Source organism: Desulfocurvibacter africanus subsp. africanus DSM 2603 (assembly GCF_000422545.1).
GTDB lineage: Bacteria > Desulfobacterota > Desulfovibrionia > Desulfovibrionales > Desulfovibrionaceae > Desulfocurvibacter > Desulfocurvibacter africanus.
In genome coordinates, this window is record NZ_AULZ01000017.1 from 1 (window position 1) to 57391 (window position 57391).

At 60.4% G+C, this 57391-nt stretch carries 51 protein-coding genes and 1 pseudogene (1 of these 52 cut by a window edge); 32 read left to right on the plus strand and 20 right to left on the minus strand.

What is annotated here, in order from left to right:
* The 5 genes and pseudogenes from H585_RS23375 to H585_RS0112300 all read left to right on the plus strand — a co-directional run.
* Positions 1–214, plus strand: a pseudogene (locus H585_RS23375) (glycosyltransferase); the annotation flags it as partial.
* Positions 215–694: 480 nt separating this feature from the next.
* Positions 695–1189 (plus strand): SRPBCC family protein, encoded by a 495-nt coding sequence (locus tag H585_RS0112285; RefSeq protein WP_027368039.1) that lies wholly within the window; start codon positions 695–697, stop codon positions 1187–1189.
* Positions 1190–1214: 25 nt separating this feature from the next.
* A complete protein-coding gene (locus H585_RS0112290) occupies positions 1215–2387 on the plus strand; it encodes a zinc-dependent alcohol dehydrogenase (RefSeq protein WP_027368040.1) in 1173 nt (390 codons plus the stop codon).
* 248 nt (positions 2388–2635) lie between these two features.
* Complete coding sequence (locus tag H585_RS0112295; protein ID WP_051183112.1) at positions 2636–3535, plus strand: phosphatase PAP2 family protein; 900 nt, start codon at positions 2636–2638, stop codon at positions 3533–3535.
* A 76-nt stretch (positions 3536–3611) separates the two neighbouring features.
* On the plus strand, positions 3612–4904 hold the full coding sequence (locus H585_RS0112300) for a DUF389 domain-containing protein (protein ID WP_027368042.1): 1293 nt from the start codon (positions 3612–3614) through the stop codon (positions 4902–4904).
* A gap of 124 nt (positions 4905–5028) precedes the next feature.
* Here H585_RS0112300 and H585_RS0112305 read toward each other — a convergent pair whose 3' ends face one another.
* The 4 genes from H585_RS0112305 to H585_RS0112320 form a co-directional block, all read right to left on the minus strand.
* A complete protein-coding gene (locus H585_RS0112305) occupies positions 5029–5232 on the minus strand; it encodes a 2-hydroxymuconate tautomerase family protein (protein ID WP_014259633.1) in 204 nt (67 codons plus the stop codon).
* 31 nt (positions 5233–5263) lie between these two features.
* Entirely contained in the window at positions 5264–6646 is a 1383-nt protein-coding gene (locus H585_RS0112310) for a sensor histidine kinase (RefSeq protein WP_244432535.1), read from the minus strand.
* The gene (locus H585_RS0112315; protein WP_244432536.1) at positions 6597–7847 is read right to left on the minus strand and encodes an HDOD domain-containing protein; all 1251 of its coding nucleotides are present in this window, start codon (positions 7845–7847) and stop codon (positions 6597–6599) included. Before H585_RS0112315 ends, H585_RS0112310 begins: the two co-directional genes overlap by 50 nt.
* Positions 7848–8325: 478 nt before the next feature.
* The gene (locus H585_RS0112320; protein ID WP_027368045.1) at positions 8326–9276 is read right to left on the minus strand and encodes a glucokinase; all 951 of its coding nucleotides are present in this window, start codon (positions 9274–9276) and stop codon (positions 8326–8328) included.
* A gap of 172 nt (positions 9277–9448) precedes the next feature.
* On the opposite strand from H585_RS0112320, the gene H585_RS0112325 reads away from it, so the two are divergent.
* From H585_RS0112325 to H585_RS0112345, 5 genes are all read left to right on the plus strand, one after another.
* Entirely contained in the window at positions 9449–11389 is a 1941-nt protein-coding gene (locus tag H585_RS0112325) for a molybdopterin biosynthesis protein (RefSeq protein ID WP_027368046.1), read from the plus strand.
* Positions 11390–11507: 118 nt separating this feature from the next.
* Positions 11508–12386 carry a carbon-nitrogen hydrolase gene (locus tag H585_RS0112330; protein WP_027368047.1) on the plus strand — a complete coding sequence of 293 codons (879 nt, stop codon included), beginning with the start codon at positions 11508–11510 and terminating at the stop codon, positions 12384–12386.
* A complete protein-coding gene (locus H585_RS0112335; RefSeq protein WP_027368048.1) occupies positions 12383–13432 on the plus strand; it encodes an agmatine deiminase family protein in 1050 nt (349 codons plus the stop codon). Before H585_RS0112330 ends, H585_RS0112335 begins: the two co-directional genes overlap by 4 nt.
* A 387-nt stretch (positions 13433–13819) precedes the next feature.
* The gene (locus H585_RS0112340; protein ID WP_014259626.1) at positions 13820–14056 is read left to right on the plus strand and encodes a hypothetical protein; all 237 of its coding nucleotides are present in this window, start codon (positions 13820–13822) and stop codon (positions 14054–14056) included.
* An 18-nt stretch (positions 14057–14074) separates the two neighbouring features.
* Entirely contained in the window at positions 14075–14287 is a 213-nt protein-coding gene (locus tag H585_RS0112345) for an HU family DNA-binding protein (protein WP_027368049.1), read from the plus strand.
* 167 nt (positions 14288–14454) lie between these two features.
* On the opposite strand, the gene H585_RS0112350 is transcribed toward H585_RS0112345, so the two are convergent.
* Complete coding sequence (locus tag H585_RS0112350; protein WP_027368050.1) at positions 14455–15075, minus strand: tetratricopeptide repeat protein; 621 nt, start codon at positions 15073–15075, stop codon at positions 14455–14457.
* 309 nt (positions 15076–15384) lie between these two features.
* On the minus strand, positions 15385–16527 hold the full coding sequence (gene lpxB, locus H585_RS0112355) for a lipid-A-disaccharide synthase (protein ID WP_027368051.1): 1143 nt from the start codon (positions 16525–16527) through the stop codon (positions 15385–15387).
* A 245-nt stretch (positions 16528–16772) separates the two neighbouring features.
* Here lpxB and H585_RS0112360 point away from each other — a divergent pair, with 245 nt between their 5' ends.
* Entirely contained in the window at positions 16773–17708 is a 936-nt protein-coding gene (locus H585_RS0112360; RefSeq protein WP_027368052.1) for a Gfo/Idh/MocA family protein, read from the plus strand.
* A gap of 68 nt (positions 17709–17776) precedes the next feature.
* Here H585_RS0112360 and H585_RS0112365 read toward each other — a convergent pair whose 3' ends face one another.
* A complete protein-coding gene (locus H585_RS0112365; RefSeq protein WP_027368053.1) occupies positions 17777–19090 on the minus strand; it encodes a PDDEXK family nuclease in 1314 nt (437 codons plus the stop codon).
* 664 nt (positions 19091–19754) lie between these two features.
* Between H585_RS0112365 and H585_RS0112375 the strand changes: the two genes are divergently transcribed.
* Positions 19755–20039 carry a DUF3243 domain-containing protein gene (locus tag H585_RS0112375; protein ID WP_005989213.1) on the plus strand — a complete coding sequence of 95 codons (285 nt, stop codon included), beginning with the start codon at positions 19755–19757 and terminating at the stop codon, positions 20037–20039.
* Positions 20040–20236: 197 nt separating this feature from the next.
* On the opposite strand, the gene H585_RS0112380 is transcribed toward H585_RS0112375, so the two are convergent.
* A complete protein-coding gene (locus H585_RS0112380; protein WP_051183114.1) occupies positions 20237–20977 on the minus strand; it encodes a phosphoribosylanthranilate isomerase in 741 nt (246 codons plus the stop codon).
* A gap of 168 nt (positions 20978–21145) precedes the next feature.
* Between H585_RS0112380 and H585_RS0112385 the strand changes: the two genes are divergently transcribed.
* Positions 21146–22030: a DMT family transporter gene (locus H585_RS0112385; RefSeq protein WP_027368055.1), complete on the plus strand. Its 885-nt coding sequence runs from the start codon at positions 21146–21148 to the stop codon at positions 22028–22030.
* A gap of 288 nt (positions 22031–22318) precedes the next feature.
* Here H585_RS0112385 and H585_RS0112390 read toward each other — a convergent pair whose 3' ends face one another.
* Together H585_RS0112390 and H585_RS0112395 are read right to left on the minus strand one after the other, a co-directional pair.
* Positions 22319–22789 carry a response regulator gene (locus H585_RS0112390; protein ID WP_244432537.1) on the minus strand — a complete coding sequence of 157 codons (471 nt, stop codon included), beginning with the start codon at positions 22787–22789 and terminating at the stop codon, positions 22319–22321.
* Positions 22782–23498, minus strand: coding sequence for an NAD(P)-binding domain-containing protein (locus tag H585_RS0112395; protein ID WP_027368057.1), 717 nt, complete (start codon positions 23496–23498; stop codon positions 22782–22784). Before H585_RS0112395 ends, H585_RS0112390 begins: the two co-directional genes overlap by 8 nt.
* Before the next feature lie 1120 nt (positions 23499–24618).
* Here H585_RS0112395 and H585_RS21410 point away from each other — a divergent pair.
* From H585_RS21410 to H585_RS0112415, 3 genes are all read left to right on the plus strand, one after another.
* On the plus strand, positions 24619–26199 hold the full coding sequence (locus H585_RS21410) for an ABC transporter substrate-binding protein (protein WP_027368058.1): 1581 nt from the start codon (positions 24619–24621) through the stop codon (positions 26197–26199).
* A 298-nt stretch (positions 26200–26497) separates the two neighbouring features.
* Positions 26498–28072 carry an ABC transporter substrate-binding protein gene (locus tag H585_RS0112410; RefSeq protein ID WP_034627959.1) on the plus strand — a complete coding sequence of 525 codons (1575 nt, stop codon included), beginning with the start codon at positions 26498–26500 and terminating at the stop codon, positions 28070–28072.
* Between the two features lie 12 nt (positions 28073–28084).
* A complete protein-coding gene (locus H585_RS0112415; protein ID WP_027368060.1) occupies positions 28085–29935 on the plus strand; it encodes a sensor histidine kinase in 1851 nt (616 codons plus the stop codon).
* On the opposite strand, the gene H585_RS0112420 is transcribed toward H585_RS0112415, so the two are convergent.
* A complete protein-coding gene (locus H585_RS0112420; RefSeq protein WP_027368061.1) occupies positions 29925–31304 on the minus strand; it encodes a sigma-54-dependent transcriptional regulator in 1380 nt (459 codons plus the stop codon). The two genes, H585_RS0112415 and H585_RS0112420, sit on opposite strands and share 11 nt — an antisense overlap.
* A 280-nt stretch (positions 31305–31584) precedes the next feature.
* Positions 31585–33039, minus strand: a complete 1455-nt coding sequence (locus H585_RS0112425) for a sigma-54 interaction domain-containing protein (RefSeq protein ID WP_027368062.1) — start codon at positions 33037–33039, stop codon at positions 31585–31587.
* Between the two features lie 362 nt (positions 33040–33401).
* Here H585_RS0112425 and H585_RS0112430 point away from each other — a divergent pair, with 362 nt between their 5' ends.
* The 6 genes from H585_RS0112430 to H585_RS24025 all read left to right on the plus strand — a co-directional run bounded on the left by H585_RS0112430 (position 33402) and on the right by H585_RS24025 (position 40060).
* Entirely contained in the window at positions 33402–33725 is a 324-nt protein-coding gene (locus tag H585_RS0112430) for a c-type cytochrome (protein ID WP_027368063.1), read from the plus strand.
* A gap of 170 nt (positions 33726–33895) precedes the next feature.
* On the plus strand, positions 33896–36088 hold the full coding sequence (locus H585_RS0112435) for a molybdopterin-containing oxidoreductase family protein (RefSeq protein WP_027368064.1): 2193 nt from the start codon (positions 33896–33898) through the stop codon (positions 36086–36088).
* A 3-nt stretch (positions 36089–36091) separates the two neighbouring features.
* Entirely contained in the window at positions 36092–36883 is a 792-nt protein-coding gene (locus tag H585_RS0112440) for a 4Fe-4S dicluster domain-containing protein (RefSeq protein WP_027368065.1), read from the plus strand.
* A 1-nt stretch (position 36884) separates the two neighbouring features.
* Positions 36885–37616, plus strand: coding sequence for a formate dehydrogenase subunit gamma (locus H585_RS0112445; RefSeq protein WP_027368066.1), 732 nt, complete (start codon positions 36885–36887; stop codon positions 37614–37616).
* 222 nt (positions 37617–37838) lie between these two features.
* Positions 37839–39020 (plus strand): rhodanese-like domain-containing protein, encoded by a 1182-nt coding sequence (locus H585_RS0112450; RefSeq protein WP_027368067.1) that lies wholly within the window; start codon positions 37839–37841, stop codon positions 39018–39020.
* Positions 39021–39085: 65 nt separating this feature from the next.
* Complete coding sequence (locus H585_RS24025; protein WP_476728578.1) at positions 39086–40060, plus strand: rhodanese-like domain-containing protein; 975 nt, start codon at positions 39086–39088, stop codon at positions 40058–40060.
* On the opposite strand, the gene H585_RS0112465 is transcribed toward H585_RS24025, so the two are convergent.
* A complete protein-coding gene (locus H585_RS0112465) occupies positions 40050–40766 on the minus strand; it encodes a TorD/DmsD family molecular chaperone (protein ID WP_244432538.1) in 717 nt (238 codons plus the stop codon). The two genes, H585_RS24025 and H585_RS0112465, sit on opposite strands and share 11 nt — an antisense overlap.
* 57 nt (positions 40767–40823) lie before the next feature.
* On the opposite strand from H585_RS0112465, the gene H585_RS0112470 reads away from it, so the two are divergent.
* The 7 genes from H585_RS0112470 (at position 40824) to H585_RS21415 (ending at position 45838) form a co-directional block, all read left to right on the plus strand.
* Positions 40824–41189 carry a metal-sensitive transcriptional regulator gene (locus H585_RS0112470; RefSeq protein ID WP_027368071.1) on the plus strand — a complete coding sequence of 122 codons (366 nt, stop codon included), beginning with the start codon at positions 40824–40826 and terminating at the stop codon, positions 41187–41189.
* Positions 41190–41595: 406 nt separating this feature from the next.
* On the plus strand, positions 41596–42603 hold the full coding sequence (locus H585_RS0112475) for a 4Fe-4S dicluster domain-containing protein (protein ID WP_027368072.1): 1008 nt from the start codon (positions 41596–41598) through the stop codon (positions 42601–42603).
* Positions 42596–43081, plus strand: coding sequence for a hypothetical protein (locus tag H585_RS0112480; RefSeq protein ID WP_027368073.1), 486 nt, complete (start codon positions 42596–42598; stop codon positions 43079–43081). Before H585_RS0112475 ends, H585_RS0112480 begins: the two co-directional genes overlap by 8 nt.
* Before the next feature lie 168 nt (positions 43082–43249).
* Complete coding sequence (locus H585_RS23485) at positions 43250–43486, plus strand: hypothetical protein (RefSeq protein ID WP_138708187.1); 237 nt, start codon at positions 43250–43252, stop codon at positions 43484–43486.
* 88 nt (positions 43487–43574) lie between these two features.
* The gene (locus tag H585_RS23075) at positions 43575–43826 is read left to right on the plus strand and encodes a hypothetical protein (RefSeq protein WP_138708188.1); all 252 of its coding nucleotides are present in this window, start codon (positions 43575–43577) and stop codon (positions 43824–43826) included.
* Between the two features lie 492 nt (positions 43827–44318).
* Positions 44319–44594 (plus strand): hypothetical protein, encoded by a 276-nt coding sequence (locus H585_RS0112490; RefSeq protein ID WP_014259601.1) that lies wholly within the window; start codon positions 44319–44321, stop codon positions 44592–44594.
* Between the two features lie 425 nt (positions 44595–45019).
* Positions 45020–45838 (plus strand): tetratricopeptide repeat protein, encoded by an 819-nt coding sequence (locus H585_RS21415; RefSeq protein WP_034627979.1) that lies wholly within the window; start codon positions 45020–45022, stop codon positions 45836–45838.
* A gap of 557 nt (positions 45839–46395) precedes the next feature.
* Here H585_RS21415 and H585_RS23690 read toward each other — a convergent pair.
* The gene (locus H585_RS23690) at positions 46396–46917 is read right to left on the minus strand and encodes a phage regulatory CII family protein (RefSeq protein WP_338042137.1); all 522 of its coding nucleotides are present in this window, start codon (positions 46915–46917) and stop codon (positions 46396–46398) included.
* 491 nt (positions 46918–47408) lie between these two features.
* On the opposite strand from H585_RS23690, the gene H585_RS0112515 reads away from it, so the two are divergent.
* From H585_RS0112515 to H585_RS0112535, 3 genes are all read left to right on the plus strand, one after another.
* Positions 47409–48905 carry an ATP-binding response regulator gene (locus tag H585_RS0112515; RefSeq protein ID WP_027368076.1) on the plus strand — a complete coding sequence of 499 codons (1497 nt, stop codon included), beginning with the start codon at positions 47409–47411 and terminating at the stop codon, positions 48903–48905.
* 2 nt (positions 48906–48907) lie between these two features.
* Positions 48908–50314, plus strand: a complete 1407-nt coding sequence (locus H585_RS0112520) for a sigma-54-dependent transcriptional regulator (RefSeq protein WP_027368077.1) — start codon at positions 48908–48910, stop codon at positions 50312–50314.
* 976 nt (positions 50315–51290) lie between these two features.
* Positions 51291–51605 carry a hypothetical protein gene (locus tag H585_RS0112535; protein ID WP_244432539.1) on the plus strand — a complete coding sequence of 105 codons (315 nt, stop codon included), beginning with the start codon at positions 51291–51293 and terminating at the stop codon, positions 51603–51605.
* Positions 51606–51932: 327 nt separating this feature from the next.
* On the opposite strand, the gene dsrP is transcribed toward H585_RS0112535, so the two are convergent.
* The 6 genes in view from dsrP to H585_RS0112565 are tightly spaced (at most 33 nt apart) and all read right to left on the minus strand, a layout consistent with a single transcriptional unit that may run on beyond the window.
* Positions 51933–53090: a sulfate reduction electron transfer complex DsrMKJOP subunit DsrP gene (gene dsrP, locus H585_RS0112540; protein ID WP_014259594.1), complete on the minus strand. Its 1158-nt coding sequence runs from the start codon at positions 53088–53090 to the stop codon at positions 51933–51935.
* Positions 53091–53101: 11 nt separating this feature from the next.
* Positions 53102–53905 carry a sulfate reduction electron transfer complex DsrMKJOP subunit DsrO gene (gene dsrO, locus H585_RS0112545; RefSeq protein WP_027368080.1) on the minus strand — a complete coding sequence of 268 codons (804 nt, stop codon included), beginning with the start codon at positions 53903–53905 and terminating at the stop codon, positions 53102–53104.
* A complete protein-coding gene (gene dsrJ, locus H585_RS0112550; protein ID WP_014259592.1) occupies positions 53898–54332 on the minus strand; it encodes a sulfate reduction electron transfer complex DsrMKJOP subunit DsrJ in 435 nt (144 codons plus the stop codon). The genes dsrO and dsrJ overlap by 8 nt, the downstream gene beginning before the upstream one ends.
* Complete coding sequence (gene dsrK / locus H585_RS0112555) at positions 54332–55960, minus strand: sulfate reduction electron transfer complex DsrMKJOP subunit DsrK (RefSeq protein WP_027368081.1); 1629 nt, start codon at positions 55958–55960, stop codon at positions 54332–54334. Before dsrK ends, dsrJ begins: the two co-directional genes overlap by 1 nt.
* A 33-nt stretch (positions 55961–55993) precedes the next feature.
* The gene (gene dsrM / locus H585_RS0112560) at positions 55994–57019 is read right to left on the minus strand and encodes a sulfate reduction electron transfer complex DsrMKJOP subunit DsrM (protein ID WP_014259590.1); all 1026 of its coding nucleotides are present in this window, start codon (positions 57017–57019) and stop codon (positions 55994–55996) included.
* An 11-nt stretch (positions 57020–57030) separates the two neighbouring features.
* Positions 57031–57391, minus strand: partial view of an RsbRD N-terminal domain-containing protein gene (locus H585_RS0112565; protein WP_027368082.1) — the 3' portion only. Its footprint extends 185 nt past the window's final position; 361 of the gene's 546 nt are visible here — the last part of the coding sequence; the start codon falls outside the window, past its right edge; it ends in the stop codon at positions 57031–57033.

The window sequence follows — 57391 nt, forward strand, 5'->3', positions numbered from 1 at the left end:
GCTCGCTCTGCTCAACCTCAAGGTCCATCGCCATGGGCCAGGTCTGGAAGAACTGTGCGCCGCGCAGGCCGCCGCCCGATCTCAAGGCTCCGAAGATCGCTTCCTGCGCATGCTGGCCGGCCTGGACTCCTCGGGCCGGGCCCTGAAGCTCCTGCTTACCGCGCAGGCCGCAGGCAGTCGGGAACTCCAAGGCAATAAAGCAGATTGCTTTTAAGACGCCCCCTCCGGCGTTGACGGCGCAAGTGAATTGCGCCTACGCCTACGCGGCGGCAAGCCATGCCGACGCATGGCTTGCAGAGCATTTTCAAAAGCAAAATGCTCTAATAACCAGTTGCCTGACCTTCCAACTCTCTCCAGGCCAGGTCGGCCCGAGCCGGCTTTCCTTCGCGTTTCATCTCTGAATAACAGCGATTTGGCGGAATCCGCCGACTTGATACCCCTGCCATTCCTGCCCGTTTCCTTGCCCGCTTTGACGGTCCATACTTGCGCTCGCGCCCTTCTGTGCCATGATGGTCAGTGGTGGACTCCCTGTTTCGCGGTGAGGGCTTGCGTAAACGTACGGTATCACGCGCATGTGGGGGGCGATCGCCAACCACCGGTCTGGATGAAAACTGGGAGACAGCAAGAAGACGGCTGTTTCGCCCGGCTCCCGGGCCGGCACAAGTCCGGCGGCAACGTCGGAAAGGAGACATGCATGGCGGGAGAAAAACGCGGAGAGTTCAAAGGCATCAATGCCCAGCGTACCGTGACAGTAAATAGGCCCAGAGCAGACGTCTACCGCTTCTGGCGGGATTTCACCAACTTGACCTTCATGGAGCACCTCGAGTCCGTGAGCGTGAAGGATGACAAGCAGTCGCATTGGGTGGCCAAAGGTCCGGCAGGCAAAACGCTCGAATGGGACGCAGTTATTGTGAGGGAGGTCGAGAACGAGCGCATCGAGTGGGAGTCGATCCAGGGTTCGGACATGATCAGCGGCGGCCTGGTGCTCTTCAAGGATGCGCCCGGCGAGCGCGGAACTGAAATCCAGGTCGTCATGGTGTACGACCCTCCGGGCGGCGGAGTGGGAGCGGCATTCGCCAAACTCTTCGGCGAAAACCCCTCGCAAAAGATCCGGGAAGACCTGCGGCGTCTCAAGCAACTCCTGGAGACCGGCGAGATACCCACCATCAGCGGCCAACCGCAGGGTTAGGACGCATCCGGAAAGGAGCGATACCATGAAAGCAGTCTGTTGGTTCGGCAAAGGCGACGTGCGGGTGGAGAATGTGCCCGAGCCCAAGATCATCAATCCGCACGACGCCATCATAAAGGTCTCGCTTACGGCCATCTGCGGCTCCGATCTCCACCTCTACGACGGCTACATGCCGACCATGGAGAAGGGCGACATACTTGGGCACGAATTCATGGGCGAGATCGTCGAGGTCGGTAGGGAGGTGCGCAACCTCAAGAAAGGCGACCGCGTGGTCGTGCCCTTCCCCATATCCTGCGGACGCTGCTACTTCTGCCAGAAGGATATGTGGTCCCTGTGCGACAATACCAATCCCAACGCCTGGATGGCCGAGGGCATGTACGGCTTCGCGGGCGCGGCAATCTTCGGTTACTCGCATCTCCTGGGCGGCTATGCCGGAGGGCAGGCCGAGTACGTGCGCGTACCCTTCGCCGATGTCGGGCACGTGAAAATCCCCGCCGACCTCCCCGACGAGAAGGTGCTCTTCCTGTCCGACATACTGCCCACAGGCTACCAGGCCGCCGAGTACTGCGGCATACAGCCCGGAGACATAGTGGCCGTCTGGGGCTGCGGCCCCGTTGGTCAGTTCGCCATCAAGAGCGCCTATCTGCTCGGGGCCGAGCACGTCATCGCCATCGACCGCATCCCCGAGCGCCTGCGCCTGGCCGAGACCTTCGGCGGCGCGGAGACCTTGAACTATGAGGAAAACGAGGACGTCGTCGAGGAATTGAAGCAGCGCACCGGGGGACGCGGGCCGGATGCCTGCATCGACGCCGTGGGCCTGGAAGCGCACGGCACGGGGCTCGGCATCATATACGACAAGGTCAAGCAGACGCTGCGCCTGGAGACGGACCGTCCCTACGCTCTACGCCAGGCAATCCAGGCCTGCTGCAAGGGCGGCACGGTCTCCATTCCCGGCGTGTACGCGCAGTTCGCCGACAAGTTCCCCATCGGCTCCGCATTCGCCAAGGGCCTAACCTTCAAGATGGGCCAGACGCACGTGCACAAATACATGCGCCCGCTGCTCGAGCGCATCCAGAAAGGCGAGATCGATCCGTCAGCGATCATCTCGCACCGTATTCGCCTGGATGACGCGCCCATAGCCTATCGGAAGTTTCGGGAGAAGGAGGACTGCCATATCAAGATCGTACTCAAGCCATAAGGCCGGACAAGTGGTTCGCGCCAGCGAACGCTCCATCTCCAGGGATGGAGCGTTCGCCCTGCCGAGCACGTGCGCCAACCGTCGCCGCGAAGCTCCTGCCCGGCGTGTAGGTCGCCCGGTTCCGACACCCGCATTTCGGATGCCCTCCACCAGCGATCCTGGTATCCGTTTCTTCATGCGTCATCATCTTCCAATCGCCCGACCAAAGCTCTCTCGAGCCTCTGTCCAGGCAAGGAAAGCATGCCTCCATGCACGTGTTGAATGAGCTTGCCGCCAGGCTGAGCGGAGCGGCCTCCCTGCTCCTCCTGCTGGGCCTGTTCATACTGCTGCGCTTCATCGTGCTGTATGTAGGCCGGCTGCTGTGGGAAACGACGCGACGTGTCTACAACCGACTTTCCAAGGGCGGTATATGGGAACGCACGGAAGGCTTCCTGGATGAGCTGCGCCAGCGCTACCCCAGATTCATGGGCTTCCTCGACGCCCGTTTCACCCCCCGGCGCTTCAGCGGGCTGCCGCTGACGCTCTTGTTTCTGGCCGCGGCATACATTGCCGGGCTTTCCCTGGAGCTTCTGGACGAGGTGCTGGAAGCCAATGAAATCGTGGTCATGGATCAAGCCGTGAATCAAGCCTTGGCGGCCTGGCGTTCCCCGACGGCCGTGCTCGTCTTCACCTGGATCACGAACCTCGGCTCCACCGAGACCCTGACCGCCGTGTCCATCGTTTCCACGGGCTTTCTGTTCGCCCATCGTCGCGTCGTGTACGTGCTGCCTCTGTGGTTGTGCATTGCCGGCTCGCAGCTCACGACCTGGGCGGGCAAGTACGCCATCGCCAAGCCGCGCCCGGAGTTCCTCGTGGGCGTGGAGGCCTTTTCCCCGTCCTTTCCCAGCGCCCACGCCACTGGCGCGGCAGCGGTCTACGGCTTCATCGCCTACATCCTGATCCGGGACCTGACCAACTCCACGCGACGCTTCGAGATCGGCTACTGGACCGCAGTGCTCGTCCTGCTGGTCACCTTCAGCCGGGTCTTCCTGAGCGTGCACTTCCTGAGCGATGTGACCGCTGGGCTCATCGTGGGCGGGTTCTGGCTCCTGGTCGGCGTGGCCACGGCAGAGCTGCTCGCTAGGCGTGAGCACGGTTCTTCGAAATAATCACCCGCAGCGGCGCGAATCCAACTAGGCTTTCAGGCGCAGGAAGCAGACAGCAACCGTAGCGCAAGGGAAAGTCATGCGGCAGCTCGTAGTGCATGTCCCTCGGGGGCAAGGCGGCAAGGTCCTGGACATGGCCCGTGACCTGGATGGCCGGAACATGGCCCTGCTGGAATCACGGGACGGCGGCGACCAGGATCTGGTCCTGCTGCACGTGTCCAACGGCAAGGTGGAAGACATGCTGGATCGGCTCGGAAACATGGACCAAGCCAGCGTAACCCTGAATCCGCAGCCCATACTTCCGATAAACCTGGCCACGGAGAAGATCGCCGATCAAGTGCGCGACGTGGAGCTGCGCAGCCCCGTGGAGGTGGTGCTCGGCAGCATGCGCAGCATCGGCTCATGGAAGGGCTTCCTGGGCTATGCAGCGGCCTCGGGCGCGGTGACCTGGATCGGACTGACCACCAATGCCTGGTATCTACTCACGGCGGGCATGCTCATCGCCCCCTTTGCCCAGCCGGCCATGAACGGAGCCATTGCCACGGCCATCGGGGACGGCAAGATGTTCCTGCACAGCCTGGGCCGCTATTTCGCGTCCTTGGCCACGAGCATTCTGCTGGCTTGGCTGCTGAGCCTAGCCATAGGGCCGCAAACGCCCACGCAGCTCATGTCGCAAATCGCCAGCGTATCCATGGTGGCCTTCGTGCTGCCCGTGGTGGCGGGAGCGGCCGGAGCCATCAACCTGTTGCAAACCGAGGGCGACAACCTCGTTTCCGGCGCGGGCGTGGGCCTGCTCGTGGCCGCATCCCTGGCACCGCCCGCCACATTGGTAGGCATGGGCGCGGCCCTCGGCCAATGGTCCTTTGCGGCCACGGGCCTGTTTCAACTCCTGCTCCAGCTCACTGGCATCAACGTGGCCGGGGGCCTGGTCTTCGCCCTGTTCGGCGTACGCCCGCACTCCAGCCGCTTCACCCAGGGCCGGCGCGGAATGCTCGGCCTGCTGCTGGCGGTCATGGCGATGGCTTTCGCCGGGCTCATCTTCCTGCAGGTTCGCGCGGACCCGACCTTTCAGGGCGGCAGCAAGGCCCAGACGGCCCTGAATGTCATGGATCAATCAATGCGGGAGCGCGGGGATGCGGTGCTGGTGGATTCCCAGGCGCGTTTTCTTCAAACGGGCCTAGGCAAGGACCCGGCCGTCCTGGCGCAAGCCTGGGTAATGCCCAAGATCGGAAACCTGAACCGGAAGGACAGAGAAGGCCTGCGCGGGGAGATCAGCGACTATCTGCAGGAACGCCTGAACAGCCGGGTCTCGGGAGCGCCGGTCCTGCTGACGGTAACCCTGCTGGATAAGCCGCCGAAGGCCGCGCCATGAACCGATCGAAGCTGGAGCATTGCGCGAACGAATTGCGCGGGTCCAGGGCCGCGTCGGCCCTGGTGGGTGGGGTTCGGGGAGGGCAACGCCCTTCCCGATTCAAATGAAAGCATGCGGCTCCGCTCTAGCGGCCCTGCTTACGGCGTACCGTGACCGTCTCGCCGCCGATGCCCCAGTTATCCGTGTCCACCTCGTCGATGACCACGACGGTGGTGGCCGGGTTCTTGCCCAGCACGTCGCGCAACAACTCGGTGACGCCTCGGATGAGTTCGGCCTTCTGCTCGGCCGTGGCCCCCTCGCGGGTAATCTTGATGTTCACGAAGGGCATGCGGGACTCCTTCAGCACGCCAAGGCGTGCACTATACGGGAAGAGCTCCAGACTGGGTGCCGCAAGGGCTGAAGGTCACGCTGACGCGGGTGCCGGGATCGAGACGGGTGAAGTCCAGACGGCCGCCAAGCTGGGCCGCCAGGCTTCGCACGAATTGGAAACCCAGCGATTGCGGCTCGCGGCTCTCAGAACCTAAAGACAGGCCGACGCCGTCGTCTTCCACGAAAAGGCTGCATTCGGCACCCCGCAGGCGGAGCCCGACGCCAATGCGTCCCGACCGCCCGCCAGGGAAGGCATGGCCGAGACAGTTGGCGAGCAGCTCATTAACGATCAGGCCGCAGGACACAGCCTGGTCCATGCCAAGGGTCACATTCTGAGCGTCCAGGCCAAGCTCGATGTCGGCGCGGCCCGAAGCCAAGGATTGCAGCAGCTCTTGTGTCAGGCTGGCAAGGTAGGGCTGAAACTCGACATTGGCGATGTTCCCCGCGCGATACAGGCTCTCCTGGATAAGGCACAGGGCGCGGACGCGCGCCTGCGACTCGCCCAAGGCCCCGCGCACGACGTCGTCCCCGGCACGCTCGGACTGCAGGCTGAGCAGCCCCATGATTGCCTGGAGATTGCCCGTGACCCGCTGATGCACTTCCTTGTGCAGAATGTCCTTCTCGCGCACGGAGTCCTTGAGCCTGTCCACAACCTTATTGAGCTCGACCGTACGCTCTCCCACGAGTTCCTGGAGATGGTAGCGGTGCCGCTTGAGCTCCTGCTCGGACGTGGCCAGGGCCCTGACCTTCTGCTCCAGGTCCTGGTTGATCTTATTGATCCACTTGTACAGCTCGAAGCTCTCCAGAGCGTTGGCGCTGTTGGCCAGCAGGATGGACAAAAGCGCCAGGGAATAGTCGTAGACCTCGCCGGGCTTGTCCGAGAGCACTCCCAGGTACATGCCGCGCACGCGCGAGCTGGTGGCCAGGGCGTGCAGCACGAAACGGCTGACGCCGTCCTTGCCGCTGATGAACACGGGCCGCTTCTCGCGCAGGGCCCAGGCGAAGATGCCCTTGTCGATGAGATGGGCCAGGTTCTCGGCCACGAACTCGCTGTCTTCGGCGGGAGAGCAGAAGGCAGGCTTGAAGTCCGAGTCGCGCTCGTCCACCAGGTAGATGGCTTGCGTGCGCATGGATAAAAGCTGCTGGATGCGGCTGGCGGTTTCCTGAAGAATGATCGACGGGTCCTGCAGCCTGCCTATGGCGGTTTGGAAGTCGCCCAGCGAGGAGGCGGCCTCCAGCAGGTCCAGGGTGAAGCGCTTCTGCTCCTCCAGGAACTCGATCCTGGATTCCAGCTGGCGCACCTGATGCTTGAGTTCCTTGGTGTTATTCATCGCCGAGGAAGTACCGGGCTGTTTGATTGTACAGAAACTCAAGCTGCTCCACGACCGCCGACAACGAAACAGCAGGCAGGCCCAAGGACTCCCAGACCGTGGCGTTTAGCGGAGGGACGACCATTTCCAGCCCATCCTGATCCAGGGCCCAGGCCAGCACATCCGAAAAATGCACCATGGCCGTCTCGCGGAAGCTCGGACTGCCCATGGGCGAATGGTGGTAGCGGACGGAATTTTCGAGCACCAGGGGGAAATTCCAGGTCTTGAGCAGATGGCCGCCCAGGGCGCCGTGGTCGAAGCCGAAAAGTTTGCGCTCCACCCGCTCGCTTGACTCGCGCAAAGCCCGGGCCGTTGCCAACACCTCCGCTGATTCCCTGGGCCGGTTCTTGTACAAAGCCAGCCGGCCGATGTCGTGCAGCAGGCCCGAGACAAAGAACCGTTCGGAATTCGGCGTGTTGGTGTAGCTGGCCAGAATGCGGCAGGCAAAGCCGCACATGAGGCTGTGCCGCCAGAAGTCGCGCATATCCACCAATCCCTCGGGAATATCCTGGAAGGAATGGATGGCGGCCACGCCCATGGCCAAAGTGGTCAACTGCCGGCTGCCGATGACGGTCACGGCCCGCGAAATGGTATCGACCTTGGAGGGAAAGCCGTAAAAGGGGCTGTTTACGATGCGCAGAAGCCTGGCCGTGAGCGTGGTATCCCTCTCCACCACGCGGGCGATCTCCAGCGCGGAGCAGCGTGGGTTGTTGATGATGTCCACCAGCTCGGACAGGAATGCGGGCAGGGAGGCCAGGGTCACATCCCCGCTGCCCAGGATGGCTTCGGGAGTGGATCGGTATTTGCCTTCCAGCTTTTCCAGCACTCCGGAAGACGAGCCCGAGGGCTTGTTGGACAAGAAAGCCTTGGCCTTATTGGGGTTCAGGTTGATGCTCCGAACCAGGCGCGAGGAGCAGAGCCTGAACAGTTCCTTGATGGCCGGATATTCGAGGTCGTTGAGCCGAAGCCGCAGGCGCATGATCTCCTGGGCTGTAGCCAGGGCGGCGGGAGGCGCTTCCGGGGTCTGATCCTGCTTCTCTTCGCTCTCCACTTCGACGGCGGTCACGCCCCAAATGCGCATGATGCGCATGTGGCTGTCGTCCAGCTCGGTGCCCTTGGCCAACAGGAAGCGGCCCATGTCGGATTGCAGGTCGGCGGCCAGCCTCATGCCCGGCCGTAATTGGTCCAAGGATAGCTTTGTCATCGGCTTTTACTTCAACTAGTTGGTTTGCCCGCAACCTCTATATGGATAATGCAGAATGTGTTCCAGATTGCATTAGTGAAGAAGACTGCCGCTCCCCGCCCGGCGTGGCGCATTGAGTACCGCCAAAAGTGCAGGATTTTTTGTCGTAAGAACGACCAATGCACATCCGCATGATCATCCGCAGACCATCCACGGGGATTAGAGCATTTTGCTTTTGAAAATGCTCTGTAAGCCATGCGTCGGCATGGCTTGCCGCCGTGTAGGCGTAGGCGCAATTCACTTGCGCCGTCAACGCCGGAGTGGGCGTCTTAAAAGGAATCTGCTCTAGACGCCAAGAGCGACTGCAAGCTTATCAAAAGACCGTCCTGCGCTTCAACTTAGCAATGTTCGGGCAAGCCCAACCTTTGCGCACGGACGACTCGCATTCTTCACACCGGGCGGGCCGTCCTGGCCAGTGAACCCGCTTTGCAACGGATCGTCAACGCAGGTTCATAAGACCGTAAAAGGCTGCTCCCCATAACCCGCTGTCCTCGTTGTCGTTCAGGTACACCGGGATCTCACGCAGCAGCCAGCCATAATTCGGCGACTCCACGAACTCCTGGCGGAAGTTCGGGTGCATGACCAGCATGGGATTCTTGGCCGCCACGCCTCCTACCACATGGACGCCGCGCATGGCCAGCACGCTCAGGGCGTAGTTGCGGCAGGCCCGGCCGTAGAAGCGCGCGAACCAGGCCGTGGTGGCGCAGTCTTCCGTCAGGCGGGCCGAGACCCCGGCAGGGTCCAGATCCTCGTCGGTCAAAAAGCCGTGCACAAGCGACAGCCCAAGGCCGGTGACCACGATGTCGCCATAGGCGTAGGGCTTGCCGGTCCTGGCCAGCAGGAAGCGCTCGTACTCCTGCTCCTCGGGCCCCATGAAGGCGAAGGAGGCATGACCCGCCTCTGACGGCGCGGCGATGTATCCGCCGCACAGGTCAGGCAGCAGCGCGCAATGGCCAAGGCCCGTGCCTGCGCCTATTGCGGCCAGAGCCGCGTCCTCCTGGGCCGTGCCGGGCTTGATCTCGCGCGCGCCGACTGCCGCGTCGGTCTGACAGCCGAAGGCCTGGGCCACGAAGTCGTTAATGAGGAAGTAACCGCCCTCGCCGAATATCTCCCGGCCGTGAGAGAAGTCGATCTCCCAGGGTATGTTAGGCGGCTTGGCGTAGACCCGCTCGCGCACCGCGCCGGCCACGGCGATGACCGTCATGTCGCTACGCCGGAGGGAGGCCGGAAACCCTTCGCCTTCCAGGGCGTCCACCAACTCCAGGAACGACCCGAACTGCTTGGTGGGCAAACGCAGCATATCCTCCAGGACCAGGCTCAAGCCATCGGTCGTAAAGGAGGCGAATCGGCTGTTGGTTCCCCCGATATCCGCGGCCAGAATCCTTTTCATGCAGACAGAGTATCGTCTTTCATGCCCAAGGTTAACCGATTTCTGCTTCCGCCCCGCCAGCTCATTATGCGTGCCTTTACCCGACAGGCAGCTTTGGGCTAGATTGTGTCCGCGATGGCATAAATACGTTCCCGCGCGTGCGCCAATGAAACCAGAGACATGGAGAGACCCCGTGGAGCGCAACATCTATCTGCATACCGTGCCCCTGACCCAGGCCGTGGAAACGCTCAAGGCCGCTCTGGACCGCGAGGCGCTGGTGGGCCGCGAGGACGTGGACACCCAAGACGCCGCCGGCCGGGTCCTGGCCGGGCCGGTGTTCGCCCGCTACTCCTCGCCCACCTTCCACAGCGCGGCCATGGACGGCATCGCTGTGCGCGCCAAGGAGACCTTCGCGGCCCGCGAGGGCTCGCCCGTGCGCCTGCGCCTCGGCCAGGGCTACGCGCCCGTGAACACGGGCCACCCGCTGCCGGCGGGCTTCGACGCCGTGGTCATGATCGAGAACGTGGTCCAGGAAGGCGAGGACACGGTGGCCTTGGAAGCCCCGGCCTTTCCCATGCAGCACGTGCGGCGCATCGGCGAGGACATCGTGGCCACGGAGCTGCTCATGCCGCAGGGCCGCAGGATCTCGGCCTACGACCTGGGCGCGCTGCTCTCGGCCGGCATCTGGCAGGTCGAGGCCTTCGAGCCCGTCCGCCTGGCCTTCATCCCCACGGGCGACGAGGTACTCGACTTCATGCAGCGGCCCGAACCCAAGGCCGGACAGGTGGTGGAAAGCAACTCGGTCATGCTCTGCGCCCTGGCCCGCTCCTGGGGCCTTGAAGCCCGGCGCGTGCCGCCCGTGCCCGACAACCTGGAAGCCCTGGAAGCCGCCGCGCGCCAGGCCCTGGATTCCGACGCGCATATCGTGGTCATCGGCGCGGGTTCCTCGGCCGGCAGCAAGGACTACACGCGCACGGTCATGGAGCGCGTGGGCCGGGTGCTCGTGCACGGCGTGGCGGCCATGCCCGGCAAGCCGTCGCTGCTCGGCGTGGCGCAAAACGGCAAGCTCCTGGTGGGCGCGCCCGGCTACCCCGTGAGCGCGGTCATCTGTTTCGAGGAGCTGGTGCGGCCCTTGGCGGCCTGGCTCGGCCGCTTCGACGCTCCGGAGCGCGCCGGGCTCGACGTGGAGCTGACGCGCAAGGTCCCCTCCAAGCTCGGCACCGAGGAGTTCGTGCGTCTGGCCGTTGGCCGCGTGGGCCAGCGCTGGGTGGCCACTCCGCTGGCGCGCGGCGCGGGCATGATCACCACGCTCACCCGCGCCCAGGCCATGACCCGCGTGCCCGAACAGCTCGAAGGACTGGAAGCCGGGGCGACCGTGCGCGCCGAACTGCTTGCGCCCATGGCCGAGCTGGATCGCACGCTGGTGATCGTGGGCAGCCACGACAACACCCTGGACCTGCTGGCCAACGAGCTCATGGGCCTGGCTGAGCCCGTGCGCATGTCCTCGACCCACGTGGGCAGCATGGGCGGCATCAATGCTCTCAAGGGTGGCTTGGCTTTATGCGCCGGCGCTCACCTCTTCGATCCCGAAACCGGGGATTTCAACTTCCCGTTCCTCGCCAAATACGTCCCGGACCAGGACATCACGACCGTGAACCTGGCCATCCGCCACCAGGGCCTTATCCTGGCCAAGGGCAACCCGAAGTTCATCAAGGGCGTGGCCGACCTGGCCCGTGAGGACGTGCGCTTCATCAACCGACAGCGCGGGGCCGGCACGCGCATCCTGCTGGACCACCACCTGAAGACCGCGGGCATCAAGCCCGAGCAGGTGTGCGGCTACGACAAGGAAGAGTTCACGCACATGGCCGTGGCCGTGAACGTGCTCACGGGCGCGGCCGACTGCGGTCTGGGCATATACGCAGCGGCCAAGGCCCTGGACCTGGATTTCGTCGAACTGGCCCGCGAGCGCTACGACCTGCTCATCCCAACGCGCTTCCTGGACGATCCGCGCATCGCGGCCCTGCTGGCCATGGTCCGCTCGCCCGAGTTCCAGGCCAAGATCAGAGGCCTGGGCGGCTACGAGACGAACTTGACCGGCCAGATCATGCGGCCCGGCATGGGGTTGGAAGGATAGACGGCTGGACTATCGCCCGCCAAGGCAGGCATATTGACGCAAGGGGGCGGTCGGCAGCTTGTCGGCCGCCCCTGTGTTCGCTATGGAGAGCGACGAAAACGACCTACCAGGATACGCCATGCAACGCTTTACCGTGGGGCTCATCCAGATGGCCCCGGAAAAAACCAAGGACGCGAGCATCGCCAAGGCTGCAGACATGGTCGAGCGCGCGGCCCGCGCCGGCGCGCGGCTGGTCTGCCTGCCCGAGCTGTTCGCCACGGCCTATTTCTGCCAGACCGAGGACCACGCCCACTTCGGGCTGGCCGAGAGCCTGCCCGGTCCGACCACCGAGGCCATGGCCGAGGTTGCCCGCAAGGCCAAGGTCACGCTCGTGGCGCCCATCTTCGAGCGCCGCGCGCCGGGCGTGTACCACAACAGCCAGGCGGTCATCGGGCCGGACGGAAAGATACTGGGCATCTACCGCAAGATGCACATCCCGGACGATCCCGGCTTCTACGAGAAGTTCTACTTCACGCCCGGCGACCTGGGCTTCGCCAGCTTCGACACTCCCGTGGGGCCGGTCGGCACGCTCATCTGCTGGGACCAGTGGTTCCCGGAGGCCGCTCGGCTTACGGCCATGACCGGCGCGATGATCCTGTTCTATCCCACGGCCATCGGCTGGCAGCCGGCCGAGAAGGACGAGTTCGGGGCCGAGCAGCGCGACGCCTGGATGACCATCCAGCGCTCCCACGCCATCGCCAACGGCCTGTTCGTGGCCGCCGTGAACCGCGTGGGCACGGAAACCGCCAGCGACGGCAGCGAGATCGAATTCTGGGGCTCGTCGTTCATCGCCGGACCTTTCGGCAAGATCCTGGCCCAGGCCTCCACGGACAAGGAGGAGATCGTGCTGGCCGAGGTCGACCCCGCCGAGTGCGAGCGCACGCGCCAGATCTGGCCGTTTTTGCGCGACCGGCGCATCGACGCCTACGAGGGCATGTGCAGGAGGTTTCTCAAGTGAGCGAGACGCCTAGGGCCTATCGCCTGCCCGCCGAGTGGGAAAAGCACGAGGCCACCTGGCTCGTATGGCCCCAGTACCGCGAGGACTGGCCCGGCAAGTTCGCGGTTATCCCCTGGTGCTACGCCGAGATGGTGCGCAAGCTGGCCGCGTCCGAGACCGTGCGCTTGCTGGTGGACGACGAGCCGGTCATTCCCAAGGCCAAACGCGTGCTGGAAAAGGCCCATGCGGACCTCTCGGCCGTGGAGTTCGTGGTGGGCCGCACCAACCGGGGCTGGGCCCGCGACACGCTGCCCGCCTTCGTCAAGAACGGCGAGGGCGACACGCTCATGGCCGCCTTCCGCTTTAACGGTTGGGCCAAGTACAAGAACCATACATATGACGCGCGCGTGCCCGAGTACGTGCGCCAGGCCGTTGATCTGCCGCTCCTGCCCATCGAGCACAAGGGCCGCCAGGTCGTGCTGGAAGGCGGCGCGCTGGATGTGAACGGCAGCGGGACCATCCTGGTCACCGAGGAGTGTCTGCAGCACCCGGACGTGCAGGTGCGCAACCCCGGCTTCACGAAAGATGACTACGCCGAGATGTTCGGCCGCTGGCTGGGTGCGGGCAACGTGGTCTGGCTGCCCGGCGGCGTGGCCGGCGACGACACCCACGGCCACGTAGACGACGTGTGCCGCTTCGTGAACAGGACTACCGTGGTGCACTGCCGCGAGGACGATCCGGCCGACCCGAACCACGCCATTCTGCGCGAAAACATGGCGATCCTGAAGGATGCCCGGCTGGAGGACGGCGCGCGCCTGGAGGTCGTGGACCTGCCCATGCCCAGGCCCCTGTATTACGGCGGCATGCGCCTGCCGGCCAGCTACGCCAACTTCTACATCGCCAACACGGCCGTGCTGGTGCCCACCTTCAACGACCCGGCCGACTACCGAGCCCTGGGCATCCTAGCCGACCTCTTCCCCGGCCGCGCGGTCACGGGCATCCACGCCGTGGACCTCGTGCTGGGCCAAGGCTCCGTCCACTGCCTGACCCACGAACAGTACGCCTGACGACGCCCGTAAATAATTGGGAGAAGGCGCTGCCTGCCAGAGCGGCTCGCTCCTCTCCCAGACCCACTTCCGCCAAGGCCACTCCGACAAGGTGCGCATCCTGGACCCGCGAGGTTATTTTTATAGTGCCATTACAGGGCCGGGCAAAAACGCCCGGCCTTTTTATCCGATACCGACACACGACCGAAAGGCCCTGTCCGGCCTGTTTCGCTCCTGATCTTGTCTGCCGCAGGCGGCGCAGCTTTAAGGCCGGCATCCGCCGATTGCCGACATCGCGTTAGACCCACCCTGCACCTTTCTCTCATTGCCACCATGCTTTGTATCCAGTAGGCCTAGAGAATGAGGATTGGCAGGTCCCCCTATCACTAATGGAGGAGGTCAGTTGAAATGATCGACAAGCACACCTACGTCAACGAGCTTATGCTAGAGCTCCCGAACCTGTTCAGTGACGCCAAAAAAGCCGAGCAGGCCGTGGACATCGTCTTCGGGCTGATCAAGGACAAGGTGGGCAATGAGCTGGTGGAGATAGCGGGCATTGGCGAGTTCCGCACGGAGCAGGGCCGCGTCGTGTTCACGCCCACGCGCAGCCTCATGGACCGCATCAGCGAAAGCAGCTCACACTAACCTCAAGGAGCGATGGGTATGATTACCACTCAGGAATTCACGTCCGCCCTTAAGGAGAAGATGCCCGACCTGTTCCAGAAGGATTTCGACGCCCGCGATACCGTGGACATCATCTTCGCCTGCATCCCCAGGGCCTTGAAGAACGCTGACACCGTGGACATCCCCGGCATCGGCCAGATCTCCGCCCATAGCGAGGGTGCGCGCAAGCAGGTCAAGTTCAAGCCGTCCTAGAGCAGATTGCTTTTAAGACGCCCGCTCCGGCGTTGACGGCGCAAGTGAATTGCGCCTACGCCTACGCGGCAGCAAGCCATGCCGACGCATGGCTTGCAGAGCATTTTCAAAAGCAAAATGCTCTAGCACGACAATCCAGCGAAGCCCCCGGCCCGAGGCCGGGGGCTTCACGCTCGTCCGATCCTGCCCCGCACCCCTTCGGAGATCGGATAGCCGAGCTTTTCGGCCATCTCGCAGTGCGCGTTGGCCGCGGCATTGTCGCCCTGCTCGGCATATGCCGCACAGACCAACTCGTAGGCCGCGCCGAAGCCCGGCCGCTGGCCGATAGCTTTCATGCCTTCCTCGATGGCCTTGTCGAGATTGTCGGTCTTCAGGTACGCCATGCCCAGACTTGCGTGGGCCTCCGGATTGAGCATGTCCAAGGACAGGGCCTGTTCGTAGATTCTGGCCGCCTCCTCCCATTCGCCCCGGTTCAAATGAATAAGGCCAAGGTTCAGATAGCCGGCGGTCAGGTCCGGGTCCGCTTCTATGGCCCGCTTGTTGGCGGCCTCGGCCTCCTCCAGCTTGCCCAGGCGCAGAAGCGCTCCGCCCAGGTTGACCCAGGCCGCCGCGAAATCAGGTTTGAGCCGCAAGGCCTGCCTGAAGTGGCTTGCGGCATCCTCGATCCGCCCAAGGTACAGCTCGGCCGTGGCTTGGTTGTAGTACGCCTGCGCGTCCGGAAGCACCTCGAGCTCCCTCTGGGCCTGCTCGATGGTCTTTCTGGCTTCGTCTTCGCTCAAGAACCCCATGCGTCCCCCTTTCCCCGTTCCGGATTGGCGTTATGAGACTCCAGGCTTTCTTGTAGCGCATCCTGCGGGCCGAACAATGAGAGAATGGGAGAGGAAATGGGAACGCTGGACAGCACGCCGGCCAAGTAGTTCTGCAGGCTGATAATACGCGGGAAAGTCTCTCGCGACAGGAATTCTTCAGGAGAAACTTGAGCGGAGTTGGCCTGGTAGGCGGATCCGCGAAGAATTACGCGGGTCCAGAGCCGCGTCGGCCCTGGTAGGTGGGGTCTGGGGAGGGCAAAGCCCTTCCCGGTTCTTGTCCAAAAGGCTTTATCGCCCCAGGCTGCGCAAATCCTCCAGGATGATCCCGGCGGCCCGCCCGGCCGCACCCGGCGCGCCGCACTTCTCGCGCAGGCCGGCTAGGTCGGCCTTCACGGCGGCATAGGCCGCTTCGTCGCGCAGCCAGGGTTCGGCCTCGGCGACCATGCGCTCCGGCGTGGCCTCGGCCTGCAGCAGCTCCGGGATGACCTGCCGGCCCATGATGAGGTTGGGCAGGCTGAAAAAAGGTATGTCGATGATCATGCGACCCAGGGCGTAGGTCAGAGGCGAAACGATGTAGGCCACCACCGTGGGCGTGCCGATGAGCGCGGTCTCCAGGGTCACAGTGCCCGAGGCGGCCAGCAGCAGACGGCAGCGGCGCATGTGCAGGTAGCGCTCCGCGGGGCCGACGATCTCGACCGGAAGCTCCGGCGGCAGGTGCTTCCGCAGCAAGGCTTCGTCCATGCCCGGCGCGCGCACAAGGGTGAAGCGCAGCTCCGGGTCGCGGGCGTAAAGCATGCCGGCCGCCTGCCCGAAAAGCGGCAGAAGCGTGGCCACCTCGCGCCGTCGACTGCCGGGCAGGATGCCGATCCGCTTCGGCTCGGGCTGCATTGCGTCCAGCCGGTCCAGGGGAATCTCGTCCAGTAGCGGATGGCCCACGTAGTCGGCGTGCGCGCCGTGGCAGCGGTAGAACTCCTGTTCGAAGGGCAGGATGCACAGCACCTTGCGCACGTAGTCGCGCAGGAAATTCACCCGGCCCTTGCGCCAAGCCCAGACCTGCGGGCTGATGTAGTAGTAGGCCGGGATGCCCAGGCGACGGGCCATGCGCGCCACGAGGAAATTGAAGTCCGGTGCGTCCACCAGCACCACCGCCGCAGGCCGCACTTGCTTGAGCCGCTTGTAGACCCGGCCCAGCAGTCCAACGATGCGCGGCAGATGGGCGAAGACCTCCGTGAAGCCCACGAGCGAAACCTCGTGGCTGCCGAACTCGGCGTCGAAGCCCTCGGCCAGCATGGCCGGACCGCCCATGCCCGTGAACTCGCGCCGCGCGCCCGCCGCGGCAAAGCCGCGCATGAGCGCAGCGCCGTGCATGTCGCCCGAAGCCTCGCCCGCACTGATCCAGATGGGCCTTGCGGCCGTATGCTGCTCGTTCATGCCATTCCGCGCGGAAAAAGATTGATCTTCGGTTCCCCGGATACTATCCTCCGCCCCTGTTGGCAACCGCGAACCCGCCCTTTACGCGACTTCGCGGCGTACGACCGCATCACCCTCCATTGTTACGGCTTCAGACCCGCGCCAGGCATCTCATCGCCCAGGCCGCGCCGCATGGATTGCGGTCCTGTATTGTCTGCGGGACTTCCCGCGCTTCCATTCACAGGTAAACACGAGCGAGCAGAGATATGCGAGTAGGCGTTATCGGTCTTGGCTGGATGGGCAAGGTCCATCTGCGCATTTATTCGGAACTTCGGGGCGTGGAGGTCGTCGGCGTCATGGACGTGGACGACAAGGCGTTGGCCGAGGCCAAGGACAAGTACGGTGTGCCGACCTACAAGGATCTGGACACCTTCCTGGGCAACAAGTTCGACGCGGTGAGCGTCTGCGTGCCGACTTTCATGCACCACAAGACGGGCATGGCCGTCATCGAGCGCGGCATCCCCCTGCTCCTCGAAAAGCCCCTGGCCAAGACCGCGGCCGAGGGCCTGGAGCTGGTCAGCGCGGCCAAGGCCAAGGGCATACCGCTCATGACCGGCCACGTGGAACGCTTCAACCCGGCCGTGAGACGCATCCGCGAGCTGATCCAGGATAACGGGGTCATCTCCATCCAGATCGAACGCGTCGGGCCCTATCCGCCGCGCATCCAGGACGTGGGCGTCATCCGCGACCTGGCCTCCCACGACATCGACCTCATCCGGTACATCTCCGGCTCGAACTACAAGAACATCTACGCCGTGACCTCCTGCAACATCGGGCAGCACGAGGACACCGTCATCATCTCGGCCGAGATGGAGAACGGCGTGCTGGGCCAGATCAACTGCAACTGGATCACGCCCTACAAGTCGCGCCAGATCCACGTGGCCACCAAGACCCGCTACATCGAGGGCAACCTCATCACCCAGCAGGTCAAGGAATACTCCAAGTTCGAGACCTACCAGTCGAGCTACAACGTGCGCGAATGGCCGGTCATGTTCAAGGAGCCCGTGCGCGAAGAGCTGACCGCCTTCCTGGGTGCCCTGGAAAGCGGCAAGCCAATGCCCATCACGGGCGAGGACGGACTCAACGTGCTGCAGACCATCGAGCGCGTTGACGAGGCCATCCGCTCGGCCAAGGCCAGCTAAAAATTAGAAGGGGGAAAGGCTTCGCCTTTCCCCCTTTATCCAGAAGATGACATAATATTAATGGGCATTCACCTGTAGTCCCAAGCAAAACCGTCTTTGATTTCGTCAAAAGGGATAAGTGAATGCGTTTTTAAGTCTGGTATTCTGGTGTTGCTCGCGCAGAAATTAACAGCAGTTTCTTCAAAAAACCAAGTCTCTTCTGGTGATGTTCCAGGCGCTAGTATATGATAACGAAGCCAAGAAATCATTTTGCCCTTCATATCAAAGTCCATTAAGGCTTCAAATGATTTAAGTAGGCGTATTTGCTCAATCTCGTCGCCCTCTACTGCCTCGATCCCAATATGAATAACTCCTGCCTTATTATCAGGTAGTTGTTCAACAGCCTTTGCCAATTGGCGTTTAATGTGTCTTGCTTTTTGGATTTTGGCTTCTAAGGAATCACACTCCCACAATGCCCCAGCAGCGAATCTCAAATCGTCTATCATGGTTGGGATTTCCTCATCCCTTTTAGCATCAAGAATCAACCTATAATTTGAAAATGGGGCGTGCTCTCCGAGAACGGCCTTTATCAAATAAGCACTATTAGAATGGATTAGTTCTGATCTACACAAATCTTTTATTCTTCTCTGATCAACAGGCCTAACCTCAACAGTCATATCATTGTTGTCGATAGGAATTGAACGAAATGTGGTAGGAATTAACTTTAATTTTGGAATCAATTCTAGAGCAAGATAATCGTTACTATATTCTTGCAATGTCTTATGAAATTTTATTTTTATGTATATTGGAATTCTATTTTTTTGTATGTGCATACCGAGCGGCCCCCACATACTTAACCACTTTTCACGTTCCTTAATAGAAAATTCTGAAATCTTGGTGAACCGCTTGCATTCTATATATAGCTCGTCATCCTTATATGCATAAATGTCAGGAGTCTTCTCGACCTGAGTCTCAGGTATAAATTCAACTTTATATCCATTTCTTATATAAAGCAAAGCGACTAGCAGCTCAAAAATGCCTGCGTCTGGGTGATCATTTTTTACCCTAACCAGACGGTTTACTATATTTTGATAATTCTTAATTTGCTTTATACTGTCAATATTTTTACCAAGCGCGATGAAATACGGTATTACCCTTGAACCTTGAAATATCTCATAGTTAAATGACTTGTTCATGTAGGCCTCCGCAAGCATTATATACCAAACCAGCTTGTCTTCATCATAAGATATCTTTCGCATAAGACCGTCTGGCTTAATTCGAATTGCGTCCCTCATGTAATCATGAACAACCTTTTCCCTTACACCCCAGTCGACGCTCGGAATGAATTGCTTTAAAAGATCAATCCCAGCCTTAATATACTTTATTTGATCACTTGCCTCCATACACGTTTCTCCTTTAAGTGAGGGTACAATACTCACGTGATCGAAATTGATTTTTGTGTAATTATCAATCATTAACTCAGAATTTTATATTAGACATTGAACGCCGCCCTAGCGTTCTCCACGAAACTCCGCACTTTGTCCACATTCTTGCGGCCCAAGGCGTCCACCAACCCCATGTACGAGCCCAACGCCTCACGGCCGCACGCCCCTGATAGCCTCGACCTCCTTCCGATCGCCGCGCCCGCAAGTCCGAACCGCCGCGCTGAATTTCATGGCGGCATCCGGCACGGGCTCCCATCGTTTTGAAATGTAACGAAGAGCGCGGGACAGCACGAATTCATATGGAGCCACTCACATCCGCATTGCATCTCCGCATCTACAGCGCTGATCAGCATTAATCCCATAATTACAGCCAGTAAAAAAGCATTACCAGCTATGTTGTTGTAATGTCTAAGCCGACTTCCCGCCAAACAAGAGCTCACATATTTTCCGCAATGAGCGTTGACAACGCCACGACCCTTCGCAAAAGTACTGCAATGGCAAAATTCCTTCGCTCCTAAAGATGGGCGGAGGAGCTACTGGAGAACGGCGCAGGCACGCGGAGTCGCACTTTCGCTTGCTTGTTGCAGGTGGGGGCAAACCCTAATCAGCGCAGGAGAAAGCCATGCAGGAACAATCCAAGTGTATCGCTTCCATGGAATTCATGAATGATTGGAAAACCTGGCGCGAGACGTTGTCCGACAACATCGGCCGGGCCCGCTCCCTGGGAGTGTCGGAAGACACCATCAAGTCCATGGCCGTCAGGGTCGGCAACTACCTCTCCGAGAACGTCTGCCCAGGCACGAAGGAAGAACAGGTGCTCAAGGAGCTATGGGACGTAGGCACGCCCGAGGAACGCAAATGTCTGGCCTCCATGATCTTCAAATCGGTCACGGGTACCGAGCACTAGGACGGGTTTACAAAGGCTCTGACCGGTGGTCGCCTGATTAAGCTCGCGGCTATTCAGCAAGAAATATCGCAGATGCGGGGGCCCTATTCGAGTAAGGGCCCTGCTGGAGAAATTTGAGGAGGGCAGAGCCCTCCTCAATTCGCTTCGAAGACAGAATCGGGAGCTAGCTTCAAGGCCGGTGAAAGGGTCACCCTGAGTCATAGCTCGTAAACTTCCGTTAAAACGCTGAACGCCGCGTGCGCTTCTTCCACGAACCTGCGCACCTTGCCCGGGTCCTTGCGGCCCGAACCGTCCTCCAGACCCGTGTGCGCGTCCACTCCCCACGGACGTACCGCTCGGATTGCATCCGCGACATTCTCTGCATTCAGCCCACCCGCTAGCATGAGCGGCCGGTCCAAGGCCTCGGCGGCTTCGGTCAGCGCCCGGCTAACGGCCCAGTCGTGCGTGCGGCCCGTGGCCCCGCTCGCGCCCGTGGCCGGATCGAAGGTGTCGGTAATGAAGGCGTCCGCGAAAGGCGCATAGGCCGACAGCAGCGCATTGAGCCGCGCCATGTCGCCGTCCCGGCCCACGACGATGCTCTTCATGATGCCTAGGCCCGGATCAATCTCCTTGATGCACCGACAGGCCTCGGCCTGAACCGGGCCATGCAGCTGCACGAGGCGCACGCCGAGCCCCCGGCAAAGCGTCACGACCTGCGCCGGATCTGACTCGTAGGTGATGCACACGCTCTTGCCGGAGATGTCGGCGGCGCGGATGACTTCGGCGGCCTGCGCCTCGCTCAGGTCCGGCGCATGCACGTCCAGGCGCAAAGGAAAGCCGATGAGGTCCACGCCCAGATGATCCAGGAGCCTGGCTTCGGCGACGTCCACCACTCCGGCGACCTGCACCACTGGCAGACGCGGCAGAAATACATTCGGCAAGGCATTCTCGGCGGGCATTCACAATCCTTGTTTGGCTGTCCGACCAGCGGCCGGGAACTGCTCATACGCAGATACGGATCAATGGTTCAACCCCCATGGCGCTGCACGGTTGCACCGCATTGCCAGCCAACCGCATCTCGGCTAGATGGGCACCTTTGATATCCGTGAATCCACGGGGAGCAAATCATGGCGCACATCGATAGCGAAAGTCACGCCTCGCCTTTGCGGCCCATTTTGGCCCTGGCGCTCACTGCCGCCATGTGGAGCTCGGGCGGTGTGCTCATCAAGCTCGTGGATCTGCCGCCTCTGGCCGTGGCGGGCTTGCGCAGCACGGTCTGCGCCCTGCTGCTCATCGCCCTGCGCGGACTGCCCGCCCGGCCGCGCGACGCAGCGCAGATCGGCGCGGCCCTGGCCTACGCGGCCACGGTAATTCTTTTCGTCTCGGCCACCAAGCTCACCACTGCCGCCAACGCCATCCTGCTCCAGTTCACAGCGCCCATCTACGTGGCCCTGCTCGCGCCTAGGATTCTGGGCGAGCGCACCACGGCCCTGGATTGGCTGGCTACGGCCATGGTCATGGCCGGCATGGGCCTTTTCTTCGTGGACAAGCTGGACTTCAGCGGTTTCTGGGGCAACATGGCCGGCTTGGCCAGCGGCGTGAGCTTCGGGTTCATGGTGCTCTTCCTGCGCAAGCAGAAAGACGGCTCGCCCTACGGCTCCCTGGTCTGGGGCAACATTTTCGCCGCAGCGGTCTGCCTGCCCTTCTGCTTCGAAAAAACTCCGGACCTGTCGGACGTCGCTGGCCTGCTGCTCCTGGGCGTGTTCCAACTCGGGCTACCCTACCTGCTCTACGCCTGGGCCGTGCGCCAGGTCAGCGCCATGGTGGCCGTGCTCGTGCCGGTCGTCGAGCCGCTGCTCAACCCGGTCTGGGTCTACCTGATCCTGGGCGAGCGTCCCGGCCCCTGGGCCATGATCGGCGGCGCGGTTGTGCTCATCGCCGTGACAGGCCGCTCGCTGCTGCCCATGCTGCTCCGCCCCCGTTCGCAAATGGCCCACGATTCGCTGGGCTAGCCGCGCCGACAAAGAAATGAAGAATAGCCTGCGGCCGGCTGGGGGTACACCGTCCATTCAGAAGTCAGCAGAAAATCCTTAATTATCATGTTTGGTTACATGCGGGCGACGCACGCGAAGTCCCCGAAAGCGGCAGAGGCGTTGATTTAGTCAACATCCCTGTATGAAGGGCGACCAGCTTTAGTTCCGTTTGGGATCTTTGGAACAACTGCTAGCCTATAGCATTCAGAGCATCTTCTTTTATCAGCAAGACTGGCTGTACGAACTCCCCGCTTTACCTCGTCAGGCTCACAAATCCTTAACAACGGTCGGTTCGTCCAGTAGCTGGGTGATCACCTTTTTCATCTGGTCAATGTGGAACGGCTTGGCCACATGTCGGTCGATGCCCAGGGCGCTCGATCGCTCGAAATCGTCGGCAAAGCAGCAGGTGGTGACGGCCACGATAGGCACACTGGCGTAGCACTGGCCGCTGTCTCTGATCTTCGCCGCGAGCTCCCAGCCGTCCATGTCCCCCTCGATGCGGATGTCCAGCGTGATCAGGTCGACCCGGCTTGATTCAAGCACGGACAGGGCCTCGGGTGCGCTTTTGGCGATTGTAGCACTTATTCCAAGCATCCGGAACACCTCTACCATGATCAGGGCGCAGATGCGCTCGTCCTCGACCACAAGTGCATGCAGACCATTTTGCTTCTCGCTCATTTCGATCCATTCATCCACGGATTTGTTGAGCTGGCGATCTGCTTCACTTCGGTTATGCAACCGTTTCACCCTGCTGTTGCATCTCGCATACAGCCGCGTGTGCATGTGTTATCAGAAAATTCCACACGGAATCAGGGAGAGGCTGTTTCTTGCAAAATAGGTGGCCAAAAATGAGAAAGGCTTCCAGATTAATCTCTTCGTTAAAAGGAGATCTCCTGATTTCCGAGATGATGCTGGCTAGGGCGGAATGCACCTGCACTTCGTACTTCTGCTGCATGCAGCGCAGGAAATGCCCCGCGCCAGACGGCCCACAATGGTAGTAGCTGCCCTTGCCCGCTATTGCCGTCAGCAGGGGCTCCACGTCCTGAAACACCTGCTGGTCGCCCCCCACGAACAGCGCCAGGCGGTGATCATCGATCATGGCGCCGACGTCGATGTAGTGTCCCCCTTTCTTCGCAAGCCTGTCAGTGATCTGGATGTTGTCCTCGAAATACTGCGCGCGGCTGTTCACCAGAATCGTGCCGGCCGGCAGATGCTCGGCTAGCTCGCGCAACTGTCTCCCGGACAATTCCGTGCTCCAAACCACCCTGGGCTCGCTCAGCCGGCCAAGGGCTTCCTGAGTTTCCATCCGCGCGACCCTGCCGATATATCCGAGTCGCTTGAGGAGCGATGTGTCCCGGCTGTCCAGGTATATTTCGTGCCCGCCCGTGAGCAGCCGGCGCGCGATATCCTCGGTCTCGAAGTTCCCCCCGAGCAAAACAAGTTGCATGGCAGTTCCTCCGTAAATTTCAGGGCAAGAAGCATTCCCCGTGCGCAGTGCACGGGGCATCCTGAAAAACTAAAGTATTTCAATTAGGAACCAAAATAACGGGGCGGGAATAATCTTGATGGGTGCACCAGCTCTGGTGCACCTGCACCTGATCTGATGCAGAATCTATTATAACTACTTTATTTATATTAATATATTTCCAAAGGTTTACCCGCAGGCTGTCCTTGAGTTGGTGCACACGGCGCCCTCCCTCCGACCACTCCAAGGCAAGAAGCATTCCCCACGCACCGAACGGTATATTTTTTAAAAAATTCAATTATTTCAATTTAAATGCCACTCGAGGGACAAGAATGGTTGCGATGGGTGCACCAGTTCTGGTGCACCTGCACCTGGCCTCATGCACAGTCATCATTAATTCATTGATTTGATAGGATATTATCGTGAAGGACTAGCCGCTTCGATGTACCAGGTCTGGTGCACACAGGCCTTGAAAGCATGCCTGATTGCGAATGTGCTGCTTTAAATCTATAAAAATAATCCAAATAAATAAACATATTGGCCAACAGACACGACCTGTTGGCACCCCCCCTGCTCCTCCCTTGACGAAGCTACGTTCGCCCGGACCACGCGTTAAGCATGTTCCACATCAACTCTAAGGGGGATTATCATGCAGAAGGCCAAGCAGATCGCTGTTGCTATGTACGTCGTTGCCATGACTGTGCTTATTTCTGCGCTGCCGGTACTGGCCTCTGGCGGTGACGGAGGCGGCTTTTAGATCGTTTCTTACTCTTGAACACATGAGAGGGAGGGGGGTATTGCAAGCCCCCTCCTTACATTTGCACTACACTGCACTTGAAGCTAGTTATAGTGCGTATATCAAATCTACACTTCCTAACTTCTCGCATTTTCCTCTCCATTGTACCCCCAAATTCCATCTTTAAAGCTTTACATGTATACTCCATCTGGTCAATCCTGACTCAGATACCATTATACACTTTTTGATGTGTACTCTTATAGATTTCTTGATTTTCGACACTCCGGTCTTCCAGTCTCCAATCCTTGTTGCTTGTACACAATAATATAGGTATCCTAAAAGAAATTACCCAACGCGTGGCGGCATATGCCTTCCATCCTGGTACGTCTCCTCTTTTGCACTCTGAGCGCTTGTCTTATATGCGGCTGCGAGCAAGAAGCGCCTCCTGCCACGTCCTTGCAGCAGCCCCCTGACAGCACTGCGCAAAAAGTTCTCGCTTGGCCTCTTTCGGCTCCCGTAACTTCGTTCGATCCGGTCGCGATGACCAATGTTTCAGAAGCTGCCGTGGCCAGGCAGCTTTTTGATACGCTTGTGCGGCTTGATCAAAACCTCAGCCTTGAGCCAGGCATTGCCAGGAAATGGGAAGTCGATCCCACAGGAAGAATCTACACCTTTCATCTTAGGGTAGGCATCACATTCCATAATGGGGCTCCCTTAACAGCTCAGGATGTCAAACATTCTCTTGAACGGTTAGTCCGAGCAGGTAAGGACACGTTTCTCTTCAAACACATGAAGGAAATCGAAGGAGCTGAAGCCTTTGTCCAAGGTCAATCCGAAGAGATTAGAGGCATTTTAGCGCCGAATCCCCTACAGATCATCATCAGGCTTAAAAAGCCTCATGCCCCTTTCTTGCCTGCACTCAGCATCCACCAGGCAGGGATTGTCTGCGTACCTGACAATTCGCTCCAGTCGGAAAAATCCCGGCGCGTTGTCGGCAGCGGCCCCTTCGTACTGGAATCCGCTGATGACAAGAGCATCACCATGCGCCCATTTAAACAGTATATCGACGGCATTCCACAAATCGATCCCTTGATCTTCAGATTCTATGCAGGGAGCAATATCCAGGCGGCCATAGCAGACTTTCTGGCAGGAGAGCTCTCTGCCATTCCCATGGTCGGTCCGGTTGAGGAGGTACTGCGCGGGAGAACTGGATATCGGCTGGTCCGTCGAAACACGGTCGGCCTCTTTTTCTACGGGTTCAATGTGCGTAAGAATGCCGTTTTGACCACTTCCATGCGCAAGAAGATCGCTCAATTAATCGATAAGAAGGAAGTTACGTCGAGCATTCACAAGGACGTTCGCACTCCAGCCAATACGATTATTCCACTTGGATTGGCCGGCTACCGCCCATCATGGAACGTTCCTGCCGATAACTCGGGGCACGATGCACAACCAGTGCTGCCTCGAAGCATTCGCATGCTCTCAGCTGCCCGAAACGCGGCGGTTAAAGCTGAAATGGCCTACTTCGCCGATCGACTAAGCACGCTCGGTTGTGAACTTCAGGTCGAGTACATCCTTGATTGGGATGAATTCTACAAGCGTCTGGCCGCAGGCGACTGCGACATGTTTCGCTTGGCTTGGTATCCCGATGCGCCGGATCTGGACGAAATGTTTTTCCCACTTTTCCACAGCCAGGGCGAATACAACCATTTCGGCTACACCAACCCGCGCGTGGATGAACTCTTAGAGCAAGCACGCGCAATGGCACGGCTTGAGGATCGCATTTTACTTTACCACCAGGCAGAGGACATCCTGCTGACCGATCTACCGGCCATCCCAATGTGGCATGAGGCCATGAATCGCGCCGTCATACCCAATATACACGGTCTTGATGCGAGCCCATTTGGGGAACTGTACACATCCTTCGCTTCAATCCGGATCGAGTAGGCCTCACGAGTCATGCTCTTGTCTTTCCGGACAAAGCTTATGTATAAGATACACATATCAAAAAAAAACGCGCTCATAAATGGTAACAAAAACGACCTGATCTCCGCCAATATACACGCTGCACTAGCAGCTTCAAAAAGAAATCCAATCTACTGTCCATTATTCAATATTATAGACGACCCAAGAGAGTTGAATATTCAAGGTTCTCCCTAGCCTTAGGCGGGTGAGGGATATCGATGCTTGTTGCTTACGCCCTTTGACTCGGGTAAACGTAGAATACCTTAATTAATGACGGCGTATGAGAAGCTTCCTATTTTACTTTATCCTTTGCGTGGCATGTGCCCATCTTTTTTGCGGTTGCGAGAAAGATGATTCGCCTGCCTCACCTCCTGAACAGGTTGTTCACAATCCTGCCTCCAACGTCTTGGCCTGGCCTTTGTCGGCTCCCGTGACCTCATTCGATCCGATTGCAGCAACCAATATTCCTGAAGGGACTGTCATCGTTCAAATTTTTGATACCCTCGTGAGATTTGATCAAAACCTCAGTCTTGCCCCAGGCATCGCCAAGAAGTGGAAGGTCGATCCTACTGGCCGGGAATACACCTTTGATCTCAAAGCGGGCATTGTATTCCACGACGGGTCCGCTTTGACGGCCACGAAAGTGAAGCTTTCCCTGGAACGCTTGGCCCGAGCAGGAAAAAAAACTTTTCTCTATAAGCACTTAAAGATGATCGAGGGGTGTGAGGCCTTCAGCGAGGGTCGAGCCCAGGAGATCTGCGGCATACAGGCGCTGAATCCGTTGCAAATACGTATCCGGCTCAAGCAGCCGCACGCGCCCTTCCTCTCTGCTCTCGGTATCAGCCAAGCCGGTATTGTCTCTGTCCCGGATGATTGTCTTGAAGCAGAAGGCTGCCTCAGTATAGTTGGCAGCGGGCCCTTTGTGCCAGAGGCGGCTGACAGCAAACACATAATCTTACGTCCTTTCGCGCGCTTCATCGATGGCCCTCCGCGCCTCGGCGGGCTGGTCTTCAGAGTTTATAATGGTTCTAATATTAGGAGAGCAGTCGAGGATTTCTTGGTCGGCGAACTGTCTGCTGTGCCAATGTTTGGCCCAGTCGACAGCATGCTGCGGGGAAAGACAGACTATCAGGTGATTCGTCGAAGCGCTGTTGGTCTTTTCTTTTATGGCTTCAATATGCATAAAAATTCCAGATTAACCGCCAGCATGCGCATGCGTATCGCTCAGGCTCTAGACAAAAGGGCGCTTTTTGCAAATGATAACATGATTTTCATTGCGGAAAATCTTATTCCTATTGGTCTTGCTGGATACCGGCCTCATCGGATTGCTCCGGACAGCAATGAGAATCACAATCCACTGTCAGCCTTACCTGAGCGTATACGTATGCTCTCGGTTGCCCGCAGCTCTGAAATAGAAGCCGAGATGGCATATCTCGCAAAGCAGCTACACACTTTGGGCAGCGAACTCGAAGTCGAGTATGTCCTGGATTGGGAAGAATTCTATAAACGTCTGTCCGCGGGCGACTGCGACATGTTCCGCTTGGCTTGGTATCCAGACACGCCCGACCTGGATGAGATGTTCTTCCCTCTTTTTCACAGCCAGGGGGAATACAACTATTTCGGTTACTCGAATCCGCGCGTCGATGCGCTGCTGGAACAGGCACGAGCCATGTCCCGTCAGGAGGAACGTATCCTCCTGTATCAGCAGGCCGAAGACATCATACTCCAGGATCTTCCCTCTATACCTATATCTTATGCAAATCTGGACCGTGCCATTAAGCCCAATGTGCATGGTCTGAGCTGGAGCCCCTTTGGCGAACTCTACAACTCTTTCGCCTCCGTCTGGATCGAGTAGGCCTCTCGAGCCATGCGCTTGTCTTTCCAGACCAAGCTGCTGATCATCTCCAGCACCTCGTTACTCGTCCTCTTCATAAGCTTAGCAGTTATCCTCGGCCGAGAGCAGGAGCGGCTCATAGCTGGCCGCATCCAGGATTCCGCCGTGGCGATGGTCCGCAACACCTCAGCCATCGCCATTGCAAGCCTAAAAATGTACGACGGCGTCAGCCTGGAGCGCATCGCCAAGCAGACCGCCTCGCAGAACCCGGATATCCGCTACGTCATCATCCATTCCGCTGAAGGATTGATATACGGCCATAGCCATGAGCCTTCCCTTCAGTTCAGGGTACTTGCCGATCCTGTAAGCCTGAAGGCTCTGGGCGCCAGGCGCATGCTGACTCAGCAGTATTTGTCGAGCTCCGGGGAGCCCATTCTGGAGATCGCCACCCCGGTCCTGAGCGCTGGACAGGAGCGCTGGGGCACTGTCCGCGCGGGTTTTTCCCTGATCGCCATGCATGAGCAACTGCGGCGCACGAGGCTGCTGCTCCTGGCGGCCGGCTTTGCCTCGCTGTGCGTCGCCTGGCTCGTCTCCTTTTTCCTTGCCCGCAGGGTGACCGCCCCACTCCTGGCGATTACCGCCGCAGCGCAGAGCATCTCGCGCGGCGTCCTCACGCCCATCCCGGAAGCCAGGACCGGCGACGAGGTGGCCGTGCTTTCGAACAGCATTGCGGACATGACGACCACCCTCATCGGCCAACAGGAAGAACTCAAGGGCAATATCAAGGAGATCACCGCCCTGAAAGGCTACCAGGAGAGCCTGTTGCAGACCATGAACGACGGGTTGGTCACTCTGAACATGCAGGGTGATGTCGTCACCTTCAATAAGCATACGCTCGAGATTCTGGAGATACGCACCGAGGATGACGGCGCGGCCCGTGCGGCAATCCGGGCACGGTTGAACGCCTTCGAGGAAATAAGGGCCATCACCGGCCGGCTTCTCTCCGGGGAGAGTTCGGGCTCGTATCCGCGTGCGGTCGCCACCGGCCCCGAGGGCAAGGTGGTCTTGGCCGGCTTCGCTGCCCTGGGCGAAAGCGGCAAGACACGGGAGGTCATCATCACGCTCCACGACATCACCGAGCTGCGCCGCCTCGAGCAGGAGGTCAAGAGGAACGAGCGGCTGGCGGCCATCGGGAGCTTCTCGGCCGCAATGGCCCATGAGATCCGCAATCCCCTAACGGCCATCAAGACATACACGGGCATGGTTTGGGAAAAGAGTTCGCAGCCGGAGTTTCTGGAGAGCTTCGACAGGAACGTCTCCGCGGGCATCGGGAGGATCGAGGGGATCGTCAACGATCTCCTGCAGCTCTCCCGGCCGCCCAAGCTCCATCTGGAGCCGCTGGATATAGACGAGGTCTTGGACGACGCCCTGGCCCTGCTGGGCGAAGACCTTGAATCCGCCCGCATCACCCCGTTATTCGACCGCGAGGCCTGCGGCCATGTCATCACGGGCGACCGGGAGCAGCTCTATCGGGCGCTCTTCAACATCGTGCTCAACGCGATTCAGGCCATGAAGGGAGCCGGCGGAGGCGGAAGGCTCGAGATATCAGCCCACCCGAGCCAGATTCCGGGCAAGCTGGGCGTGAGAGAAGCCGTCCTGCTGAGCATCGCCGACACGGGGCCCGGCATTCCGCCGGAAATTCTGGATGAGATCTTCAATCCTTACTTCACGACCAAGGGCCAGCGGGGGACCGGACTCGGCCTAGCCATCACGCACAAGATCATCGCGGAGCACGGCGGCAGCCTCGGCGCGGCCAATCGCCAGGGCGGCGGAGCCGTGTTCAGCGTCGTCCTGCCTATCGACGGCCCGCTCGTCACGGCCTGATGCTCAACGCCCGCATGCGGCGCACGAGGGTATTGCGGTGGATCTTCATCCTCCTGGCTGCCTCGCTCTGGTTCCAGCGACATTTCTTCAGATACTTCATGACATAGTGCCGCTCGAAGGCATCCATGGCCAGCTTGAGTCCTCTGTCCTCGAAGTGGAATCTCTCAGGCTCCTCGACTTCGGGGAAGAGGAGGTTGAACGGGATATCCGGCTCGTCCACCACCTCCTTGTCCTCGGCCAGGATAACCGTACGCTCCACGAAGTTGCGCAACTCGCGGATGTTGCCCGGCCATGGATAACGATCCAACAGGCTTATTACGCTAGGCGTGAACAGCTTGAAGCGCTTCTTGTGTTCGGTCGCGAAGATCTTGAGGAAGTGGCTGGCAAGGAGCGGGATGTCTCCGCTACGCTCCCTTAGTGGCGGCAAATAGATGGGCACGACGCTCAGGCGGTAGTAGAGATCGTCGCGGAACTTGCCGGCTTCGATAAGGCTCTCCAAACGCTCGTTGGTCGCCGCGACCAGCCGGACGTCGATCGGGATGTCCTCGTGCCCCCCGACCCTGGTGATCTTCCTCTCCTGCAATGCCCTCAGGAGCTTGGCCTGCAGGTCAATGCGCAGGGAGGCCACTTCGTCCAGGAAGATGGTGCCTTTGTTGGCGAACTCGAACTTGCCGATCTTGCGGCTGTGCGCGCCGGTGAACGATCCTTTCTCATGGCCGAACAGCTCGCTTTCCAGCAGCTCCGCGGGAATGGCCGCGCAGTTGATGGCCACCATCTGGCCCTTGGCCCTGGGGCTGCGCTTGTGGATGAGGGCGGCCAGGAGCTCCTTGCCTGTGCCGGATTCCCCGGTGATGAGGATGCTGCACGAGGAGGCGGCGGCCTTCTCGACCTCGGAGAAAACGGAGAGCATTTCCGGAGCCTGGGTAATGATGCTCTGGTAGTCGCTTCTGCCCTTGAACTCGTCCAGGCGCAAGCTGAGGGACGAATCCAGGACGCGCTTGCCTGCCACCCGCTTCGTGATCTCGACCACATCTTCCTTGGAGAACGGCTTGGTGAGGTAGTCGAAGGCGCCGAGTTTCATTGCCTCGACAGCCTCGTGCGCGCGATCGATGGCTGAGATCATCACGACGTTTATGGAGTAGTCGAGATGCTTGACGCGCTTGAGCACTTCCAAGCCTGATAAGCCGGGCATGCTGATATCGAGGAAGATCAGGTCGAAGTGCCGCTCCTCGATCAGTTCCAAAGCGGACTCTCCGCTGCCCGCCCAACTGATGGTACAAAGGTCCGCGAGCGCGGCGCTGATTGACTCGCCGACGATCTTCTCGTCGTCGACAACTAGAACATCATATGGCTTGGGCTCTGCAGGCATGGTAAGCTCCAGTGCGCACGTGTCCGGACGTCCTTGGCCCAGCTCACAGGCACGCATGTCCCGACGTGTTTATCGTGTTGTTTCCGAGCCATATAAGGTTCCGTCGGGGATCACAATGCCCACATTTTAGAGCATTTTGCTTTTGAGAATGCTCTGCAAGCCATGCGTCGGCATGGCTTGCCGCTAGCTTCGGCGTAGGCGCAATTCACTTGCGCCGTCAACGCCGGAGCGGGCGTCTTAAAAGCAATCTGCTTTAGGTGCCTAAACGCATCTGCGTTCTCTACGAACTGAGCACCTTCTTCATCTCCACGCCGTACTTGCGCATCCTGTTCATCACGGTCACGCGGTTGATGCCAAGGATGCGCGCGGTTTCGGACTTGTTGCCGCCTGCCTTGCGCAAGGCCTCCACCAGGGCGGCCTTTTCGGCGGGCTCTTCGCCCTGGACGACCTCCAGGGGTTCATGGCGTCCGCCCGAGGCCGCTGCGTGCTGCGGCCCCAGCGTGTCCGGCCCGCGATCGACGGCGCGCGTGGCGCAAACGTTCTCGCGGCTCACGGCGGGCGGCAGGTGTTCGGGCCGGATGATCTCGTGATCCGCGACCACGAAGGCGTACTCCAGGGCGCTCTTCAGCTCGCGCACGTTGCCCGGCCAATCATGCGACACGAACAGCTGCATGGCCTCGGGCGACAGGCCGGCCACCTTCTGGCTGCTCTTGTCGTTGAGCTTGCGGATAAAGGCTTCGGTCAGCAGCGGGATGTCCTCGCGCCGCTCGCGCAGCGGCGGCAGCCGGATAGGGATGACTGCGATGCGGAAATAGAGGTCCTCGCGGAACTCGCCCCGGCGGACCATGTCCTCCAGGTTGCGGTTGGTGGCCGATATGATGCGCGCGTCGGCCGTGATGGGCTTGTGGTCGCCCACGCGCTCGAAGCTTTTGGTCTCCAGCACGCGCAGCAGCTTGACCTGCGTGGGCAGGGGCACGTCGCCCACCTCGTCCAGGAAGAAGTCGCCGTTGTCGGCGGCCTCGAAACGGCCCTGGCGATGGCGATAGGCTCCAGTGAAGGCGCCCTTGGCGTGGCCGAACAGCTCGCTTTCCAGGAGCGATTCGTTGAGCGCGGCGCAGTTGAGCTGAATGAACGGGCCTTCCTTGCGTGGCCCAAGCTCGTGGATGGCCCGAGCGGCCAATTCCTTGCCCGTGCCCGATTCGCCGAGCAGCAGCACGGGCGCGTCGCTTTGCGCGGCCTTGTCGAGCAGCGTAAAGGTGCGCTGCATGGCCGCGGACCTGCCGACCATGCCCATGAAGGTGTCATCGGCATCCAGGATGCGTTTCAAGTCCTGGATGGTCTCTTCGCGCTTGCACAGCTCGGTGACGTCCGTGATGGTCTCCACGCCGCCCACGATGCGCTCGCCGTCCCGCAGCACCGAGGCGTTCTTGAGTACCTTGACCAGCCCGCCGTCCTTGCGCACCAGACAGCATTGCTTGCGGGTCTCCTCGGTGGCGTCGAACAGGCGACACCAGTGCTCGCCGCCCTCGGCTCGCGACTTGGCACACACATCGCACTTGAGCACCGTGCAGGGCTTGCCAAGCAGGTCATCGCGCTCATAGCCCAGCAGTCGGCACAGGGCATCGTTGACCATGGCGATGCGGCCGTCCGGGCTGACCAGGAAGAACCCGTCGTTCATGGTGTTGAGGATCTTGCCCACAAACTTGTTCAACTCGTGCTCGCTCATTCCGCGCATCGTTTACCCACCTGCTTAATCACTTGGCTATACGCTAACACATCCAGCGGCCAGGGCAAGCCCAAGGCCAGCTGAGGGCCTGAGGCCGAAGAGCGCGCCAGGCTTGGCTAAACCGATACCCGGTACGGGTATCCGGAATGTGGCCTGCTCCTTGCTTAATATCATTACAAAGCAGCCGCAAAGTGCATCAGGATCAACAGGGCAGGCATAACTCTCAATGCAGACTGTAAACAAACCTAACCTTGCTAGTACGCCCTGAATCTCGGACAGGGTAACCGCAAATAGCAGATTGAATATAAACGCAATGGGATACGCGCCGAAGGCAAATCTCCCTGCGCGACATAACACCGAAGGAGAAGCACATGAACCGCAGATTCGTTTCCATCATCGCCGCGCTGGTAATGATCGTCACTGTATCCGCCGTGGCTCTGGCTGAAGGCGGCAACGCGCGCAAGGGCAAGTACCTGTATCGCAAGAACTGCCGTACCTGCCACGGCACGACAGCCAGCGACCTGTCGCCCATGTCCAAGACCCAGGCCGAATGGACCAAGGTCTTCGCCAAGCCCGAGACCATTCCCTGCAATAAGGAGTGGAAGGCCACGGTTAACGGGCAGGATCTGACCGATATTAACTCGTACCTTTACGATTACGCCAAGGACTCTCCAACTCCGGCCAAGTGCAGCTAGCCTCTGCCTCCCTCGGTGCCTGGAGCGGCCGCATCGGGCGGTCGCTCCAACCGAGGGAGCCCGACCTCATCGGGAAGCCGCTGCAACCGAAGCAGAACCGAGCGCACTAAGCGACCGCTTCATCCGAAGAAGCCCGGCCAAGCCATCACGATCGACAGGAGAGTTCGAACATGACCCCGAACAAGGCCAGACGCATCAGCAGGCGGGGATTTCTCAAGGCCGCCGGCGCCGTGGCGGCCGGACTGGCCGCCGCCAGGCCCGAGACCGTGGCGGCCGTGGCCGGCTCTCCGGCGGCGACGATTACCGAGTGGGAGTCGCGCTTCTCCGCCTGCGACATGTGCTTCAACCGTTGCGGGCTAATCGCCCGCGTTGAGAACGGGGTGGTGCGCAAGCTCGACCCCAACCCCAAGTTTCTCAAGTCGCGTGGCATGCTCTGCGCGCGCGGCAACGCCGGCATCGCCCAGCTTTACGATCCCGACAGGCTCAAGTACCCGCTGCTGCGCGTCGGCGAGCGCGGCGAAGGCAAGTGGAAGCGCATCTCCTGGGACGAGGCCCTGGACCTGACCGCCCAAAGTCTGCAAGCCATCCGCAAGGAGTACAGCCCGAGCGGCGTGATGTTCATGGCCGGATCGGACATGCAGTCCTCGTTCGTGAACAGGTTCGCCGAGGTCTTCGGCTCCTTCAACGTGACCTCCCACGAGTCCAACTGCCTCATGTCCAACACACGGGCCTACCTGGACACCTTCGGCGAGGTGCCCTTCCCGGACGTGCTCAATTCCAAGTACGTGCTCATGGCCGGGGCCAACCGCTTCGAGGCCCTGGTCACGCCCGACTCCATGGACCTCATGACGGCCATGCGCGAACGCGGCTGCAAGCTCGTGGTGCTCGATCCGCGTTTCACCAAGACCGCTGCCCTGGCCCACGAATGGTGGCCCATCAAGCCCGGCACGGATATGGCCTTCATGCTCGCCTGCATGCACGTCATCACCTCCGAGAACCTCTACGACAAGGCCTGGGTCGCCGAGAAGACCTACGGCATCGAGCAGCTCACGCAACATGTGAAGCAGTACGACCCGCGCTGGGCCGAGGGCGAGACCGGCATCCCGGCCGCTGACATCGCTCGCATGGCCCGCGAAATGGCCGCCGTAGCGCCGCAGGCCATGGTCTACCCTGGCCGCCGCAGCTCGGACTACGTGAACTCCACGCAGATTCGGCGCAGCTTCGCCATGCTCAATGCCCTGCTAGCCAACTGGGACCGCCCCGGCGGGTTGCTGGGCGCGCGCGAGGTTGGCCTGGGCTCCGGCATCCCCTTTTCCGCACCCTGGTATGACGAGAACCCCTTCGAGCGCGCCGACGCGGGTATTGCGCCGCTCATGATCGAGCACGAAGGCTCCTATGTGCTCCTGCGCGAGGCCGTGCTCAAGGGCGAGCCTTACCCGCTTAAGGGTTTCTTCTCCTTCAAGGTCAACCCGCTGGCCACGGCCCCGGACCGGGCCAAGTCCATCGAGATGATGAAGGCCTTCGACTTTTCCGTGGTCGTGGACATAGCCATGAGTGACACGGCCTGGTTCGCCGATCTGGTGCTGCCCGCCCCGAGCTACCTGGAGCGGATGGACCCGGCCTCGGCCCTGCAAGGCTCCTCGGCCTGCGCCTGCGTGGTGGATCGCGATCCAGTGGTGCCGGCCATGTTCGAGTCCCGGCCTGTGTTCGACATCTGCAAGGCCCTGGCTCAACGGCTGGAACTGGGCGAGTTTTTCGACTTCGACATGGCGGCTTTCCGCAAGGCCCAGCTCAAGGACCTGCCCGGCGCGGAAAAGGCCTTGGCCGAGGACGGCGTCTACTACAACCCGTCCAAGGTCTATGGCATCTACGAGGGCAGGATCTACAAGACCAAGTCGCAGAAGATCGAGTTCTTCAACCAGCGCTACGCCGACGAGGGGCTGGACCCCATGCCCGTGTACAACGCGCCCAAGGCCGTGCCCGATGGCATGTTCCGCATGGTCGTGGGCCGCAGCGCCGTCTATACGCATTCGGCCACCAACAACACGCTCCTGCGCCAACTGGAGCCAGACTGCCTGCTGTGGATCAATCCCAAGCGGGCTGATGCGCTGGGCATCAAGGACGGCGACGCCGTGATCGTGCAAAGCGCCGTTGGTAAAGGCCAGGCCAAGGCATTGGTCACCGAGGCCATCCGCGCCGACACGGCATATATGCCCACGGGCTTCGGAGCTCTGTCCAAGGGGCTGTCCCTGGCCCACGGCAACGGCGCGAGCATGGCCGGAGTGCTCGAATCCAACTTCGACGCGATCTCGGGCAACGCGGCCATGCACGAGACCTTCGTGACCGTAACCAGGAAGGCCTAAGCCATGAACAAGCCCCAATACGCCATGGTCATCGACTCGTCCCGCTGCATCGACTGCAAGGGCTGCGTGGCTTCCTGCAAGGTGGCCAACAAGGTGCCCGAGGGACATTTCCGCAACTGGGTCAAGCAGAGCGCTCCGGTTGTAGCTGTGGGCAAAGGTGCCGGACAGCACTTCCAGCCCGGCGCGTGCATGCACTGCGACAACCCCACCTGCGTGCAGGCTTGTCCCACGGGCGCGACCTGGAAGGACCCGACCACGGGAATGGTAGAGATCGACCGCGGCCTGTGCATCGGCTGCGGCAACTGCATAGCGGCCTGCCCCTACGGGGCGCGCTACCGCCACGCGACCATGCGCGTGGCCGACAAGTGCGACTACTGCGCCGAGCGCCGCGCCCACGGACTTGGGCCCGCCTGCGTGGATACCTGCCCGACCAAGGCCCGCGTGTTCGGCGACATCAACGACCCGAGCAGTGAGGCCGCCATCCTGCTGGCCGCCAACCAGGATCGCATCGTGCGCGTGGTGAACCAGAAGTCCGACACCAAGCCCAACATGTACTACATCGCCGCCACCGCGCCCCTGGACTGGACCGTGGAGGCGAAGATGCCCACGCCCATGAAGCTCATGGCCGACGCTCTCACGCCCGGCCTGCGCGTGGCCGTGGGATTCGCCGGACTTGGCGCGCTGGCCATGCTCGGCCGCCAACTCCTGACTCCGGCCAGCAAGGAGCACGACGAGGACGGCCAGAATGATCAAGGCGAGCGCGTCACCGAGCGAAACGCAGAGACGGAGGCCTAAAATGGAACGCCGCTTCTACCGCCATAGCCGGTGGGACATCTTCATCCACTGGCTCAACGCCGCCTGCTGGCTGCTGTTGCTCGTCACGGGCCTGGGGCTCATCTCCAACCCGGACATCGATCCCCTGGGCGGCTGGTATCCGGCCATGCTTCGGGCCATATTCGGCGGCGGAGCCAACCTGCTGATCTTCCACATCGCTCTCGGCGTCGTCTGGATCGCGGGCTTCGTCTTGTACATCGCATTCAACTTCAGGGGCGCGCTGTTCTTCCTGCGCGAGCTGTTCAGCGTGGACCTGCCGCGCGACGCCTTATGGATGGTCAAGAAGCCCATCCAGATGACCCTGGGCGACGCCGGGCTGCGCAAGCTCGGCCTGAGCACGGACATTCCCGACCAGGGCTTCTACAACATGGGCCAGAAGTCCTTCGGCCAGGCCTCGGTGCTGGGCAGTCTCGTACTGGCCGTCACGGGAGTGGTCATGGTCATGTCGCGCACCAGCCTGGGCGAGGCGCAGACCGGCCTGGTGTCCTGGTCCATCCTGCTGCACTACCTGTCCGCCGGCTTGGTCTTCGCCGGGCTCATCATCCACGTGTACATGGCGGCGATCTCCCGCGACGAGCGGCCCGGCTTCCGCTCCATGTTCACGGGCTGGGTGGACGAGAACTACGCCAAGCACCACCACCGCTTGTGGTGGGAGAAAGAGCGTGCCGTCGCAGGTGTGCGGGAAGAGGAATAGCCTCCGGCGGCAGGGGGGAAATCATTCCCCCCGGACCCCCCGCAGTTTTGAAGGAGCCGCCGGCGATTCGGCCGGTTCCTCCGGCCGAATCGGATGAAGGGTCCAGGGAGCCCGCTCCCTGGTGGGTGGGGTTCGGGGAGGGCAAAGCCCTTCCCGATTGCCAAGCCCAATAGATCGAAAACAAGAGGCGTCGAGAACATCTTAAGGAGAGTGAGGGAAGTCATGAACACCATGCGCAAGCAACTGACCCTGCTGGCGGTGCTCGCAGCCCTGTTGGGCCTCGTCGCGACCGGCTGCGCGGCCAAGTCCGAAGCCGGGACACCGGCCCAGGCCGCGGCGAGCACAAACGCCGACGGCACGGCCGGCGAGCTGAGCCCGCCGTCCCAGACCCCGGCCTGGTATTACAAGGACCTCGTGGACAGCGCCTTTGTCGAGCAATACGTCAAGATGCCCCGGCCGGAGAACGTGCTCATCATCGACTCGCGGCCCTTCAAAACCAAGCACGCCCTCGGCTATATTCCCACGTCCGTGTCCATCCCGGACAGCGAGTTTGATAAGCGCACGGCCGAACTGCCCAAGAACAAGGACGCGCTGCTGATCTTCTATTGCGAGGGCTACGCCTGCAAGCTGTCGCACAATTCGGCCAAGAAGGCAGCGGCCCTGGGCTATACGAATGTGAAGGTCTACGCCGGCGGCTATCCGGTCTGGAAAACCGAGGGCCGCTACACGGCCATCGGCACCCCGGTCGTCGAGGAGATGATGGCCAGCGGCAAGCCTTACTTGCTCGTCGATGCACGTCCCTTCAAGACCAAATTCCAGCAGGGCAGCATTCCCACGGCCATCTCCCTGCCCGACTCCGACTTCGAGGCGCGCAAGGGCCAGTTGCCGGCCGACAAGAGCATCCCGCTGGTCTTCTTCTGCGAGGGCTTCACCTGCAAGCTGTCCAATGAATCGGCCAGGAAAGCCGAAAAGCTCGGCTACACGAACGTCATGGTCTACGAAGCCGGTTATCCGGCCTGGATCGAAGCCCATGGAACCGGTTCCGCTCCGATGATCGTCGCGAGCGATGCCGGTGAGGGCACCATCGCAGTCGCCCAGTTCGAGCAGACCCTCAAGGACAATCCCAGCTCCATCGTCATTGTCGACGTGCGCGACGCCGACGAGTTCAAGGCCGGCCATTTCAAAAACGCTCGCAACATCCCCGTGGCCGAACTGGAGAAGCAGCTCAAGTCCATGCCCAAGGACAAGCCCGTGGTCTTCGTGTGCTCCACCGGCGCGCGTAGCGGCGAAGCGTACTGGATGGCCAGGGATGTGCGGCCGGACATGGACAAGGTCTACTTCCTGGATGCCACCGTGACCTATGCCAAGGACGGCGCCTACTCCATCAAGGCGCCCAAGAAATAGCAGTTCAAAGCAGCCGGGGATGACCCCTTTCCCGGCTGCTCACCCCCTAACGGCGAGGACGGACCATGACCGCTCATCAGCTAACCCCCCTTGCAATCCTCTGGTCCATCCTCGCCGTCATCTTTTTCTCGGACGCTGCCCAGGCTTCACCCCGTCCTGCCTGGTGGGCGGACGCGCAGGCCCAGGCCAGCAACAACGGCTACGTGCTGGTGGACGATGGCGAGATGGAGGTCTTGCGTCGGGAGGGCCGCGCCCTGCTGATGGACGTGCGGCCCGACTATGAATTCGCCATGGGCCACGTGCCAGGCGCCATAAACATGGAATTCCATCTGGGCGACCAGCACGAGCTGCCCATGAACCGGGCCAAGCGGCTGGCGGAGCTGCTGGGACCAGACCATGGCCGCACCATAGTCATCTATTGTAGAAGCTTCATGTGACTGCGCAGCGCCATCGCCGCCCGGTGGGCGGTGCGCCTGGGTTATCACGACGTGCGGCGCTACCCTGCCGGCTGGCAGGGCTGGCTGGCCGCCCACCCAGATGCGCTGCCGCCCGAGGCGCGGCCCAGGCTGCCTGGTCCGGGCGACACCTTCCCCGCCGAGCTGCCCGAGCCGTTCCTGGATATCGATCGTCGCATACTGGGTCCAGGCTTGGAGCAGGCCGACTTCCTCCTGCTGGAACTGCACTCCAGCCTATGCGGCTGCTGCCAGGAGGAGCTGCCCGTGTACCAGGACTTGCACGCGCGCATTTCGGCCGACCTGGAGCTTACGCAGTGGCTGCGCATGGCAGGCATCGCGGCCTATGACACCCGACGCGATCTGGCCAAGGCCCGGCGCACGGGACAGATAGGCTATCCGCTTTTGCCCGACGAGCGGGGCGAGGCCTTCGCCGCCCTGGGCCGTCCGGAATTGCCGGTAATCATGCTGCTGCGAAGAAAGGAAGGAATCGGCAGGGATTATCAGGTGCTACTGTCTCACCAGGGGCGCTTGCCAAAGCCGGATGTGTTCTTTGAAGAGGTGCGGCGAGCCGTGCTCAGTCGCTGACTGGGTTCAGCGCAGCCAGCGTCAACCGGGCGGCCGAGCGGAAAAAGGCCTCGGGGGTGCGTCCGATGGAGCCGCCGGTGCTGGCGCGGGTTGTATCCGGCTCCGCTGGAATGACCGACTCAAGGGTATCCGCCCAGCGACGCCAGGCAGGCAGGACCTGCAGGGCGAAGTCCCTGGTCAGGGTAGCCAAGGCGGGATTATCCTCGTCAAGGGCTTCGGTCAGGAGAAAGGCCAGGTACTCCAGTTCGATGGACAGGTGATCGGGCGGCTCGGCCAAGCCCTCAACCAGGGTTAGACCGGCCTGGACCAGCCGCTCGCTCATGGCCTCGGCCGGCGGGCCCATGAGTCTGCCGCCGTTCGGCGTATGGCAGGACTCGTAGAGCGGAGCCTGAATGCCGCCACGCGCATTGATGAACAAGGAAACGTAGGCGCTTTCCAGATCAGCCAGGCTGGCGTTGATGTCATTGCTGGAGGCCATGCAGGGGGAGACTTGGATCAGAAACGCCAGCGGTTCGGCCAGAGGGCTTCCGCAATCCGCAGCGCGGCGGGCCAAATCGGGCAATTCCTGGCCCAGCAATGCGGGAAAGCTTTCCAGATCCGGACCCTGGAATATCTCGGCGCACAAGTCCAGCACGTCGATGCGCACGGCGTCCGGCGTGCATGCCTGGTCTGGCCTGGATGCTGAAGCGGTATATTCGCTGTTCATGGTTCTTGGCTGACTGCAAGCCGGGTTAACCCCGACAACTAGGAAATTCAAAGGACTATGTACGTTATCCCGGCCATGGCAAGACGTAAAGTCAAAAGGGCGCTACGCCGCAAGCTGCTATCGGCTTCCCAAGAAGATGCCGCGCCCCTGGATACTATCCAGCAGAGTGTGCTGGCCAGGTTACGCAGGATCGAAGGCCAGGTGCGCGGCATCCAGGGCATGGTCGCAAACGGTACGGACTGCCGGGACATCCTTGTGCAGGTCAAGGCCGTGCGTTCGGCGCTCAAGGCAGCCAACGGCCTCATCCTCAAACGTTATCTCCTGGGTTGCCACAAGCAAGCCCGGGAAAACCCGACCTCGAACGACGCAGTGGCCAAGCTGGATGAGTCTATGCGCCTGCTGTCCAGCTATCTGGACAGTTGATGACCGTCTGCGGCCTGCGGCTGATTGAAGGCTCAAGGGTTTGTTTCTAGAGCATTTTGCTTTTGAAAATGCTCTGCAAGCCATGCGTCGGCATGGCTTGCCGCCCCGCAGGCGTAGGCGGAATGTAATTCCGCCGTCAACGCCGAAGGGAGCGTCTGAAATGCAAAATGCTTTAGGAGCCTTTTCATGAGCTTGGGAAGCAACTTACTTCCAGGTGCATTTCAAAGCAGAGTCCCGCAGGGTACCGCAATTGATTAAGCATGTGTGAAGCCTGCATGCGCGCAATGCGTGGCCCAGCGAATTCTTTCCAATGAATACTCTTGCTTGGCGCAGCCTTGGCGTTCCTTCGACCTTCGGCACGCAAGCTGCTAAAGCTTTGCATAACCCCTATGACAAGGATCTTTTCATGAATACGAAGAATAAGGCCCGTTTCTCACGGCGCGCTTTCCTGGCCGCGGCGGCAGTGGGAGGAGCGGGGCTGGTCCTGCCCGGCACCGCGCGCGCCGCGGCCAAGGGAGAACCCCTGGCCACCTTGCTGGACCTGAGCAAATGCATCGGCTGCGAGGCCTGCGTGCTGGCCTGCCAGGAGACCAACGGCCACAAATTCCCAGAGCCGCAAAAACCCTTCCCCAAGATGTATCCGGCTCGGGTCAAGGCCGAGGACTGGTCCGAGCGCCGCGACACGACCGACAGGCTCACGCCCTACAACTGGCTGTTCATTCAGCGCGCCACAGTCGAGCACCAGGGACAAAGCCTGGAGATCAATATCCCAAGGCGCTGCATGCACTGCCAGAATGCACCGTGCGCCAACCTGTGTCCCTTCGGAGCCTGCTCCACGCAGGCAAACGGCATCGTGCGCATCGATTCGGGCGTGTGCCTGGGCGGGGCCAAGTGCCGCCAGGTCTGTCCCTGGCACATCCCGCAGCGTCAGACCGGCGTGGGCATGTACCTCAAGCTCATGCCCGGCTTCGCCGGCAACGGCGTCATGTACAAGTGCGACCGCTGCTTTGACCGTGTGGCCCAGGGCGAGCTGCCCGCGTGCATCGAGGCTTGTCCAGCGCAGGTGCAGTCCATAGGCCCGCGCAAGGAGATCGTGCGCCGCGCCCATGAGTTGGCCGAGTCCATGGGCGGCTACATTTACGGCGAGACCGAGAACGGCGGCACCAATACCCTGTACGTCTCTCCCGTGCCTTTCGAGGCCTTGAACGCCGCCCTGCACGCCGAGCATGGCGAGACAAAGCCCAGGGCCATGGCTTCGGGCTTTCCGCATCTGGGGCCGGTGGCCAACTCCATGGCGAATGAGGAAAACCTGGGCTGGGCAGTCCTGGCCGCGCCCGTGGCCGGCCTAGTGGCCGGCGTCGTTGGCCTGGGACGCATTCTGAAACGCGGCGGCAAGGAGAACGACCATGATTAGGCCATTGCCTTCGAGCAGACCGTTGCTGCCCAGGGAGTTCCGCCTGGCCTTCGTTCTGTGCGTCACAGTGCTGGCCATAAGCGGCTTCGCGCAGATGCCCATCTTCCGACGCTACTACATAGCCGACGTGCCGGGACTGGCCTGGACCGACAACTTTTATTTCACCAGCCAACTGCACTATCTGGCGGCCGTGGGTTTCCTCGTCCTCGCCGGCTATGCGGCCGGACGCTACCTGACGGCCCGGCGATCCGGCCACGCCCTTACGACCAGCGGCATCCTGCGCTCCGGCCTGTACGCGCTGCTGACCATCACCGGATTGGCCCATGTGCTCGGCAACAGCAGCCTGACCTCGCTGGACAGCCTCCCGGCCATGCTGGTCGACATGGGTCACTTGGCGTCCGTCATGCTGCTGGGGCTTGTCTCGCTACTTTCGGCCCTGCTGGGTCGGCGCGATTGGCTGCGACACAGAAGTTCCTGACGGGCCTTGATCGTTTCTCCTGGGGCATATCTCCTGAACAGGGCCGCATCGTTAGATGCGGCCCTGCTTCATGTGCAAGCCAGACTCTTTCCTGCGTAAGCATTCCTGCGACGCAATTTTCAGCTATATTCCGACAGACTCCCATCCCCTGTAGCCTTACCTTGCGCCATGGCCCCAAGAACGTCCATCAGCCTGGCCGTTTCCGGCCGCAACCGCAAGGAGACACGCATGCGCCTAACGGCATTGCTTGTCGGGCTATTCTCCATTTTCCTGCTCAATCTGGGAGCCTGCGAGCGTGAGGGACCTGCCGAAAAAGCTGGCGAGAAGGTGGACGAGGCCACGGAGCAGACAGGCGAAACCCTGGAACGAGCAGGCGAAAAGGTGGAGGAACAATCAAGGCAGTAACGGGCGGCGCTGATCGGCAGGACGTGACAGCCAGCCCGACCACGGCAGCCTGCCGCTCATGCACAGCTGAACCATTAGGAGGTCACGCATGTCCCGAAAGTTCATCATCACTTTTCTGGCCTGCCTTGCCCTGACCCTAGGCGGCCTGGCAGCCTGCGATCAGGGGCAGCAGGGAGGAGGAACAGGCACGCCGGCTGAACAGCCCGGCCAACCTGCTTCGCCAGGTGCTCCTGGCTCTGAGCCGACTCCCGGCGCACCGCCTCCTCCGCCCGCCGAGCAACCGCCCCCGTCTGGCGGCGACACTACCGGCGGTGGCACTTCCGGCGGCAGTTCGAGCTAGACACCGCCATATTGGTGAGCCTGGCAGGGCCGCCCTGAACACGCCTTGGACTAAATGGGACCCGTATCCCGTTTAGTCCAAGGCCCCTTGTATCCGAGCAATTTTCGATTTCGCGGGATTCTCGACTCCCACAACAAATCCGCTCACGGACTTCATGGACCAAGTTTGCATCCGCCTTGATAAACAGAGTTGCGAAGGCACCGTCTTTGCCAGTTCTTTTTAAATGCATTGCTTAAACTGACAGCCTTTAGTCAGAGGTGCATTATTTCAGAAACTTGCTTTTTTGAGTTCGTCTGCGAAGCTATTCAGCAGGCCGCTCGCCAGCCCTATTGACATTGCAAGGCAACAGGAAGAGAAGGCTCGCGCCCATCCAAAGGAAACATCCACACAGTGTAGCGCGCGACGGCGGATCAGTCCGTCCGGCATCGTGGCCGCCGATATACGGGTGCGCCTGCAAAGATGTCTTTCCTATGGGTCACAAGGAGAACAACCATGTCCCGCAAGATCGCCATTCTCATTTCCGCCGTTTGCCTGTACCTCGGCCTGGCCCTGGTCGTCGCCTGCGAGAAGAAGCCCGAAGCCGAGCAGGCCGCTCCGGCCACCGAGCAGACCGCCCCGGTTGCTGAAGAAGCCGCTCCCGCGGCCACCGAGGCTGCTCCCGCCGCCGAGCAGGCTGCTCCTGCCACGGAAGCCGCCCCCGCCGAGCAGGCTCCCGCCGCCACCGAGGCTCCTGCCGAGCAGGCTCCTGCCGCTGAAAAGGCCCAGTAGTCGATTCTGCCCAAATGGGCATCAGTAGATGCACCGACGCATCAGGGCCCCGAAGGCAATGCCTTTGGGGCCTTTTTGTTACTCTGGACCATGTCCATCCGATTAGAGCAGAATGCTATTAAGACGCCCGCTCCGGCGTTGACGGCGCAAGTAAATTGCGCCTATGCCGAAGCTAGCGGCAAGTCCTGCCGACGCATGGTTTGCAGAGCATTTTCAAAGCAAAACGCTCTAGCCCTGCTTGCCAGCAATTGATCTCACATGGACGACGTGCCGGCCTGAAATCCAGATACCGAGAGCTTATCGCGCCCGGAGGTTGATTTCCAGGTCGACTTGCCCTAGCTTTCCGTCGTCGACTCCGGTTACAAAAGGGTTTGAAGCCCCTTCACGTAGTAATCATCACATCAGCATTACGGATGGTAGACAACATGGCCGGCATGCAGGATAGCGGCGCCCAAAGGCCCGACAGCAAGATCAAGGGCATCTTCTCGACCCAGAAAGTCACCACTATCGGTACTGGAGCGACGACCCGCAAGACCATCCAGCAGACACTTTACTACTGCTCCGAGTTGGATGACGGCTCGATCGAGATCCAGCCCGTCAATAAGAACTGCATCCCTTCCGGCAAGAAAAGCACCATTTCCAAGGAAGATCTCCTGCGTCGCTTCTCGCCCGAGCCCGAATTCTACGTGACTACCGTGCAGCCTCGGATGCAGGAGATGAACGCCTACATCGAAAAGGGCGACGAACACAGGGCCAAGAGCGAAATATACAGCGCCGAATTCGAGTACAGCGGGGCCATCAAGCTGGACGAGGAGAACGTGCGCGCCAACTTCGGAATAGGCATCTGCTACCTGGAACGCGGGGAACTTGCCAAGGCCGAGGACATTCTCAACCGCATCATCAAACTTGAGGCGGCATTTGGGCCCGAGCACAAACATTTATTCAACGAGTTCGGCATTTATCTGCGTAAGGCGGGCATGTTCGACCAGTCCATCCGCTACTATAACCGAGCCCTTGAACTGACGGAAAAGGACGACCACCTTTATTACAATGTCGCGCGGGCCTATTCTGAGAAGGGCGATACGCCTAGCGCCAAGGAAAATCTGGAGCGGGCCCTCAAGCTCAACCCCAAGCTTGACGCCGCGAGGAAGCTCCTGGACCAACTCGAGGGCAAGGCCCCCAGGTCCGCCAGGGATACTGGCAGCGATACTCCCAAGGCCGCTGGTACTCCCATCATTCTCTAGTGTCGTGACGAGCCCGTTCGCGGTTATTAGACTTGTTAGCAAGCCCAGCACGCTGATGTGGATTTGTAAGCAGCTTCAGCCGCTCTTTTCAGCCCTGCGCCCCTGCCACATCCTGGCATGGTATTCCATGACCCCGTGGATGCATGGCGCGCAATCTCCTCGGAAACGCACCGCCCACCTTTCGCGTCAGCCTTGAAGGCATGCCTCTCTATTGCGCCGCTTGCCTGCTTGGTCCGGTCTATCCATGCAAGGGCTCACTCCGTTTGATGCAGGCTCCAGCACAGGCATCCATGCACCAGGCTCGCGAAATCCTCTTCTCGGATTCCATCGACTAATCGGCAGCATTTAAAAAGCACAGGAAAATCAAAGCGCTTATAAAGCGTCGCTGACCAGGTTGGCCTATCTGCCGAACCTGGCCAGCGACATATGCTTGTGCAGAGAGTTCAGGCCTCTCTTCTCGCCTTATCCGCCAGGACTTCCTCCGCGAAGTCCCGCACTCGTCCGCCAGCGCCTTGCCGCAGCTTCCGCTCTGCTTGGCAGGCGCTCCCAGGCATCGATCAGGCGGCTTCCTTGTTAGTCAGCGGGGATTCGATGCCGCACATGCCCCGCAGGCATTCCAAAAGATCCACGGTGGCCATTACCGCATTGCATCCGGCATGCTCCACCACTGCAAAGTCCTCTTCCGACAGGGACTGCTGGGAGAGAATGCCTTGCAGTCGCTTAGATAGTTCGCCGAACTCCTGAAGCAACTTGAGCGACATGGCCATGGGATCCATTTGCATGGCCTCGGAGCGTTTGAGCGGGACCAAGGCATAGCCCATCTGATGCGCCAGGAACTTAAGCGGCTCATTGCTCTTGGATGAGCGCATGAGCGGCAGAAGCAGGTCAATCCCTACCTTGGCCCCGGAATCATGGGGGTTGATCTCCCGCAGCATGGTCGTATACGGCTTGCCGATCTCCGCAGCGATCACTTTTGCTGGCACACCACCGTCCAAAACCATGTCATGAATAATCTGTGTCAATGAGCGTGTCATCATCCTCGGCAACTCCTTACCCTGTTGGTTCCATTCCTCCCGCATTATTATAATTACCAAAAATTATACCAATTCGAACGACTCGCCCTATTTACATACAAGTCACTGTTTTCAGACAATTTCTTTTCTTCAGAAACTCTCTTTGCCACCTGCTGGAAGCTCAGAATTATCCTATTTTTTTATACTAAATCCGACAGGACGGGATTAATCCTAAAATATAGGACAAAGTGTCTTGTTTTCAACCTTAGGCTGAGATAGCATGCACAATTGAAAAGAGTAAGGCATCATATAATGGTGAATCAAACGATCTGCACCCTCATGCCCCGTAATTCAGCCAAGCTGACAGTTGCGCGGCGTCCGCAGCCGCAAGCCAGCTTCATCTTTCAAAGCCTGCACGAGCAATCCGCCGCTGTTCTGTCTCCCAGTGTAAAATCGCGCTCTTTCGTGGCCGCCATACCTGGAGTTTTGGCCTTCAGGGCTTGCGAGCACCAACGCCAAGTACATGCGAACAAGCTGCGCGGCGCCAGAGGCATGCCATGAGCACTGACTCTGTTATGGGCTACGCTCCCGACCTCTATCGGGCCATATTCGACGCACTGGATGATGGCGTTTCCATTCACGACCCGAATTCCGGCAGCGTTCTTGATGTCAATCCCGCCATAATACGCATGTTCGGCTATGACCGCGAGGAAGCCTTGGGCTTGACCATGGAGCGATTTTGCCTGGAATCCGAGCCCTTTTCCCACGCTGATGCGCTGGCTTGGATTAGCAAGGCCCTGACTATGGGACCACAACGTTTCAAGTGGCGGACGCGGGATAAAAATGGCCGTGATTTCTGGATAGAGGTCCGACTCAAAAGCATTAGCCTCGGTGGACAAACGCGCCTGCTTACGATCGTACGCGAGATAAATGCCCTCAAGACCTCGGAACCTCCCGCGGCTGGTCCGACCTGCCCGGAAGGTGATCTGCACAGCCTGCAGCGTAAAGCCGGGGTTGGCTTCCTGGCCGGTGACATCGCCCATGGCCTGAACAACTCCCTGACGCCCATCCTCGGCTATGCCGCGGAGGCCCGCTCCATGGCCTCGGATCCGGCCATGGCCTTCTGCCTGGACGAAACGCTTAAAGCTTGCGGCAAGGCCAAGGACCTCGTTTCCAGCCTGTTGACCCTTAGCCGGCCCAACGAGTCCAAGCGCGAGGCGATGTACCTGTGGCCAGCGTTAGAAAGTTGCCTGCAAGCAGCGCGCGCCCTGCTCCCGCCCGGTGTCTCCCTGGACGTGCAGGAGGACACATCGCAAGCCATGGCCGTCGTCAGCACAGGCGAAGTGCAAGAGATCATCCTGAGCCTGTGCACGATTGCAGCACAGGCTCTGCCAGGAAAACGCGGAAACCTTGCCTTGCGGCTCGAGCCGGCTTTTCCTGCTTCAGGCTGTCGTGTGTCTGTACTGGCTGCAGCGCGCAACGGTGAGACCGCAGGCGAGCCCGATATGCGAGGCAGCGTGATGGCCTCGGTCCAGGGTCTGGCCAAGTCCCTGGGCGGAAGCCTTGCACTGTCGCCACGGGCTGACGGCCTGGAGCTTTCGGTGCTTCTGCCTGGGGTAGTCGAACATGCCAAGGCGGAGTCCAGGCCGAGCCATCGCGGCCACATACTGTTCATTGACGACGACGCGGCCATTACCAAGCTGGTCTGCAAACAGCTCTCCTCGGCCGGCTACATCGTCACGGCCGTGTCGAATTCCGACGAAGGCTTGCGACGTTTCAGCCAGACACCCTCGGAATTCGACTGCGTGGTCACCGATCTGCTCATGCCAGGATTGTGCGGTCAAGCCCTGGCGCTACGCATCCGGGAACTGCGCCCCGATCTGCCGGTGCTGCTCTGCTCGGGCAACTGCGACCTGGGCAACCTCGATGCGTCCTCGACGCATTGCTTCGCCGGGTTCATCCCCAAGCCGTTCTGCAAGCGCGAGTTGACTCAAGCCGTGAGCATGGCCCTGGCGCAGCCGGCCACATCGCCTGACGAGAGAGACAAGGAGTAGCCATGGCCAACGTGCTGGTCATAGATGATGACGAGGCCATATGCAGCCTGCTGGCCTTCGGATTGGGACGCGCCGGCCATACCGTCGAGTGCGCCCGCACCCTGGAGCGCGGGCTGACCCTGCTGGAGCACAAGGACTTCTCAGTGGCCTTGCTGGACGTTCTCATGCCGGACGGCAACGGCCTGGACATCCTGCCGCGCATTCGCAAGGCGCCTTCGGCTCCCGAGGTCATAATCATCACTGGCGCGGGAGTTTCAGGCGCGGAGCTAGCCATCAAGAACGGCGCTTGGGATTATGTGCAGAAGCCCTTCTCCCTGAAGGAGGTCACCTTGCCGCTGGTGCGCGCCCTGGAATACCGCCAGGAAAAGGCCCGCGCCAGCCAACCGCAGGTGATTTTCAACCGGGACCGCATCATCGGCTCCAGCCCCAAGTTCGTCGAGTGCCTCAATCTCATGGCCATGGCCGCCACAACCGACTCCACGGTGCTTATTCAGGGTGAGACCGGCACGGGCAAGGAGCTTTTCGCCAGGGCCATACACGACAACAGCGCGCGCAAGAGCCGCGACTTCATCGTCGTGGACTGCGCCGCCCTGCCCTCCACGCTCATAGAAAGCGTGCTTTTTGGTCACCGCAAAGGTTCCTTCACCGGCGCGGACAAGACAACGGACGGATTGATCAAGGCTGCCGACAGCGGGACTCTGTTCCTGGACGAGGTTGGCGAGCTGCCCCTTGAGGCCCAGAAGTCCTTCTTGCGCATCCTGCAGGAGAAAAGCTTTCGGCCCATAGGCAGCCAGACGGAAGTCAGAAGCGATTTCCGCTTGTTGGCGGCGACCAACCGAGACCTTGAAGCCATGAGCGAGGAAGGCACCTTCCGCAAGGATCTGCTCTTCCGACTGCGCTCCTTGACCATTGAATTGCCGCCCATGCGCAACCGCTTGGAGGATATCAAGGAGCTGACGCTCTATCATACGAGCCGATTGTGCGAGCGTTTCGGCCTTGGTACCAAAGCCGTCTCGCCGGAGTTCTTCGAGTATATGACGGCCTACGCATGGCCGGGCAACGTGCGCGAACTAGTCAATACGCTGGAAGGCGCCATCACCGTGGCCCGCTTCGACCACACGCTGCTTCCCCCACACCTGCCCCAGCACATCCGCGTCTACTTCGCCAAGATTTCCGATGCCAAGCCGCGCACAGAGGGTTTCCGCGAAGTGGACCGCCCATCGCCGAATCCAGACTCGTTTCCTACCCTCAAGGAGTACCGCCGCGACGCCATCGCCGAGGTTGAGCGCGCCTATCTGGTGAAACTCATGGAGCACGCCCAGGGCGATTTCCGCAAGGCTTGCGACGTTTCCGGCGTCTCACGCTCCAGGCTCTACGATCTGCTCAAAAGCCATAAGGTCGATTTTTAGGCACCAGTGGCTGTATATTACACGGCGTCTTGCGCTGCGTTTTTTTTCCTAACGCCCTTCTCGTGCCAAGGCCGCTGCGCAAAGGACTGGGATATGGTTTTGCCCTCCCAGATCCCATCCATCAAAGCCGCCCTCGCTGAAGCGGAGTCCTGGACCCGCGAAGTTCCTTCGCGCATTGCCCCGGGTTCCACCTTCAACAAGCCCCCGACGGTCGCCAAGGCAACCCTTACCTCACGCCGAAAGCGCCGCATCTGCAGGCTTATAACATGGAATACTATAGGCAGCGCAACACAAGTGATCGCATCTTCGAAACGATAGAACGCCACAGGATCGCTACTCGCCATGACACCACCTGTCCTTCACACCAGATCATGCTTGTTCTGACCTGCATTTTCTTGTGGAGCAGTGCGTATAGACAGTTTTTCGCAAAATGTGATGAATGAGATTGACGTTAAGTCGTATCCATGAACGCTTAATATGACACTGCAAGGCTGTTCGATGAAATGCTGGTCTGCAATACTACCAAAGGTCCATGTCAGAAGAATAAAAAGCAATCCTTTGGACAATTGTTAAGAGGGCCTGACGAACCTAAAAACATATTAGCGATCACGAGGGAGCCATGGCGATTGACGAAGGTGATCGCAAGGCTCGGCAAGACAACGACAACGAGCATGCCTACCGCCAGACCGCATCGTCCGATCTGACTGGTACAAGGTCTACCGAAGAGGGAGGTCCGAGGTCGCCGTCACCGGATCAATATATATAATAGGCGGAAAGCCTTGGATAGACACGGCCCGTGTCTGAAGGAAGGATCACCTTTCACGCGCGCTCGGGCAAGGACCGTATCTATATACTCGGTGGTAAGGTTGCACTGGATACATTTAATGCCGGCATTAGCCCGGGATAATGCCGAACGAGTGGAGTCCGGCACGCAGGTCGAGCAACGCAAAATGGAACTGGAAACGAACGAGGTGCAATGACAATGATGAAGCTGAAGTGCATCACCCTGGCCATAGCCATGACAATCTCCCTGGCCGCCGCTGCTTTTGCCTATGATCATGGCCACGGCAACCTTGAGGGCAACTATGTTGATATCGTGCAACACGGTGCGTTCAACATGTCCAGCGTTGAGCAGGACATCGCAGGCGACCACGTGTTCAACAAAGCTGAGATCTCCCAGTGCGGCCTGCTGAACTCCGTCCATGTCGATCAGAAGGCCACCAAGTCCAGCAAAGTTTTCAGCATCAAGCAGGTCGGCTACGCGAACAAGTTTTGCGCCTATCAGCATTAGTATTATACCTGGGCAAGTCCAAAGCCATGAAGGGTGGTACTGCCCTTTTAGCGGGCCCTACGGCATCGAGCTGATCAAATGCCGTAAACATGGCGCCTGCCTTGCCGTAGGTATTTGAGCAAACCCTGCAATCATAATACTTACATCACGTGATGTTGCATGGGTTAAGAGGCCGGAGGTTCAAATCCTCTCCTCCCGGCCTGGAATCAAAAATAGATTGGTTGGTGCAAGCCAGCCGCTCTATTTCTATTGACAATGCCCTGCCACATAAAAAAACGGCCGCCCCTTGCGGAGCGGCCGTGTGAATGCGGGAAAGGCCGAAGGAAGCTAAGCGACTTCCCTCTTCACGGACACGGCGACCTTGTACAGGATGGTCAGCACGAAGATGCCCATGGCGTAGACTGTCAGGGAGATCATGATCTCCGGCAGAGTGGGCGCGTACGGGGTGACACCCTCGAACGCATTGGGCGTGAAGCCGCCGATAAGCAGGCCGAGACCCTTGTCGATCCAGCTGGCCGCGATGAGGATGGCCAGGGACCAGGGCAGCAGCTTCATGTTGTCCCGGAACTTGGGCGGGATGAGCAGCGCCAGGCTGGCGATGGCCAGTATGGCGGCTACCCACATCAAGTAGGACACGTACGACATGTGGCCGTCGTGACCGGCGAACAGGAACTCGAAGGAGTGCATGTGGCCGGGGATGTTTGAGTACGCGGCGGTGAACAGTTCGAGCAGGAAGAAGAACACGTTCACGGCCATGGCGTAGGTCACGATCTTGGCCAGGGCCTTGATGGCCTTGTCGCCGACATCGTAATCGGACACCTTGCGCACGAGCATGGCCACCAGCAACAGGATGGCAGGACCGGAGCAGAAGGCCGAAGCCAGGAAGCGGGCGGCCAGGATGGCGGTCAGCCAGTAGTGCCGGCCCGGAAGGCCCTGGTAAAGGAAAGCCGTCACCGTATGGATGGAGAAGGCCCAGATGATGGAAGTGTACACGAGGGGCTTGACCCACTTGGGCGGCTCCACGTGGTTGCGCTCGTGCTGCAGGCTGACCCAGCCGATGACGATGTTCAGCAGCAGGTAGCCGTTGAGCACGACCATGTCCCAGAACAGGATGGAGTTGGGCGTCGGATAGCGCAGCACGTTGAGCATGCGCGTGGGTTGGCCCAGGTCGACCACGATGAAGCCGAGGCACATGATGACTGCGGCGACGGCCTGGAACTCGGCCAGGATGATCAGCTTCTTGAAGTCCTTGTAGTGATGGAAGTAGTAAGGCAGCACAACCATCACGCCGGCCGCGGCCACGCCGACCAGGTAGGTGAACTGGGCGATGTAGAAGCCCCAGGACACGTCCCTGCTCAAGCCGGTGACGGTCAGGCCCACGGTGAACTGCCACATGTACATGGCGCCGCCGATACCCATGACGGCCAGCAGGATACCCAGCCAGCCCCAGTAGCGCGGCGAACCTTTCAGTGCGGTCTCAAGCATGGCGTATCCCCTTACACGATGTAGTAGACGTTGGGCTGCGTGCCGAGTTCAGGCTTGCGGCGGATGACGAAGTTGTTGCGCACCGCCCTGCTGACTTCGGAGGACGGATCGTCCAGGTCGCCGAAGAGCAACGCGCCCTTTGAGGCCTCAACGCAAGCCGGGCGCAGACCCTTGGCCAAACGCTCCGCGCAGAAGTTGCACTTCTCCACCACGCCTTGCACGCGCGTGGGGAACTCCATGTTGATCTCCTCCTCGGGGAGGTAGGCACGCGGGTCGGAGAAGTTGAAGCTGCGCGCGCCGTAGGGACAGCCGGCCATGCAGTAGCGGCAGCCGATGCAGCGGTGGAAGTCCATGAGCACGATGCCGTCCGCGCGCTGGAAGGTCGCCTTGGTCGGGCAGACCCGCACGCACGGGGGGTACTCACAGTGGTTGCACAGCAGCAGGTAGGGCTTGTTCAGGGTCGTGGGCACGCGGCCCTTGGGCCAACGGGACATGAACTCCGGGAACGTGTGCTCGAACTCGTCGGTCCAGATCCACTTGATCTCTTCTTCCCGCTTCTCGTCAGGCAAGTGGGGCACGTTGTGCACCTTATGGCAAGCCTCGATGAGCGGCTCGAAATCAGCTTCCTTGACCAGCTTGCGGGTGTCCACGACCATGGCCCAGCGGCCGGCGATCTTCTGGGTCGGCAGCTTGCCGACCTCGGGGCCGTGGGCGGCTCCGCCGGAGGAAGCCACGGCCCGCACCACCGGGGTGGCGGCCACGGCCGCAGCGGCAACGCCGGCGTATTTCAGAAAGCTTCTTCTGCTGTTATTCATGGGTGTTCTCCTGCGCGGGCTGGGCGGTCTCGGCGCTTGCCGCGGGCTGCTCCTTGGGCGGAACATGGCAATCCCAGCAGTAGGGGTTCACCGAGGCGTTGTTGTGGCATTTGTCGCAGAACTCGGCCTTGGAGACATGGCAGGACATGCAGGTGTTCTGCAGGCTCATCTCGTACTGCTTGCCGTTCAGGGAGCTGGTGTACAGACGGTTGCCGTAGCGCACGACCTCGTTGCGCCAGTCGTTGAGCACCTGCATGTGGTTGGCGCGCATCCACTTGGCGTCCTCGACACACACTTCGCCCTTGGACTTTTCGACCTTCTGGAGCTTGGGCTCCTCATAGGCTTGGCCGAGATTATTGTAGAACGGGTAGGCGAACAGAGCGACGAACACGCCCAGTCCGATGAGTACTTTGCTCGCGTCGTACATTACTCAGCCTCCTCCATGAGATCAGCGAAGGCCTCGCCGCGCAGGTTGTATTCCCGCTCGTTCTGACCTTCCATTTCGAGGGCGTTGGCCACGAGCTCGTGCAGACCGCTGATCTTCACGCCAGGAGCCCAGTAATCGGCCAGCGGGATCAGGGTCGCGCGGTCGATGGCGCAGACGCAGGCCATGTTGTTCACGCCGTGCTTGTCAACCACATAGCGCAGGGCGTTGCCGCGAGGCAGACCGCCGCGCATGCGCATTTCCATGAACTCGTCGTTGTTCAGTCCCGAGCCGCCGGCGCAGCAGAAGGTCTGCTCACGGATGGTCTGGGGCGGCATCTCGTAGAAGTTGTTGCACACGTTCTTGAGCACGTAACGCGGCTCTTCGAGCAGGCCCATGCCGCGGGCCGGGTTGCACGAATCATGGTAGGTGGTCTTGATATGGTCGTTGCGCGACGGGTTCAGCTTGAGCTTGCCGTGCTTGATGAGGTCGGCGGTAAACTCGGCGATGTGCACCATCTTGGTGGCCGCGGCGTTGTTGAACACCGTGCCGGTAATGGGATTCCTGGGCACGGTCATCTGTGGGCCTTGCATGTAGCCGTTCATCGTGTCCATGTACTGGTTCACGACGCGCCACATGTGGCCGCACTCGCCGCCGAGGATCCACTTGGCGCCCAGGCGGTTGGCCTCGGCGTACATCTTGCCGTTGAGCTTCTGCATCGTGTCGGAGTTCGTGAACAGACCGAAGTTGCCACCCTCGGATGCGTATGTGGACAAGGTGTAGTCCAGCCCGATGTGGTGGAACAGCAGCAGGTAGCCCATGAACGTGTAGATGCCGGGATCGGCGAAGGCATCGCCCGAGGGCGTGACGAACAGGACTTCGTGACCCTTCTCGTTAAGCGGAGGATTGACGCGAACGCCCGTGTATTCCTCGATATCGTCGCACATGAACTCGACGATTTCCTTGAAGGCGTGCGGCTGGATGCCCAAGTGGTTGCCGGTGCGGTTGCAGTTGGAAACCGGCTCCATGATCCAGTTGATGTTAACGCCGACCAGCTGCAGCAGCTCGCGGGCCATCATGGTGATCTCGGCCGTATCGATGCCGTAGGGGCAATACAGCGAGCAGCGGCGGCACTCGGAGCACTGATAGAAGTAGAGGAACCACTCCTTGAGCACGTCCTCTTCCATGACGCGGGCGCCGTTGAGCTTGCCCAGGATCTTGCCGGCCATGGTGAAGTCGTTGCGGTAGATGGAGCGCAGCAATTCGGCGCGCAGCACGGGCATGTTCTTGGGATCGCCCGAGCCGATGTAGTAGTGGCACTTGTCGGCACAGGCGCCACAGCGCACACAGATGTCCAGGAAGACCTTGAAGGAGCGGTACTTCTCAAGGCGTTCCTTGAAGCCGTTGTGCACGATCTCCTTCCAGTTCTCGGGCAGCTTCCAGTCCACGTCCGCGGGCGACCAGACGCGCGGGTTGGGGAAGTGCAGCTTCTCGAGAATCTCTGGCTTGGCCGGATAGCACCATGTGCCCGGACGGAAATCAATGGGCGTGTCGAACACGCCGGTCTTCGGCAGATGCTCGTAATCTATGCTTGTGAGCAAGTCTTTTTTATCGATGACTTTGGCAGCCATTCCCTACTCTCCTTGGCGTGAAATATGTGGCGACTATTCGCCGGCACCCTGCTCCAGGGGCTTATCCAGGGGCAGACCCGCCTCGGCCATGGGCTCCCGGAAGTCGTCCTCGTAGGCCGCGTAGGAATGCGGCGGGATGCGGGGATTCCAGGGATTCTCGTGGTGCACGAAGCGGTTGTTATTGGCCATGTTGCGCGTGGGCGAAAGGAAGATGCCGCCCATGTGCATGAGCTTGGAGAAGGGGAAGTAGAAAAGCAGCGCACAGACCAGGAACAGGTGCACATAGAATGACATGGCGATGCCTTCGGGCACCACGGGGTGGAAGGTAGCCAAGCCCATGGTAAGCTGCTTGATCGTAGCCACGTCCACACGGTCGATGTAGCGCATGTAGATGCCGGACAACGCAATGCCCAGGATGAGGAAGAGCGGGAAAAAGTCGGCGGCCAGGGACAGATAGCGTATCTGAGCGCGCGTCAGCCGGCGGATGAACAGGTAGCCCACGCCCAGCACGATCATGGCGTCGGTCATGTAGAAGTTGGGCTGGAACATCTGCACGATGCCGTCGAGCTGCTCCGTGACGTTGACCAGGAACGGAACCGGGTCGGTGAAGAAGCGCAAGTGCCGCACGACGATGATCAGGAAGGAATAGTGGAACATGATGGCGAAGAGCCACAGCCACTTCTGGGAGAAGTAGGCCACCTTGGGCTCCTGACCCGGCTCGTAGTACAGCTTGGTCTGCGTGTTGCGGAACAGGGTCCGGAACAGGAAAACCTCGCCCATCATGCGCAGCCATGTGCCGCGGGTCGTCGAAGGGTTGTCGATCGGATTGCTCTCAATCCAATCGAAGGACTTCTGCTGCCCGGCCGTGGTCGGGATGCGGAAGGGGACCGGGATCGTGGCCCACTTGTACACCCGCCAGCAGAAGCCGCCGATGAAGACCGCCGCCGCGGCATAGGGAAGCCAGACACCGAACAGACCGTTCAGGTGCGCTGCCCCCACTCCGAAGATGGCGATCAACATGAGCGCCAAGACCAGAAAGAGTGTGTAAAACGCGTTCATTCTGCCCTACCTCACTTGCCCTGTGCATTGACGTTGCGGTCCTCGAGGCCCAGCGCCTGACGAGGGGACTCGCATATGATGCCGGCCTTCCGAAAGGCCATGTGATGCGCGTGCTTGAATTCATCGATACGCATGCAGAAGACCTGCTCGCGATTCTTCGTATAGAGATCGAAGGCCATGAGCACCAGGTTGTCCACGCGCGTATCGAATACGCCCAGCTCCCCGGCATCGGCCTGACCGCCAAACATCTCGCGCAGAACCTTCTTGAACCCGAAAATGAAGGACAGGGACTTGCTCGGCGCCACATCCTGCACGGCCCGCACCTTGAGCAGGTCGCTCAACGGCCTGGCCAGAGCCTCGGCGTCCTGCCAG

Bases quoted from the DNA above. Each gene is read 5' to 3' on its own strand.
- H585_RS23485 (WP_138708187.1), top strand. From the start codon at position 43,250: ATGGCCCCAAGAACGTCCATCAGCCTGGCCGTTTCCGGCCGCAACCGC.
- H585_RS0112515 (WP_027368076.1), top strand. From the start codon at position 47,409: ATGAGCACTGACTCTGTTATGGGCTACGCTCCCGACCTCTATCGGGCC.
- H585_RS0112520 (WP_027368077.1), top strand. From the start codon at position 48,908: ATGGCCAACGTGCTGGTCATAGATGATGACGAGGCCATATGCAGCCTG.
- H585_RS0112300 (WP_027368042.1), top strand. From the start codon at position 3,612: ATGCGGCAGCTCGTAGTGCATGTCCCTCGGGGGCAAGGCGGCAAGGTC.
- H585_RS0112375 (WP_005989213.1), top strand. From the start codon at position 19,755: ATGCAGGAACAATCCAAGTGTATCGCTTCCATGGAATTCATGAATGAT.
- dsrK (WP_027368081.1), bottom strand. From the start codon at position 55,960: ATGGCTGCCAAAGTCATCGATAAAAAAGACTTGCTCACAAGCATAGAT.
- H585_RS0112360 (WP_027368052.1), top strand. From the start codon at position 16,773: ATGCGAGTAGGCGTTATCGGTCTTGGCTGGATGGGCAAGGTCCATCTG.
- H585_RS0112295 (WP_051183112.1), top strand. From the start codon at position 2,636: ATGCACGTGTTGAATGAGCTTGCCGCCAGGCTGAGCGGAGCGGCCTCC.
- H585_RS0112365 (WP_027368053.1), bottom strand. From the start codon at position 19,090: ATGGAGGCAAGTGATCAAATAAAGTATATTAAGGCTGGGATTGATCTT.
- H585_RS0112490 (WP_014259601.1), top strand. From the start codon at position 44,319: ATGTCCCGCAAGATCGCCATTCTCATTTCCGCCGTTTGCCTGTACCTC.
- dsrJ (WP_014259592.1), bottom strand. From the start codon at position 54,332: ATGTACGACGCGAGCAAAGTACTCATCGGACTGGGCGTGTTCGTCGCT.
- H585_RS0112330 (WP_027368047.1), top strand. From the start codon at position 11,508: ATGCAACGCTTTACCGTGGGGCTCATCCAGATGGCCCCGGAAAAAACC.
- H585_RS0112445 (WP_027368066.1), top strand. From the start codon at position 36,885: ATGGAACGCCGCTTCTACCGCCATAGCCGGTGGGACATCTTCATCCAC.
- H585_RS0112290 (WP_027368040.1), top strand. From the start codon at position 1,215: ATGAAAGCAGTCTGTTGGTTCGGCAAAGGCGACGTGCGGGTGGAGAAT.
- dsrO (WP_027368080.1), bottom strand. From the start codon at position 53,905: ATGAATAACAGCAGAAGAAGCTTTCTGAAATACGCCGGCGTTGCCGCT.
- H585_RS0112535 (WP_244432539.1), top strand. From the start codon at position 51,291: ATGACAATGATGAAGCTGAAGTGCATCACCCTGGCCATAGCCATGACA.
- H585_RS0112470 (WP_027368071.1), top strand. From the start codon at position 40,824: ATGTACGTTATCCCGGCCATGGCAAGACGTAAAGTCAAAAGGGCGCTA.
- dsrP (WP_014259594.1), bottom strand. From the start codon at position 53,090: ATGCTTGAGACCGCACTGAAAGGTTCGCCGCGCTACTGGGGCTGGCTG.
- H585_RS0112440 (WP_027368065.1), top strand. From the start codon at position 36,092: ATGAACAAGCCCCAATACGCCATGGTCATCGACTCGTCCCGCTGCATC.
- H585_RS0112425 (WP_027368062.1), bottom strand. From the start codon at position 33,039: ATGCGCGGAATGAGCGAGCACGAGTTGAACAAGTTTGTGGGCAAGATC.
- H585_RS21410 (WP_027368058.1), top strand. From the start codon at position 24,619: ATGCCTTCCATCCTGGTACGTCTCCTCTTTTGCACTCTGAGCGCTTGT.
- H585_RS0112435 (WP_027368064.1), top strand. From the start codon at position 33,896: ATGACCCCGAACAAGGCCAGACGCATCAGCAGGCGGGGATTTCTCAAG.
- H585_RS23075 (WP_138708188.1), top strand. From the start codon at position 43,575: ATGTCCCGAAAGTTCATCATCACTTTTCTGGCCTGCCTTGCCCTGACC.
- H585_RS0112395 (WP_027368057.1), bottom strand. From the start codon at position 23,498: ATGCAACTTGTTTTGCTCGGGGGGAACTTCGAGACCGAGGATATCGCG.
- H585_RS23690 (WP_338042137.1), bottom strand. From the start codon at position 46,917: ATGCGGGAGGAATGGAACCAACAGGGTAAGGAGTTGCCGAGGATGATG.
- H585_RS0112480 (WP_027368073.1), top strand. From the start codon at position 42,596: ATGATTAGGCCATTGCCTTCGAGCAGACCGTTGCTGCCCAGGGAGTTC.
- H585_RS0112420 (WP_027368061.1), bottom strand. From the start codon at position 31,304: ATGCCTGCAGAGCCCAAGCCATATGATGTTCTAGTTGTCGACGACGAG.
- lpxB (WP_027368051.1), bottom strand. From the start codon at position 16,527: ATGAACGAGCAGCATACGGCCGCAAGGCCCATCTGGATCAGTGCGGGC.
- H585_RS0112350 (WP_027368050.1), bottom strand. From the start codon at position 15,075: ATGGGGTTCTTGAGCGAAGACGAAGCCAGAAAGACCATCGAGCAGGCC.
- H585_RS21415 (WP_034627979.1), top strand. From the start codon at position 45,020: ATGGCCGGCATGCAGGATAGCGGCGCCCAAAGGCCCGACAGCAAGATC.
- H585_RS0112450 (WP_027368067.1), top strand. From the start codon at position 37,839: ATGAACACCATGCGCAAGCAACTGACCCTGCTGGCGGTGCTCGCAGCC.
- dsrM (WP_014259590.1), bottom strand. From the start codon at position 57,019: ATGAACGCGTTTTACACACTCTTTCTGGTCTTGGCGCTCATGTTGATC.
- H585_RS0112380 (WP_051183114.1), bottom strand. From the start codon at position 20,977: ATGCCCGCCGAGAATGCCTTGCCGAATGTATTTCTGCCGCGTCTGCCA.
- H585_RS0112385 (WP_027368055.1), top strand. From the start codon at position 21,146: ATGGCGCACATCGATAGCGAAAGTCACGCCTCGCCTTTGCGGCCCATT.
- H585_RS0112305 (WP_014259633.1), bottom strand. From the start codon at position 5,232: ATGCCCTTCGTGAACATCAAGATTACCCGCGAGGGGGCCACGGCCGAG.
- H585_RS0112475 (WP_027368072.1), top strand. From the start codon at position 41,596: ATGAATACGAAGAATAAGGCCCGTTTCTCACGGCGCGCTTTCCTGGCC.
- H585_RS0112285 (WP_027368039.1), top strand. From the start codon at position 695: ATGGCGGGAGAAAAACGCGGAGAGTTCAAAGGCATCAATGCCCAGCGT.
- H585_RS0112340 (WP_014259626.1), top strand. From the start codon at position 13,820: ATGATCGACAAGCACACCTACGTCAACGAGCTTATGCTAGAGCTCCCG.
- H585_RS0112315 (WP_244432536.1), bottom strand. From the start codon at position 7,847: ATGACAAAGCTATCCTTGGACCAATTACGGCCGGGCATGAGGCTGGCC.
- H585_RS0112345 (WP_027368049.1), top strand. From the start codon at position 14,075: ATGATTACCACTCAGGAATTCACGTCCGCCCTTAAGGAGAAGATGCCC.
- H585_RS0112410 (WP_034627959.1), top strand. From the start codon at position 26,498: ATGAGAAGCTTCCTATTTTACTTTATCCTTTGCGTGGCATGTGCCCAT.
- H585_RS0112465 (WP_244432538.1), bottom strand. From the start codon at position 40,766: ATGAACAGCGAATATACCGCTTCAGCATCCAGGCCAGACCAGGCATGC.
- H585_RS0112430 (WP_027368063.1), top strand. From the start codon at position 33,402: ATGAACCGCAGATTCGTTTCCATCATCGCCGCGCTGGTAATGATCGTC.
- H585_RS0112415 (WP_027368060.1), top strand. From the start codon at position 28,085: ATGCGCTTGTCTTTCCAGACCAAGCTGCTGATCATCTCCAGCACCTCG.
- H585_RS0112320 (WP_027368045.1), bottom strand. From the start codon at position 9,276: ATGAAAAGGATTCTGGCCGCGGATATCGGGGGAACCAACAGCCGATTC.